Consider the following 57,671-nt stretch of genomic DNA (forward strand, 5'->3'; position numbering starts at 1 on the left):
TATCAGGACTTTTTATTTAAGTAATTACTTTTAGTTTATTATTATTTTCTCAACATACTTTAAACCTTCTCCAGTAATATCAATCATATATATACCTGCGCTAAGTTGACTTAAATCAAATGATTTCTCATTATTGAATGTTACTTTATTAGCTGTATAAACTAATCTACCATTGATATCTATCACTTTCACAGCTACTTGTCCACTATAATTGTTTATTCGCACTGTTACATTCCCTGTTGATGGATTTGGATAAACACGCATAACATTCTCGTCATCAATATCTAATGTGCTTAATGTACAATTTGCTCCTGCAGCTGGAACTGTGAAATCTTCTACTTGATCATTTCCAATGTTCCTTCCTCCTGCTGATGCATTTACTCCTAATCCTCTCGCAGCAAACACTTCCCAAATCATGCAGAAATCCTTTCCACCAGTACTAGCTTGATCAGCTGCAATAATTGCATTTCTTGCATCAACAAATGTTGGACTACAAGGCTGTAATTTTATCCCATCTAAAACGATTCGCATTACCTTGTTGTTTCCGCCATTACCTGTGTATTTGTTGTTATCATAACCATATTTGCTAATGTATGCCCAAGTTAAATCCCATAACATTGTAGCCCAAACTGAACCGACTCCATGGACAGAAGTTCCTTCAATCCCGTTCGTTCCTACAGATTGAAAAAAATTAGTAGAGATATATGTCATTGGATTTGTGTCTCTATCTGTCGAATAAGGATAAGTCCTAATCCCAAGACCGTCATTAGGCTGAGAAGAAACAAAAGTACCAATTCCTCTTTTAGCTTGACCAAAATCTCCAGGTTTAAGCTGCATCATTAAAGCAAACCAATCTGACCAACCTTCACCCATTTGATCTGCATTATTCAAACAACTTGAATTGTTTCGTCCACCAGCTAAACGAGTAGAAATTCCATGACCATACTCGTGAGCTATAATTCCATTATCGAAATCTCCATCAGAATTTAGAAATGGCACAGATTGAAGCTGAATTTTTACATTTACAGGACCTAAACCCATTTCTGTAATCAAGTTATCACCTACAGAACTAGTTACACTTATAGCAGGTATAGTAATTGTCGCATCAGAACCCGACATTGGTAATTCAGTGTCACTACTATTTACAACAAGTACAGCAATAGCACCAGCGTTTTGGGCTGCTTTGACCTTTACTGCAAAATTACAATTTCCACGTCTAACTACTACAATTTTTCCATTTAAAGCAGCTCTATTCGACGGAGCTGAACAAGCTTCAGATGTACCCCCAGAATTATCTAAATATAATACCAAATCAGATTGCAAAAACTGCGGAGAAACAGGCAAATCAACACGACCAGGACTAAAAGAGTTTTGGCTTGCTACATAATTGCCGGCAATACTTTCCGGAGAAGTTACGATTAAGGGTTTGATTTCAGGGCCTCGATTCCATAAAAACATTTGCATTCTACCTCTATTCCCATCTACAGGTGTAGAAAAATTAGCATTATTTAAACTCATCGTTGCAGCTAAGGAGCCATCTTGTGCTTCCGCATTTACGTAGTCATCTCCTGAACCACCACGGTCATAATTACTCTGTTGAAAGTTACCGCTCAATTCATCAAATCCATATTGATACCAAACATCATGCATAACATTATTCATGTAAAACAAATTGGTATTTGCTGCGTCTATATATGTGGATGCATTAACGGTTGTACCACCATATGGAAAATCAAATACCAATGATGAACCACCATCAGGACTAAGACCTGTATCGTCATTCGTCCCCATGAAATCATCCTTAGCCCAAACATTGTTTCCTCTTGTTATAGTGTATTCAGCACCAGCAACACCATCAGTATCATGCCAGCCGAATGGCGATGCTGTACTGTTAGCAGGATTAGAAATAAGCTCAAACCCTCCATGACTTGGACTTGTAATATTAAATGGTATTACGCGATATGTACCTCCTGATGTTTCAGAACTTAATTTAGTATATAATTGTTTAGAAGGAATCCCATTGTATTTTATTGTCGAACTATTGTCAGAGGCAAATACTTGATCTTTATGAAAATTACAAGAAATTACAAGATCATTTTTTTCTAATAATACACCAGTAATCGCATCTATTCTGACGCTCCATAAATGATCATGCTGATTAGTATGAATATTGAAATCCCAAGCTAATTTTAGGTCTCCATTTATTTCTTGATGATACACTAAATTTGCTGTAACCGGTTCTGTTATTCCAATACCGTTACTAACTTTAAACTTATTTGTCCCAACGGTTTCTAGTATGTTAAATTTATCTTTAGCTGTTATACCTAATTGGAAATATGCTTTTACAAGAGCATCTGTTACCGATAGTTTAGGTGTTGTCGCATTGACTTTTTTTGACACATTAGCAACTATCCTGCTACTAACGTCTATTACTTGTTTATTCTTTATTGAGAAATTAGAAACTGCTCTAAAAATCTCTATTCCTTGATAACGCTGCACCACATAACAATTCTCTATTCCAGAAGTTGTAGTACCTCCTTCACTTTGAATGGCCCAGTCATTAAAATCTGCATTAGACAAAGTTGTTCGAGAGGCGGGATTTTTTAAGTAATTTTGAATTATTTGGTTGTTTGATTGTGAAAAACCAACAAAAGACACCAAACATATTAAATAAAGTAAATTTTTTTTCATAAAATCACGTAATTAGTTATAAATGCAAAACTAAATATTATAATTTAAATTTCAACAATTAAACCCTTTATTCTTTGAATTTTAACTTTTAGCAGCGGTTATTGTTTTATAGAACAACAATGCATTACCATCAGTTAACAAGGAAATAAAATGACAAATATGCAACAAACGACCGTATAAATTGTCTTTTTCTAATTGATGCTTTTCTGGCAACATCTTTAAAATTAAGGTATCATAATTAGAGGCTACACCATTATAATTATTATCAAATGCGGTAATAAATTTATCTAATAAGGTTTGTATAATTTGATAGCCTACAATTTCTTTTTCGATCACTTCACGACTTTGATAGATTTTCTCGACACTGATCTTGATAATATCATCCATCTGAGCTTTGTATTTGCTTTTATCCATTAGGGCATAAGGAAATTTTCCTTGCAAAATGAGCTCTTCGTTTTCAACAAAAACTTTTACGGCATCGCTGATTAAACTGCCAATAGCTAATGCGCGCAAATAGCTTATTCGGTCTTCTTTAGTTTCAAGTGTTTTGTACTTGGAAGTATCAATACTATCTTTTACTAATTTTATAAGGTATTCCAAAGCAAAATCCTCCGAAACCAAACCTAGATTCATTCCGTCCTCAAAATCGATGATGGTATAACAAATATCATCAGCAGCCTCAACAAGATAGGCCAAAGGATGGCGTTCAAACCCCATATCCAAACCTAATTTATTGGGAATTAAACCCATATCTTGCGCTACTTCTTCAAAAAAAGCTCTATCAGTTTGAAAAAAACCATATTTTTTATCAGCGATATTTTTGGTTGGTTTTTTAGGCAAACTCTCTTTAGGATATTTCATAAAAGCGCCCAAAGTTGCATACGAAATACGAAGTCCTCCTTCAATTCCAGGACGACTTGCGGTAAGTACCGAAAAACCATTGGCATTACCTTCAAAATCAATTAAATCTTGCCACTCTTTTGCGGTAAGTTGTTCTTTGTATTTTTGTCCGTTTCCTATCGAAAAATACTCTCCAATGGCTTTTTCACCCGAATGTCCAAAAGGTGGATTCCCAATATCGTGCGCCAATGATGCTGCCGCCACAATTGCCCCAAAATCATTCATATGATAGCCGTGCGCCTCTTTTAAATGCGGGTATTTTTCGATAATTTTTTTCCCTACCAAACGACCCAAAGAACGCCCAACTACTGATACTTCCAGACTATGCGTTAATCTGGTATGCACAAAATCTGTCTTGGATAATGGAATAACTTGTGTTTTATCTTGTAAACTTCTAAACGCCGCAGAAAAAATGATTCGATCATAATCTACTTCAAAACCCAAGCGGGTATCGTCTTGTTCCACACGCAATCGTTTGCCTTTGTCGCCTTGACGTTTAAGTGATAAAAGTTGTTCCCAGTTCATCATTACTTTTTAAAATTTCTTTCCAAAGATAGCAGAAATAGATACATTATCAAGTGAAATACGGTTAGGTATAACTTAATCACATGAAAAATATAAGGTACAGAATCCTATTAATACCATGTACTAAAAATAACAAATTAATAAACCTATCGAAAAAAATCAAAGAATTAGTGCTACTTTAGCGCTTTATTTAAGTTCTTAATTTATTTCTTCATCAACCGATAAGGGTTTTACTTAACTGTAGATTAATAGGGAATCGTGTGTAAATCACGAACTGTCGCGCAACTGTAAGTAACACAAAAAGTTTTTATCTGAAAAAAAATCCACTGTTTGCCAATGGCAAATGGGAAGGATGATAAAAATGTTACAAGTCAGGAGACCTGCCTTTTATCGAATTGACAATGCTTTCGCGATTTGAAGCAATAGTCAGGTATGGTGCGTTCTAAACACAATAAGCATAACTATTTATGCCTTATTGTGCATTTCTCTTTTGCAACGTATTCTCCTTTCTACTTTTCATTTCTAATAAACATTCTGAAATGCATCAAGAGCTTTTAATTGATTTATTCATCATTTAAAAAGCAACAACATGCTAACAAACAATCTTGGCTATCCGCGAATTGGTAGCAACAGAGAATTAAAAAAAGCCTGCGAATCGTACTGGGCAGGGAAAATTTCAGTAGACGAACTTTTGGCTGTAGGCGCATCTATCCGCAAGGAAAACTGGCAATTACAAGCCGAGGCTGGAATCGATTTAATCCCTTCTAACGATTTTTCGTTTTACGATCAAGTACTGGATTTATCACTTACATTAGGCGTTATTCCTAAACGTTATCAAGAATTAGCCAAAACAAGCTCTCGTACCGATTTGTATTTTGCCATGGCCAGAGGTTCACAAAAAGAGGGACAAGATGTAGTTGCTATGGAAATGACTAAATGGTTTGACACCAATTATCATTATATCGTACCCGAATTCACAAAAGATCAAGAGTTCAAGTTATTCTCCGAAAAAATAATCGACGAATTCAAAGAAGCTACTATTTTAGGAATTAGAACTAAACCAGTACTAATAGGACCTGTTACCTATTTACTTCTTGGAAAAGAAAAAGAACAAGGTTTTCATAGAATTGATTTAATCGATAAATTGCTGCCCGTATATTTTGAAATTCTTCAAAAATTAGAAGCTGAAAATGTGGAATGGATTCAATTTGACGAACCATTTTTGGCTTTGAATCTAACTGATAAAGAAAGAAATGCCTTCACTTATGTATATACCGAAATCAACAAACGTTTTCCTAAAATCAAACTGATTCTTGCTAATTATTTTGATTGTTTTGGAGAAAATCTTGAAACTGTTCTCGCATTACCTGTCCACACTTTGCATTTAGACTTGGTGCGTTGTCATTCCCAGTTAGATGACATTCTGGAGTCAGGACAATTATCAGCTAATGTAAATCTCTCGCTTGGTGTTGTAGATGGAAGAAATATTTGGAAAAATGATTTCAAAAAATCTTTAGCGCTTATCAAAAAAGCCACGGATGCACTTGGTGAAAACAGAATCTTAATTGCTCCGTCTTGTTCTTTGATTCACAGTCCTTGCGATTTGGAGTTAGAAACCAACAACGCAACATTAACACCAGAAATTAAACAATGGCTGGCTTTTGCCAAACAAAAAACAGAGGAAATAGTACTGCTTAAATATTTTGCCTCGAATGAAATAGACGTCAGCAATTCTGTCCGTTTTGATCAAAACACGATTGCTAATGAAAACCGAAAAACATCAAAATTGATCCATAATGATGCGGTAAAAAATCGTGTGGCAGGTATCACCAAAGGCGATGACCAAAGACAAAATCCGTTTTCAGTTCGTAGAGAAAAACAAATAGACGTATTGAATCTTCCTTTGTTTCCAACTACAACTATTGGTTCTTTCCCGCAAACTACCGAAGTGCGCAGCTGGAGAGCGAAATTCAAAAAAGGCGAACTAAATCAACAACAATACGATGATTTACTCCAAAAGGAAACTGAAGAAACAATTCGTTTTCAAGAAGAATCCGGTATTGATGTGCTAGTTCATGGAGAATTTGAACGCAATGACATGGTAGAATATTTTGGAGAACAACTCGATGGATTTACGTTTACCAAAAACGGCTGGGTACAAAGTTACGGTAGCCGTTGTGTGAAACCTCCAGTTATTTATGGCGATGTTTCGCGTCCAAATCCAATGACTGTAAAATGGTCCGCTTTTGCACAATCCCTTACTCCAAAATGGGTAAAAGGAATGCTAACAGGCCCCGTAACTATTTTGCAATGGTCTTTTGTCCGTAACGATCAACCTCGTTCAGAAACCTGTACTCAAATTGCATTGGCGATTAGAGATGAAGTTGTCGATTTAGAAAACGCAGGAATTAAGATTATTCAAATAGACGAACCTGCTATTAGAGAGGGATTGCCTTTACGAAAAGAAGAATGGGCAACCTATTTGGATTGGGCGGTAAAAGCGTTTAGAATTTCGGCAAGTGGTGTAAAAGATGACACCCAGATTCATACGCACATGTGCTACAGCGAATTCAACGATATCATCCAGAATATAGCCGACATGGATGCGGATGTAATTACCATAGAGTGCTCGCGTTCACAAATGGATTTACTGGATGCTTTTGCTGATTTTAATTATCCAAACGAAATCGGTCCAGGCGTATATGATATTCACTCACCTCGCGTTCCTTCGCGTACCGAAATGGTGCAATTATTAGAAAAAGCTTCGGCAGTAATTCCTATTGACCAACTTTGGGTCAATCCAGATTGCGGTTTAAAAACCCGTCATTGGGAAGAAACCAAAAAGGCCTTAATCGAAATGGTAGCGGCAGCTCAAGAAATGAGAATTACAGTAAATAATACTGTAACGGTTTAATTGAATTTAAAAAACCCAGTAGATTTAAAATCTACTGGGTTTACTTTTTATGAGAAACTAATATCAAACTGCTCTTTGGTCAGATGGATTGAACCAGCTCGCTTTTGCTAAAAATTCATGCTTATTGACCACATAGGTTTCTGATAATGTATCATGCCAACCTCTTGAATTGCTGTTTAAAAAGGAAACTATCTCAACAGGAATGAATCGCACTAAGGTTCTAATTAGTATACTTTTTAGGTTTGGTTTGCTGCCATTAGGTTTTACAACTAGCGTTTTAGTGAAGTATTTCCCAAAAGTTCTAGACAAATAAAACTCCATAATGAAATAGTAAAAAAACATCACTATCATCCCAAACAAAGCGTTTTCTGTGGGTGATAAATTGATAATCCAATCTGCAACTTCATAATTCCCTGTTACAACTCCTATCCCGTTAATGAGTGCTCCAATGCCGATGGTGAACAAGTAAACAATAAACAAATCAATGAGCAAGTTTAAAAATCGCTTGGTTCTGGACGCTAACAAATCCGCCGAAATAGTTAATGCTGTAGTTTCCATTTTTATTTTTTTAGGGTGTTTTGCTACTTCGTAAAGTAACGTAGCAGCCTTGTTGTTATTTGCATATTGCATATCTACAAAGGTACACGCACATACGACTCCTGGAGTTACACTATTTAGGGAGAGTGTTGCTAAATTCGCACTTTAACGTTCTAAAACCAATCCTCTTGCGCGAATCCAACTCAGCAGATGTATCACTGAAACTAGCAAATGTCTTTTCAAAACCGTCAATTCCTAGCCCTGATAGCAGTGGAAATCCTTATAAGCCGGTCCCGAAACCTCGGGATGGCGTATAAGATTGTAACGAATAGCAGGAAATAGCTCCTAAAAAAAACAGCTACCAAAAATGATAGCTGTTTTTATAAATATTAAATACTCTTTTTATTATTTACGATCCACACATTTCACAATCTTCTGGACCAGCATTTTTAGCTAGTTCGATCATGGCTCTATATTCTTCAGGGCTCATTTCTACAGGTTCGTTCAAAACAGCAATACTCTGCAAACGCTCTTGCACTGGAGCTTGTTTTACCTCAATAGGTTCTGCTTTTTTATCGTTGTTTAAGGTGAATTTAATAGCATCAACGGCCGCTTTTGTTCTTAAATAATACATTCCGGTTTTAAGACCTGATTGCCAGGCATAAAAGTGCATGGAAGTTAATTTAGCATAATTAGCATTTTGCATGAACAAGTTCAACGACTGCGACTGATCTACAAAATACCCACGCTGGCGGGACATATCGATAATGTCTTTCATAGACATTTCCCAAACGGTTTTGTACAATTCTTTTAAATCCTGAGGAATATCAAGCGCTTGCACAGATCCGTTATTACGCATTAACTCTTGTTTCAGGGTTTCGTTCCACAAGCCACGCTCTACTAAATCGTGAAGCAAGTGTTTGTTTACCACAATAAACTCACCCGAAAGTACACGTCTGGTGTAAATATTTGAAGTATACGGTTCGAATGCTTCGTTGTTACCCAAGATTTGAGATGTAGATGCAGTAGGCATTGGTGCCACTAACAAGGAGTTGCGCACACCGTGCTCCATTACTTCTTTACGAAGCGACGACCAGTCCCAACGTCCTGATAAATCAGCATCGGTTAATCCCCATAAATTGTACTGAAATTCCCCTTGTGAAATAGGAGATCCCGCAAAACTTGAATACGGCCCTTCTTCTTTAGCCATTTCCATTGATGCTGTTACGGCCGCAAAGTACATGGTTTCAAAAATTTCTTGATTCAGTTTTTTAGCTTCTTCACTTGTAAACGGCAAACGCAACATAATAAATGCGTCTGCGAGTCCTTGAACTCCTAAACCAATTGGACGGTGGCGTTTATTAGAATTTTCTCCTTCTTTAACCGGATAATAATTCCTGTCAATTACTTTATTTAAGTTGCGCGTTACGCGCTTAGTTACTGTATAAAACAAATCGTGATTGAATGCTCCGTTTTCAACAAACATCGGTAATGACAATGAAGCCAAGTTACATACTGCAATTTCATCTTTAGAAGTAAACTCCATAATCTCAGTACACAAATTCGATGAACGAATAGTCCCTAGATTTTTTTGGTTTGATTTGCGGTTGGCTGCATCTTTGTACAACATGTAAGGCGTTCCGGTCTCAATTTGCGACTCTAGAATTTTCTCCCACAATTCATGTGCTTTGATGGTTTTTCTACCTTTACCCGCTTTTTCATAATCGGTGTACATTTTTTCAAACTCTTCTCCATGCACATCATACAAGCCCGGACATTCATTAGGACACATTAGGGTCCATAATCCATCTTCTTGCACACGTTTCATGAATAAATCCGAAGTCCACATCGCAAAAAACAAATCTCTTGCACGCATTTCTTCTTTTCCGGTATTCTTTTTCAAGTCAAGGAAATCAAAGATATCAGCATGCCAAGTTTCTATGTAAATAGCAAAACTTCCTTTACGTTTTCCGCCTCCTTGATCTACGTAACGCGCCGTATCATTAAACACACGCAACATCGGAACAATCCCGTTTGAGGTTCCGTTTGTTCCACGAATATAGGATCCTGTTGCTCTAACGTTGTGAATTGAAAGCCCAATTCCTCCTGCTGATTGCGAAATTTTAGCCGTTTGTTTCAACGTATCATAAATCCCATCAATACTATCATCTTGCATCGCCAATAGGAAACAGCTCGACATTTGAGGTTTTGGCGTACCCGCATTAAATAAGGTAGGCGTAGCATGGGTAAAGAATTTTTTCGACATTAAGTCGTAGGTTTCAATAACCGATTTCAAATCATCTAAATGAATTCCCACCGATACACGCATCAACATATGCTGCGGACGCTCTACAATTTTGCCGTTTATTTTAAGCAAATACGATCTTTCTAGTGTTTTAAAACCAAAATAATCGTAGTTGAAATCTCTGTTGTATATAATGTGCGAGTCTAAAAACTCTGAATTTTCCATAATCACTTTATGTACTTCCTCAGACAGTAATGGAGCGTATTGCCCATTTCTTGGGTTTACATAATGGAACATATCATTCATCGTTTCTGAGAATGATTTCTTAGTATTCGAATGTAAATTTGAGATCGCAATACGAGCGGCCAACTGTGCGTAATCTGGGTGCGCAATAGTCATTGAGGCAGCAGTTTCGGCAGCAAGATTATCTAATTCTGATGTTGAAACCCCATCATAAAGCCCTTCAATAACACGCATTGCTACTTTTACAGCATCTACTAAATCATTCAAACCATAGCATAGTTTTTTAATTCTATCTGTGATTTTGTCAAACATCACTGGCTCTTTGTGCCCGTCTCTTTTTACTACGTACATACTTTTTCTTTTTTTTAAAACAGAAAATCCCTTCGCTGTTTTTAGTTATTTGTTTATTATTTCGCAGCATGACCACCACAACTTTTGTGGCAGCAACTACTATTGGTGGGTACTGATTTGGCATAAAGTTCAGTTTCTTTATTTTCGGGAGCTTATCCCGCTGTCATTCCAATCTTTTTAGTCCTGAGAAAAATCAGGACTAAAAAGGATTTTCCCTTCCATCGGGGCTAGGAAGGTAGTAGGTATATTCAAAACCGATTAAAAATCAGCGTCGAATGTTATTTTTTGTGCTTCTTCATCGGTGTTCATCACACCTGCTTTTTGGTATTCAGCCACTTTTTTCTCGAAGAAGTTGGTTTTTCCTTGCAATGAGATCATATCCATAAAATCAAAAGGATTAGCCGTATTGTATTCTCTGTCGCAACCTAATTCTACTAATAAACGATCTGCAACAAACTCCAAGTACTGTGTCATCAAGCCTGCGTTCATACCAATTAAAGATACTGGTAACGACTCCGTGATGAACTCTCTTTCAATGTTCAAGGCATCCACAATGATTTCTCTAATTCTGTCTTTTGGTACTTTGTTAACCAAGTGGTGGTTGTGCAAGTGAACCGCAAAATCACAGTGTACTCCTTCGTCACGTGAAATCAATTCGTTCGAAAAGGTAAGTCCTGGCATTAAACCACGCTTTTTCAACCAGTAAATTGAACAAAATGCACCTGAGAAAAAGATACCTTCAACAGCTGCAAAAGCAATCAAACGCTCTGCAAACGAATCAGATTCAATCCATTTCAAAGCCCAGTCTGCTTTTTTCTTAATAGCAGGAAAAACTTCAAGCGCATTGAACAACTCATCTTTCTCAGCTTCGTCTTTCACGTAAGTATCAATCAATAGCGAATATGTTTCACTATGAATGTTTTCCATCATGATTTGAAAGCCATAAAAAAACTTTGCCTCAGCATATTGTACCTCGTTTACAAAATTCTCCGCTAAATTCTCGTTTACAATCCCATCTGAAGCAGCAAAAAATGCTAAAATATGCTTTACAAAATAACGCTCTTCATCAGAAAGTTTGTTATTCCAGTCATTTAAATCCTGCGATAAATCAATTTCTTCAGCAGTCCAAAAACTAGCTTCCATTTTCTTGTACCATTCCCAAATATCATGGTGCTTGATAGGAAAAATTACGAAGCGATTTTTGTTTTCTTGTAAAATAGGTTCCACTTGTGTCATTGTATTGTTTTATTTTGTTGTGATTTTAACGAAATTCTATTCGATCTGAGGATTACAAAGGTTGTGAAATATTGCTGGATTTAAAAGCCAAACTTATTCACAATCGGCCCTAGTTTTTAACAACGAAAAGAAAAATTATCGTTTATAGCTTTATTTGTAAAAATTTGAATATCAATAGATTGTATTTTACAAAACGGCGTTAGCCACTGTAAAATATAGGGTTTAAAAAATTAAAATTGTGGGGTAGTTTTGTGCTATTTTGAATTGTTTAAGTGCTCTTGAGCAACAGTCTCTAGTTCTGCATACCAGTCTTCACCAAACTTGCGTACCAAAGCTTCTTTGACAAACTTATACACTGGTACCTCTAACTCTTGCCCAAGTGAACAGGCAGCATCACAAATGTCCCATTTGTCATAATTTACAGCTGCAAACTCTGTAAAATCTTTTACACGAACTGGATATAAATGACAAGAAACGGGTTTTTTCCAATCGATGATGCCTTGATTGTAGGCTTGCTCAATACCGCATAAAGCAGTCTTGCCGTCAAAGATAACATAAGCACAATCTTTATTGTCAATTAGAGGTGTTTCCAGTTCACCATCCGTTCCGGTTACCCAAGTTCCCTGCGCTTCAATAGCCGCAATACCCTGCTTGCGCAAAAAGGGTTTTACTTTTGGATAAATAGACTCCAGGATTTTTGTTTCTTCCTCGCTTAATGGCGCACCAGCGTCACCATCTACACAACAAGCTCCCTTGCAGGCAGTTAGATTGCAAACAAAATCTTTTTCGAGTAAGTCTTCTGAGACGATGGTTTTTCCTAGTTGAAACATGCTGCAAAGGTATTCAAAGAAATTTAAAAATGAAGCACTGAAAATCAAAAAAAAGAATTTAGCAAAAACGGAAGGCTTGACTTCTACTTTATAATTCAAAATATTTTTAACTTGACCTTAAAATAATACAAGATTGAACCCGCTAACCATCAAAAATGAATACTTTTGCATCATTAAAACCAATATTATGCAGCTAGACATAAGAGAAATAATTACCGTGAGCATGGTTCTTTTTGCCGTAATTGACATTGTGGGATCTATCCCAATCATTGTTGATCTTCGTGCTAAACACGGTCACATCGAATCTGAGAAAGCCTCCATCGTAGCAGGAGTAATTATGATTGTTTTCCTTTTTGCGGGAGAAGAACTTTTAAAGTTAATTGGAATCGATGTCAATTCATTTGCAGTTGCAGGTTCTTTTGTTCTTTTTTTCCTAGCCTTAGAAATGATCTTAGGCATTCGTATTTATCGCGATGAAGAAGCCAGTTCAGCATCTATTGTTCCACTTGCCTTTCCTTTGATTGCTGGAGCAGGAACCATGACTACCTTGCTTTCTTTACGTTCACAGTTTTTTACTATTAATATTGTCATAGCCATATTCTTGAACATTATTTTAGTATATATTGTACTAAAATCGTCTTCAAAAATTGAAAAGATGTTAGGCGAAAATGGACTTGGAGTGATCCGCAAGACTTTTGGAGTAGTATTATTAGCAATTGCTGTTAAATTATTTGCTGCTAATGTTAAAGGTTTGTTTCTTTAATATAAAATTTAATAATTTTACAGCCTAATTTTAATTGGTCACATAGAATTTACTTCTATCTTTTTCAGTACACTAAGATTTAAACAACAAACTCATTTATGAAAATTTTCACTAACATACTGGTATTTTTGGCACTTGCTTTAATCGTCTTTAATGTTACATTACTAGATTTTAAAAACCCATTTCAGGGAGAAAGCATCGTTGCGTTTATTGGTATTGCAGCCTCATTATGTGCTGTATTAATTCTTCTTATTTTTAGAGTTTCCAAAAAGATTGAAGAAAAATCAAACACAAATTCGTAATACAATAAATTTAATTTTGAAATACATTAAAGGATGCGCTTGATTTTTAGCACATCCTTTTTTTGGATAAAGAAATTTCTCATTTCCTTTTAGGTTCTCCTATTAGCAAACCTAAATCTCCAATTATTTAAATTAATTTACAATCGATTTGATTATCATTCGATTACAAATTAAAGGAGTAATAAAACCAACCTTATCTTAATAAAGCTTGTAAGTAGGATTTCCATTTAAAACACTTCTAGTTTTAAATCATTTTAATTTTAATGCTTCTTTGAGCATAGAATCTTCTTTAAGAATAACTTCATAATATTTGTTCTCTCCAAACAACTGTCTTGCGTACTCTGCAGTAAGAAATCTTTTGACTAGGGATTTGCTTTTAGAAAATTGAATATCGAGACCGTTATCAAGAATGAATTTTTGAAACTTATTAAAATAATAATCCGAAGTGCTAATTTTTTCTTGGAGCGCTTTATAAGCAAGACCTTTGAACTCTTTTTTGTGAGCGTCTAAATCCTCAAAAACATAATTCCCCACGATGCCAGACTGCAGTAAATACCCTGTACTTTGACTGCTATGTTCTACCTCAATAGGCACAAAAACATCCGGAACAATACCGCCACCGCCATACACTATCCTTCCTTTTTTAGTTTTGTATTTTAGAGTATCAGCTACTTTAATACTGTCTTTATCATACAACTCTCCATTTTCAAATCGGGTTTCTGACTCTTTAAAATATTCCTCTTTACCTTTTGTATACGGTTTTTGAATGGATCGTCCCGAAGGAGTGTAATAGCGCGCTATAGTAAGACGCACCGATGATCCGTCAGCAAAAGGCATTTCTCGCTGCACTAGACCTTTCCCAAAAGAACGTCGACCTACGATACTACCTCTATCGTTGTCCTGAATGGCGCCTGCAAGAATTTCACTGGCCGATGCGCTATTTTCATTGATAAGAACAGTCAGTTTTCCTTTTTCGAATTGACCGTTTGCTGTTGCAAAAGTTTTGATCACTTTTCCGTTCTTGTTTTTGGTAAAAACAATAAGTTGCTTGTCAGATAGCAATTCATCCGTGATAGCAATCGCCTCTTCCATATAACCGCCTCCATTATCCCGAACGTCAATAACTAAGGACTTTGCTCCTTGTTTTTTGAGTTTTCCTAGACCTTTCATAAATTCATCATAAGTGGTCTCTGAAAATCTATTTATTTTAATGTACCCTGTAGTAGGATTGATTAGCATAGCCACATCAATACTGTTTAAAGGAATTACATCTCTTTTTATTTTAAATTTTAGTTTTTGTTTGGTGCTTTTTCTATAAACGGTGAGCTCTACAGAGGAACCAACTGTTCCTTTGAGTTGAGAAAACAAGCTGTCAGAAGGAAGTTTTCTACCATAAAGCTTTGTCTTTCCAGCGTATAAAATTCTGTCTCCTGCTTGAATTCCAGCTTTTGCCGAAGGACCATTTTCAACCGGTTTTATTACTGCGACAGAATCCTTAAACATGTAAAAATTCACTCCTATTCCCACAAAATTTCCTTGCATACTTTCAACCACTTCTTGCTGGTCACTAGGCGAAATGTAAACAGAATGCGGATCAAGTTGTGCGAGAATATTATCAACGGTAAGATTCACTATAGAATCTGTATTTACAGCATCTACATATTCATCATCAATAAAATCAATGAGTTTATTTAGTTTGTTTTTGGCATTATTTTTCCCAATTAAACCTGATGCATTGGGGAAATTCAATAATCCGCCAAGTAGCACACCAATAGCCAGTGTAGCAAATATAATAAGAGGCAAATATTTTGTATTGAATTTCATTTATTCTTCCATTATTGGTATGTGTTCCACCTCTACGCCTGCTTTTATTAAAAACTGAATTCCAGAATCATCACGATAACCAGAATGATACACTACTCTTTTTATACCCGACTGGTAAATTAACTTACTGCATTCTTTGCATGGGGAAAGTGTAATGTACAATGTAGCACCCTCACATGATTGCGTAGAACGCGCTACTTTTAAAATAGCATTGGCTTCGGCATGCAAAACATCCCAGCGGGTAAGTCCTTCATCATCTTCACAACAATTATCAAAACCACTTGGTGTACCATTGTATCCATCAGAAATGATCATTCGATCCCGCACAATGATGGCTCCTACTTTTTTTCGTTGGCAATAGGATAGTAAACTCCATTCTTTTGCAATTCGCAAATAGGCTTTGTCGTATTTATTTAATTTTTTTTCACTCATTTTATCGGTTCCAAATTTCACTTTCAACAATCAACGGGATAACAACTCCTACAATAAAAGAGGACATTACCAGTGTCCAATCTCGTTTAGAGAATCTAAAAATAGTCTGCACAATATAAGAGAGAATCAATACCACAAAAACTACTGTAATTTGAGCGGCCTCAATTCCCAGGGCAAACTCAGCCAAAGGCAACATTTTTGAGGCAGCATCGCCACCTAAAATAGATTTGAAATAGTTAGAAAACCCCAAACCATGAATAATCCCAAAGAAAAGTGTGATAAAAAATATTAAGTTTATACTTTCTTTTTTACTGGACTTGCCAGCCGTAAACAAATTGAACAATGCAGTAATCAAAATTGTGATGGGAATTAAAAGCTCAACCACATTTACTTTTATGGCTATAATTCCAAAAACGGAAAGCATCAAAGCCATGGTGTGACCAATAGTAAATAAAGTGACTAACAAGATAATTCGTTTCCAGTCTTTAAACGAATATGGCACCGCCAAAGCTATTAAAAACAAAACATGATCATAAGCATGAATGTCTAAAACGTGTTTTAATCCTATTTGAAAATAAATCCAAAATTCTTGCATCACTACTAATTTAAGTTGCTAAAAGGGTTGTAAACTTACGATAAATTTTGAAAATCCTTCCTTAGAATATCTAATAAATTCGATGAAAACCATACGCACAATTCCTTGAAAAACGAATATAGCAAAGCAACTCAAGTCATAAGCACACCCTTAAAAGCAATACTCATAACTCCTGTACTATCAGCATGGTTTACTTACATCACATTCTACCTTGGTAACAAAAGAAACAAAAAGATAAAAACCTCACATACTAAATCACAAGTTTGAAATACTACTATTCAAATATATAAATCTTACAAATCATGTAAGCAATCTTAATTTTACCTTAAATTAACAGGTTTACGATGTGTTAATCTTGGAGTAACATTTTATTGATGAATCAACAATATTGACCTAAACTAAGATTCGGATTGTTACGATAGTTTTGCATTCAAACAAACTAAACACAATTATCATGAATCAGCATTATTTAAAAAAAATAGCATTATCATCGGTTTTGTTAGCTGCAGTAGTAGGCTGTCAAGACGACAAAAATGAAACTCCTAGCGTAAACACAGCCATTAATTTTTCAAATGTTTCTACAGTTCCAGCATTGGCGGTAGCAAAAGAAGGCTTTGAAAACTTACAGATTACTTCCTTATTAAGTAGTTCAGATGTATTGGCACAATCACCAGCTTTTGTTTATGGTGCTCAACCTGATGGTGCTGGATTAATGAAAGATCCTGCAAGCGATGGTTACATTATGATCACTAATCATGAAATTTTAAAATCTGTATCAAGAGTATATTTAGACAAAACTCTTAAGCCTGTAAAAGGAGATTATATTGTTGACGCTGTGGGCGGATTAACCCGATTATGTTCAGCAACTTTAGCTTCACCAGCAATCCATGGATTTGGACCTTTGTTTTTAACTGCTGGAGAAAGTGGTGAAGAAAGTATGGTTCATGGTATTGACCCATTAGGACTTACAAGTATGAAAAATAGAGCCGACAGAGTTTTACCAGCTTTAGGAAAAGCAAGTATGGAAAATGCTGTTCCACTACCTAAGGATGCTTACCCTGGGAAAACCGTGATTATTATTGGAGAAGATCAATCGTATTCAACTTCTCACGCAAGTGCTGGCCAAGTAATTATGTATATGAGTTCAACTGTTGGTGACTTATCTAACGGTAAATTATACGCGTTAAAAAGAAACGATGGAAACCAAGTAGAGACTAGCATGAATGTAGGAACCTCATTTGATGTATCTTTTGTAGAAATTCCAAATGCTAAAAACTTAACGGGTGCGGTAATCAACACAACAGTTAATGAATTAGGAGCCATCCGTTTTTCTAGAGTTGAAGATGTAGATTACAGAAAAGGATCTGCAAAAAACAATAGAGAATTGTACTTTACCGCAACCGGACAAGCAAGTTCAAACGCTCCTGTAGCGGGTTATACAATGTGGGGACGTGTGTATAAATTAGTATTAAATGATGCCAACCCACTTATTGGAAAATTAGAATTAGTTATTGAAGGCGATTCTACTCCAGGAACTGGGATTATCAATCCGGATAACTTATGTGTTACCGAAAACTTTGTATACACTCAAGAAGATGGAGATTCATTCTACACTGCCGCAAAACATGATTCTTATATCTGGCAATACAACATTGCTTCAAAAGTGAACAAACCTTGGTTGACAATGAATCACAAAAGAACTGATGCTGCCTGGAATACAGCTTACAACCAAGCTAATGAAATGCGTTTTGGAAGTTGGGAATATGGCGCAATGGAAGACATTTCAGATGTAATTGGTGTTCCGAATACATTTATCGTAAACATACATCCACATACATGGCAAAAAGATGCTTTTTTAAATGCTGATGGTAGTGGATTAAATACAAACAAAGAAGGTGGTCAAACCCTAATCATCCGAAACGTACAAAGATAATTACCTCAACTATTGATATAAAAAACAACCCAAAATTTTGGGTTGTTTTTGCATTTAATACAATCCGCAACATGAAACCGCTATTAAAACTGCTGCCCCTATTCCTGCTATTTTTTTCTTGTCAAAAACAATATACTAGTTTAACCATTCAAGAAGAACTGTTATCTAATTTAGAGGAACTAAATCAAGAAATACTTGCTTTTGAAAAAGTAGCTACCGAAAATCCAAATCAAAAACAACTACAAAAATCATTTGAAACCAGTCGTATTGCGTATAAAAAAATAGAATGGGCTATCGAATACTTTACACCAGATCCTGCACGATTTATCAACGGGCCAGCACTCGATGAATTGGAAGTAGAAGAAAACAAATTCTTGTCGCCAAGTGGTTTTCAAGTTATTGAAGAACTAATTTACCCGCAATACGCTGCTAGTAATTCCAATACTTTAAAAAGAGAAATTGCCGTTTTAAAAGGTTTAATTGCACAAGTCAAAGAGCATTTATCCGCAATCACTATCAGCCCTGATTATGTTATTGATGCCAGCAAAATGGAAGTGTACCGAATTTTAACTCTTGGCATCACCGGCTTCGATTCGCCAATTGCCAATCAATCGATCCCTGAAGCTAAAGCGAGTTTATCTTCTTTAAAAGTTGTACTTGAAAAATTGAATACCAATAATTCAAAAACAAAAGTCTTACTTTTTGATTTGATAGATCAAGCCAATTCCTTTTGTGATGCGAACACCAATTTCAACTCCTTTGATCGCGCTACCTTTATTAAAAAATATTTAAATCCAATATCTCAAAAGCTAGTTCAATTTCAAAAAGACAATAGTATTAAAAACGTAGCGAAGACAAATGCCATCAATCCAGATGCAAAATCGCTTTTTGAAAAAAACACCTTTAATGTAAACGCTTTTATTCCGTCAAAGGAATATGCGTATTCTAAACCAAAAGCTGATCTTGGCAAAAAATTATTTTACGACTCGTCCCTTTCCAAAGATGGAAGACGCAATTGCGCCACATGTCATATTCCAGATCTAGCATTCACAGATGGAGAAAAAACCAACCAATCTTTAACTGGAATTAGTTTGCCTAGAAACACGCCAACTCTTACGTATGCCTCTTTACAAAATGCTCAATTTTGGGATATGAGACAACCTGATTTAGAGAAACAAAGTCTGGATGTTATTCAAAACAAAGATGAAATGCATGGGAATTTAAAAGAAAATTTAACCCGAATTGAAAGCAATACAGGATATAAAAAATTGATCAAAAAAGCTTTTCCTAATGCTATTAAACTAGAAGAATGGCAATTGCAAAACGCAATAGCGAGTTATGTTCGTTCTTTAAATAAATTCAACTCTAAGTTTGATCAGTACTTTTCGGGTACCTCTACTACTTTTTCTGATGAGGAAAAACTAGGATTTAATCTCTTTGCAGGAAAAGGCAAATGTGCTACTTGTCATTTCGTCCCATTGTTTAATGGAACAGTCCCTCCTATTTACAAAAAAACAGAGCAAGAAGTGATAGGAACACCTCAAATCAAAAATGGAAAAATCATAGATCAAGACTTAGGGCGATTTACACAATACAAAATGGCTCAACTGAAACATGCCTTTAAAACACCAACGCTCCGAAACATTGCACAAACAGGTCCGTACATGCATAATGGTGTTTTTAAAACGTTGGAGGAAGTTGTTGTTTTCTATAATGAAGGTGGCGGCGCAGGAAATAGTATCACTGTAGAAAATCAAACCTTACCGTCAGACAAACTCAACTTGACTTTGAAAGAGCAAAAAGCATTAGTTGCCTTTATGAAAACACTTTCAGATGCTAAATAAGCTATACAAACATATTTTTAGGTCAATAGTAGCGTAGCACTTTTAACTGAAAACAAGGGCAATTGACTCTAGCATTCGAAAAAAATTAAACAAAAATTAAAATAATTAATTTAAAAATAGATTTATCTTTGTAGGATATAAAATCAATAACTATGTCATTTTCAGATTTATTTGATAGCGAATTTAAGCTAAGAAACAAAGGTCACTTCGCCTCAATTGTTAGAGTTGCACTTACTGATGGGAAATTTTCACCAGAAGAAAAAGCATTTTTAGACAAACTAGCACTTCGCTTAGAAATATCAGCAGTGGAGTATGAGGAAATTTTAGAAAATCCTTTGAATTACCCTATCAATCCACCGTATTTACACGAGCAAAGATTAGAGCGTTTGTATGATTTAGCACGAATCGTTCACGTAGATCATCATTTAGGAAATCAACAAGAAATGTTGTTGAGAAAAATAGGTGTAGCTTTAGGGTTCAATACTGATAATGTAAATTACATCGTTGACAAAGCCTTAAAACTTGTTGACAAAGAGGTAGACTCTGACACTTTCCTTGAGGAAATGCAAAATATGCACAAATAAATTACAGCTGTATTTAAATAAAAAAGCTTCCAGTAATCCTGGAAGCTTTTTGCTTTTTAGTATTTGCTTAACTTTGCATTATGCATGAACTCTTCGGCTTTTTCAACCATGTTATAGCTTCCACAAAAGAAAGGAACACGCTGATGCAATTCGGTTGGAGTAATTTCCATGATGCTTCCAAAACCATCTGAAGCTTTACCTCCAGCTTGCTCCACAATAAACGCCATAGGATTACATTCATATAATAAACGTAATTTACCATTAGGTGCTTTTGAACTAGTTGGGTAGATATAAATTCCGCCTTTGATAATATTTCTATGAATATCCGAAACTAAGCTACCGATATATCTAGAAGTATACGGTCTGTCCTCTTCTTCTGTCTGACAGTATTTGATATAATCTTTAACCCCTTGTGGAAAATGAATATAGTTCCCTTCGTTGATAGAATAAATATGACCGTCTTTAGCAAACTTCATATTAGGGTGTGATAAATAGAAAGTCCCAATTGCAGGATTCAATGTAAACCCATTTACACCATGCCCCGTTGTGTACACTAGCATGGTTGATGTTCCATAAATAACATATCCTGCAGCTACTTGATTGATTCCTGGTTGCAAGAAATCCTCCATTGTAACTGGAGTTCCTATTGGCGTAATTCTTCTATACACTGAGAATATGGTACCCACAGATACGTTTACATCAATGTTTGAAGAGCCATCAAGAGGATCCATCAATACCACATATTTATTGTTGTGACTGTTATCACTTCCTTCAACAGTGATGAACTCATCGTTCTCTTCAGAGGCAATACCGCATACAATTTCACGGTTAATTAAGGTTTGAATAAAAACTTCATTGGCATAAACATCCAGTTTTTGTTGGTCTTCTCCTTGTATATTTTGCTCCCCTGCAGCACCCACGATATCAACTAATCCAGCTTTATTTACCTTATAGTTTACTACTTTGGCGGCAAGCCTAATCGAGTTAATAATTCGGGATAATTCACCAGACGAATATTGAAAAGCATTTTGATTCTCTATAATAAATTCTCCTAAAGTCTTGTTGCGTTCTTCCATTTCGAAATCGTTGTAGTTATTTTGAAGTCACAAATATCGTTTTTTTTGTGAAAATGATTTCAATAATATGAACTTAGTTTACCACTATTGTATATTTGCTAAATAAACTGTAAATTTTTAGGTTTAAAGTTTATTTAATTGTGATTTTAAACAATTAAATTAAAAATAGCATAGCAGAATCTTTGTAAGATTTTAAAAACAAGAAATTGACAATTGCCCGTTAGATAATCCAATCATTTACAGATACAACTACGCCATGATAATAAGAAAAGGTACTCCGGCAGATATGCCTTCCGTTTTAGGTTTAATCAAAGAACTAGCATTGTTTGAAAAAGAACCAGATGCAGTTCTTATTACCGTTGAAGATTTAGTACGAGATGGTTTTGGAGCTGTCCCACTGTTTCATGTTTTTGTAGCAGAGATTGATTCAGACTCTCCAGAAAGTACTTCAGATAAGCAAATTGTCGGTATCGCCTTGTGGTACTATCGGTATTCAACTTGGAAAGGTAAAACCATTCACTTAGAGGATTTAGTAGTAAAAGAAAGCATGCGAGGAACAGGATTAGGTTATGCCTTATATTCTGAAATTTTAAAGCAAGGTAAGAAAGACCAGGTTCGAAGAGTAGAATGGAATGTTCTGGACTGGAATACGCCAGCAATTGATTTCTACGAAAAATCAGGAGCCAAAGTATTACGCGATTGGCATGTAGTACAAATGGATGAATTAGGAATACATCAATTTGTATCTGACAAATTGAAATAAAGCGCCCAAATTCAGAGACACAAATAGGAAATTAAAAATAAATAGAATTCTGATTTCAATTTAGAATTTAAAAATTGTGATTTAAGAAAATATGAGAGTATTCAAATTTGGAGGTGCATCAGTAAAAGATGCATCAGGAATCAAAAACGTGTACAGCGTTTTACAAACAGTGGGTTATGAGGATGTATTACTGGTAGTTTCAGCTATGGGTAAAACTACTAATGCATTGGAACTTGTTATAAAAAATTATTTTGACAAATCAACTGAATTAAAATCATCCGTTCAAGAAGTAAAAAAATACCACAATCAAATCTTGATCGATTTGTTTGAAGATGAAAAAAACGAAGTATTTGCTGCCGTAAATGCACAATTTAGTGATTTAGAATATTTTTTGGCACATAATAAATCTCCTAATTACAATTTTGTTTACGACCAGATTGTAAGCTTTGGCGAATTGATATCAACAACCATCCTGAGTCATTTCATGAATTTTATGGGTATTCAAACACAATGGCTAGATGTTCGTAATTTTGTAAAAACTGATGCTACGTATCGAGATGCCGAGGTAGACTGGGACTTGACACAAGCTAATATTGCCAAAAATGTAAAACGACAAATCCTAAATATTACACAAGGTTTCTTGGGATCTGACCCCAATAATTTTACAACAACACTGGGCCGTGAGGGATCTGATTATACTGCTGCCATTTTTGCGTATTGCCTAAATGCCGAAAGTGTTACCATTTGGAAAGACGTACCTGGGGTTATGAATGCTGACCCAAGATATTTTGAGAATGCTAGTTTATTAAACCAAATTTCATATCGAGAAGCTATTGAACTTGCGTTTTATGGCGCTACCGTGATTCACCCAAAAACGTTACAACCTTTACAAAAAAAGGAAATTCCTTTATTTGTAAAATCATTTATAAACCCATTACTAAAAGGGACTAGTGTTTCAAAAGGAGTAGATCTGGAGCCGTATTTACCTTGTTTTATTGTAAAAAGAAACCAATTATTAATTTCGCTTTCTTCTATAGATTTCTCTTTTATAATGGAGGAAAACATCAGCGAGATTTTTGCATTATTTCATCAATTCAAAATAAAAGTAAATTTAATCCAAAACTCGGCCATCAGTTTCTCTGTATGTGTTGAAGATAAATTTGATAATTTTAATGCGCTCAATGCCATTTTATCAAAAAAATTCAAAGTAGATTACGAGCAAAATGTAACCTTGTACACCATCAGACATTTTAATGATACTGCTGCAAAAACAGTTGAAGAAAACAAAATTGTTTTACTCAAACAAGTAAGCCGCGAGACCATGCAAGTGGTGACTAAAGAAGTTTAAGAATAGAAAAAAGGGAAATAACATGCAGTTACTTCCCTTTTTATTTAGGAGTAGCAGGATAATACCACTGCATACTACCCATTTTTTGAATACTTATTATCAAATTATAAATACTACTTTTGATTCCTGTGAGTTATAGTATTTATGCTAAAAAAAATCTTGTTTTTTTTTCTTTTGATTTTCTTTTCTGGTCTACAGGCGCAGGAAATCAACTCCTTGTACAAAACAAAAAAAATAGCTAGAACTCAAGATACTCTTTATATAGAAAAAGAAAGTCTTAATCCGCACTTTTTTAAACTGCTTGACGCCAATGGTAAAAAAATAGACAGCACTTTTTTTGAAATTAATTTCACAAAAGGAATTTTACTCTTGAAATCCCCTTTGCTAATAGAGCGCGATTCCTTGACAGTGCAGTATTTAAAATTTCCCGAAATACTCACTAAGGTATACCAAGTATTTGATTCGAATAAAATCGTGAGCAATACCGCATTACAAGGAAACTTATACACAATCGATAAAAAAAACAACAACAAAACAGTTCCTTTTGATGGCCTAAATACCTCTGGAAGTATCACCCGAGGAATTACCATCGGAAATAATCAAAATGCGGTATTTGGATCGAACCTTGACTTACAAATAACAGGCAAAATATCAGATAAAGTGAGCTTGAGAGCCTCCATTCAAGATAGTAATATTCCACTACAAGACGGGGGGTATTCTCAAAAATTAGATCAGTTTGACAATGTTTTCATGGAGTTGTATAGCAAAGATTGGAACATTAGAGCGGGAGATATTTTCTTGGAAAACAAAAACACCCAATTCCTAAACTTTAATAAAAAAGTACAAGGACTTTCTACAAAAATCCAGTTTGGAAATAAAAATCACAAAACCGATCTCTTTGCATCAGCAGCATTAGTGCGAGGACAATATGCAAAAAGTGACATCATAGGACAAGAAGGCAACCAAGGCCCTTATAAATTAAAAGGACAAAACGGAGAGTTATATGTACTAGTGGTTTCTGGATCGGAGCGCGTATATGTAAATGGTACTTTATTAAAACGAGGTGAGAATAATGACTACACCATTGATTATAATGCGGGAGAGATTGTATTTACACCCTTGTTCACCATAACCTCTGAAATGAGAATTGCAGTAGAATATCAATACTCTGATCAAAACTACACCCGATTTGTAACCTATGCAGGGGCAACTCACGAGAATAAAAAATGGCAATTAAAAGGCTATTTGTACTCGGAGAATGATTTAAAAAACCAACCCTTACAACAAAACCTTACCCGAGAACAAGCGCAAATTTTGACACAAGCGGGTGACAATCCCCAATTGATGATAGCACCATCTGAGTATGCTGATACCTTTGATGAAAATAAAGTGCTCTATAAAAAAGTAATTGCAAATGGAGTAACTTTCTTTGAATATTCAAATGAGGATCAGCAAGAATTATTTAATGTCCGTTTTACACTAGTTGGCCCAAACAACGGAAATTATATAGTTGCAAATACCGCCACCATCACCCGTGTGTTTGAATATGTAGCCCCAATAAACGGAATCCCACAAGGTAATTACGAAGCTACTATTCAACTTGTTGCTCCCACAAAAACGCAAGTAGCCACATTTATAAGTGAATACAACCCTAGTGATAAAACAATGATAGCAGTAGAAATGGGGGTAAGTAATACCGATAAAAATTTATTTTCAACGCTACAAGACAATGATAATAAAGGAGTTGCCGGAAAAATAAATGGACAGCAACGCCTTTTTTCAAAAAAATGGCAAATGGATGTTTTTGCAAACTATCAATTTATACAGCGCAATTTTAAATCTATGGAACGTATTTACAACATAGAATTTGATCGTGATTGGAACATTGGTACTAATGGAACTGGAAATCAAAGTTTACTAGTTAGCGGTGTGAAACTAAATTTAAATCCTAAAAAACTGACTTCAAAAAAAGGTTTTTTTGTATACCAATACGAGAAACTAGATTTTTCAGACAGTTTTTCAGGAGGAAAACATGTTGTAAATGGTGCTTTCCAACTAAAAAAATGGAGTTTTAAAAATAGGGGAAGTTATCTTAAAAGTGAGTCGAACAAATCGCAATCTGAATTTTTTAGAAATCAATTCCAAATGCGTTATGATCACAAAAAAAACTGGATAGGCACAACCCTTCGCACAGAAGACAATAAAGAAAAAGACACTAATACACTTCAATTTTCAGCCTTAAGCCAAAAATTTAAAGAATACGGATTTTTTGCCGGTCGCGGTGATAGTACCAAAGTATTTGTAGAGCTAGGCTATTTGAAGCGTAGCAATGACAGTTTACAAAACAACTTGATTCAAAGAGTAAATACCTCTCAAACCTTTGCGCTTAAAACAAAACTGATTCAAACTGCAAAAAGTGACTTGTCAATTGTATCTCAATATAGAGTGTTAGACTTTGAAACAAATACACAAAAAAAAGAATCTACCCTCAACTCAAGGATTATTTACACCGATCGGTTTTTGAAACAATTATTGGTGAGCAACACTGTATTTGAGACTAATTCTGGTACGATTCCGCAACAAGAATTCACCTACTTAGAGGTAGCGGCAGGACAAGGAGTTTACACCTGGAACGATTACAATAATAATGGTATTCAAGAGCTACAGGAATTTGAAGTGGCGCCTTTTGTTGACCAAGCAAAGTTTATAAGAGTGTTTTTACCTAACCGTATTTTTATAAAAACCCATCAAAATAAATTTTCTCAATCCCTTACGTGGAACCCTACAATTTGGCAAAACAATAAAGGAGTTAGAAAATTTCTCTCTAATTTTTACAACCAAACTACATTTTTATTAGATCGAAAAGTGAAAAACGACGGAGCTAATTTTGAGTTAAATCCGTTTTCTAATGCTACCAAAAATGTTTTAGGTTTAAACTATAATTTTAGAAATAGTTTGTTTTACAACAGAGGTAAACAAAAACATTCCGTTACCTATTCCTATCTAGAAAGCAGAACTACAAACCTATCATCAGTTGGCTCACAGGAAGTTTCAAACTATTCACATCAGTTGCAATACAATCATTTGTACCAAAAAAATTGGCTTTTTGGTGTTTTTACTAAAACAATACAATCTGCTTTAAAATCTGAAAATTTTCCAGAAAAAAACTTCAATCTTTCGGGTTACCAATGGACACCAAAAGTTAGTTATCTATTTTCGAAAAATACAAGTTGGGATTTATTTTACGAATTGCAAAAAAAAGAAAATACCATCGGCGATCATGAAACGCTCAATCAAAGTCGATTTGGAACATCCTTTTCATTTGCTGGTACAAAAAAAATAACTATGAATGGCGAATTGTCCTTGTATCAAAATAAATTTATAGGAAACGAACTTTCTGCAGTAGGATTTCAAATGCTCGAAGGACTACAAACTGGACAAAACTTAACATGGAGATTACTTTTGCAAAAAAATATCACTCAGTTTTTAGATATAAACATCAATTATCAAGGTCGAAAGAGTGAAAAAAACAACGCCATACACACTGGAAACGTTCAACTAAGAGCCTATTTTTAAGCAATTTTACGATATTGAATTACGAATTGATTTTAAAACATTTTTTTCGCTATTTTTATACTACTAAACAAAAAACAAAACCCCTATGAAAAAATTATTAATGTTGTGTATGGCCTTTATTTTCTCTTTAAGTACTTACGCACAAGAAACAGCAACTGAGAAAAAAGCAACAAAAGCAGCCACCGAAAAGTTAGCCAAAGCTAAAAAGAAAGAGGCGGCTAAAGCCAAAGCAGAAGCTACCAAAGAAAAAACCGAATCAGCAAAAGAGAAAGCTACTAAAGCTAAAGCCAAAGCTGATGCTACCAAAGAAAAAACTGAAGCAGCAAAAGAGAAAGCAACAAAGGCTAAAGCCAAAGCTGATGCTACTAAAGAAAAAACTGAAGCAGCAAAAGAAAAAGCCACAAAAGCTAAAACCAAAGCTGATGCTACTAAAGAAAAAACAGAAGCAGTAAAAGAGAAAGCTACAAAGGCTAAGACCAAAGCTGAGGCTACTAAAGAAAAAGCAGCAATAACAAAACCAGCAAAAAAAATAAATGAAACCACTGAAAAAGCTCCAAAAGTTGCAGACAAAGTAACTGGTGAATACAATGGTAAAAAAGTATATACTGGTCCTAGAGGTGGTAAATACTACATCAATTCTAACGGAAATAAGACGTATATTCAAGAATAAGCAACAGTAACAAAATAATAAAAGCTATCTCTTGGGATAGCTTTTGCTTTTTATATCCTTTTTAAATTTGCTAAACTCCATTTTTAAAATGATTTTGATGATGCGTTTTAAAGCTCAGTAAATCGAATTACCATAATTTAATAGTTTGGTAATGTTTTACAAATACAAAAAAGAAGTGTTTCAATGTATCTTACACTTACAAAACATTTGATACAATTTTGAAATGAATAACAATAACAGCGCTAAAACTATCTTAATTGCACCGCTTAATTGGGGTTTAGGACACGCCACTAGATGTATTCCGATCATAAAGGCATTACTAGAAAACAATTTTACTCCCATAATAGCTTCGGATGGAGTTGCTCTAGCATTACTTAGAAAAGAGTTTCCGGATTTGCAAACTTTAGAGCTGCCATCGTACGAAATTGAATATGCAAAAAAAGGGAAGAATTTCAAGTGGAAGTTAATTCAAAATAGTTTGAAAACATTAAAAGCAATCCGTACCGAAAGAAAAATTGTTCGGGGCTGGATTGAACAATATCAAATTGATGGTATACTATCGGATAATCGTCTGGGAGTTTTTGATAAAAAAGTACCATCTGTTTATATCACACATCAATTAAATGTTTTAACAGGAAACACAACTTGGATAACCAGTAAAATTCACCAATACATCTTTAATAAATATAAGCAATGTTGGGTTCCAGATTATGGAGGCACAATAAACCTTACGGGGAATTTAGGTCATCTTGAGGTTCTTAATCCAAAAATAAAATACATAGGCCCCATAAGCCGTTTACAAAAAAAACTTGTTCCCAAAAAATATGATTTATTGATCATTCTCTCAGGACCAGAACCACAACGAGGATTATTAGAAAACTATTTGAAAAAAGAAATTTTAAATTATCAAGGTAAGGCCATTTTTATTGAAGGGAATATTGCCCCACAACAAACTAAAGTTATAAAAGAAAATGTTACCTACTTTAATTTCATGAATTCTGTAGAACTTGAAAACGTTTTTAACGAAAGTGAAATAGTACTTTGCAGATCTGGTTACACCACTATCATGGACTTAGCCGTACTTCGTAAAAAAGCTTTTTTTATTCCTACACCCGGTCAGTATGAACAAGAATATTTAGCAAAAAAATTAATGAAAGAAGGACTTGTCCCTTATGCAACTCAGGATAATTTTAAAATTAGTGACTTAGAAATGGTTCATGATTACAAAGGATTACCGAGGTCTGAATCTAGAATAGAATGGACAACTCTATTTGAAGTTTTTAACCCCTAATTAATGTATTGCATAAAAAAACCGACACTGTAGTCGGTTTTTTTTAATTTATGAGATTTATTATACCTCTTTAACGTTAGCCTTTTCAATTGTAAATGAAAATTCAGATCCCACTCCATAGGTACTATCAACATAGATTCTCTCTTCATGTGCCTCTATAATGTGTTTTACTATAGACAAACCTAGGCCAGATCCACCCTCGGTTCTTGCACCACTCTTATCCACTCTATAAAAACGTTCAAAAAGTCTTGGTATATTTTTTTTCTCAATTCCTTCTCCGTTATCGGTAACCCTTACAATCACTTTTTCATCCGTTAAATCCTCTATACTTACTTCAGTTGAGCCCTTGAATTTACCGTATTTTATAGAATTCACAACCAGATTCATAACCACTTGCTGAATTTTGTCTTCATCACCATAAACCATTATGGGTCTATTATAACGCATATCAAACATAAGTAAAATATCTTTTTTCGATGCTTTCATTTCGAGCAAGTCAAAAACATTTTGAACCAATTTCACAATGTCAAATTCACCCATTTCAAGATTCAAATCTCCTATTTCCAATTTTGATATCATGTCAAGATCCTGTACGATATAGATTAATCTTTCTACACCTTTCTCGGCACGCTCTAGATATTTCTTTCTAATTGTTTTATCGTTCATCGCACCATCTAACAAGGTAGATAAGTATCCTTGTACAGTAAATAAAGGAGTCTTGAGTTCATGAGAAACGTTACCTAAAAATTCTCTTCGGTATTCTTCACGAACCTTTAGGGTTTCTATTTCTAGTTTTTTATCTGTTGCAAACTTTTTTACTTCACGAGTAAGCGTAGCCATATCAGTAGTGATTGGCTGGTTTCTAAAAGTACTAGACTCTAATAAAGAAACATCATCATATATTTTTTTTACTTTCTTGTAAATAAAACGCTCCACTCTATATTGTATCACTAAAAAAGAAAAAGTAGCTATTGAAAATGCAAAAAGCAGACTAAATTTAAAGGAAAAACTAAAAAAAAGATAGGTTAAAAAGCTAACTAAAATAGTAGAAAATATAGTAATATACAATGCTGACTTTACAGCAAAACGGTATGTTTTTTTAAAATTGATTGTCATTTACACCTCAAACTTATATCCTACACCTTTAATGGTTTTAAACAAATCTTCGCCTATTTTTTCACGTAGTTTTCTAATGTGAACGTCTATAGTTCTTCCTCCTACAACTACTTCGTTACCCCAAACTTTATCAAGAATTTCATCTCTTTTAAAAACTTTGCCAGGCTTTGATGCCAATAAATAGAATAATTCAAATTCTTTTCTTGGCAGAGCAATTTCAATATTGTCTTTTACAATTTTATACTCTTCTCTATTGATTTCAATACCACCCACGTTGAGAGTTTCGCTATTAACTTCTTTTTCTTTTAACCTTCTTAACAATGCCTTTACCTTACTTACTAGCAATTTGGGCTTAATAGGTTTGTTAATATAGTCATCTGCGCCTGCATCAAATCCAGCAACTTGAGAGTAATCTTCACTACGCGCAGTCAAGAAAGTAATTAATACATTATTTAATTCAGGTATTTTTCGAATGTTTTCGCAAGCTTCCATTCCATCCATTTCTGGCATCATCACATCCATAATAATTAAATCTGGAATTTCTTTTTTGGCCACAGCAATGGCTTCTTTACCATTTGTAGCCGTAACAATTTGATACCCCTCTTGTGAGAGGTTGTATCCTACAATCTCGATAATATCCGGTTCATCATCAACCAGTAGAATCTTGGTGTTTTTTTTCTTCATAAGGGTTCAAAAATTATTTTTGAGATGTAAATGTAAACATAAAACCAGCATCCAAAAGCTGTTAACTATAATTTAATATTAGATGAATTTTGCAAACATAAACACAACATAAGGTTAACAAATGAGTAACTCAAGTTTTACATTATGAACGTTACTTTGCAAAAAATTTAAACAAAATGAAATTCAAGTTACTATTTTTCACGTTATTACTTACAGCGATCTCTTACTCACAAAGTAAAGGTACCATTACTGGAACGTTAACAGACAAAGATGCTAATAATCAATCGTTACCATTTGCTAATGTCCTCATCAAAGGAACAGCAATAGGAACCAATACTGACGTAGATGGTAAATATACCATAAAAATCCAACCTGGAAGTTACACCTTACAACTAAGTTTTGTGGGTTATGAAACTATAGAAGTTCCTGTAACAGTAGTTGCAGATGAAACAGTAACAATCAATAAAGCGCTAGGTTCTGGAAGTTACAAGCTTGAAGATGTTATTGTAAAAAGTAAAGGAAGTAGAGAAAAGGCTACTGTTCTTTTACTAGAACAAAAAAATGCAGTTGTAATTAAACAATCGATAGGTGCACAAGAACTTTCGGCAAAAGGAGTAAGCGACGTAGAAGAAGGACTTACTAAAGTAACTGGAATTACCAAAGTAGACGGTAGAGGTTTATTTGTAAGAGGATTAGAGGATAGGTATAATAATTTATTAATCAATGACTTAGCAGTTCCATCAAACAATCCATTCAAAAAAATTATCCCTTTAGACTTATTTCCAACCGATATAGTTGGGGTTATAGAAACTTACAAAACATTTAACACTAATTTATACGGAGATTTTGCAGGAGGAACTTTCAATATAGTTACTTCAAGAGGATCAAAAAACGTAACAAAAATTAATTTTGGAGCAGGATACACAACGAATAATAATTTACGCAAATTTTTAACATCTAAAGACGCAACTTCAACTGGAGACTTTTTTGGATTTTCTGGTAATGAAAGAGATTTTCCTAGCGTTTTAGGTAGTGTGCCTAGCAATCGTGTTTTAACAGCTGACGAATCACTAAAACAGTTTGGCTCAGGATATGATGTAGAGCAAAGTAAATCTCCATTGAACACTAGCATTGGTATTTTAAACTCCGCAAAGTTCACTGTAGGTAAAAACAATAACTCTTTGCAATACTTAATGTCATTTAATTTTGACAATAAATTTCAATATAGAGAAGGCGTTGATCGTTTTTTTAACATTGGACAAGGAATATATGACAACAATTTATATAATAAACAATATAAATACATCACCAATTCATCTGCTTTAGTTGGAGTAAACTATAAAACAGAAAGGTTAGACTTAACTTCAAATACTTTTTATTTGAAATCTACAGAAAATATGATTCAAGATCAATTGGGGTATACTAATGCAGCTCCAGTTAACAACAATGCCTTTATCCGTTTGAATCAACTTACACAAACTGATTTCTTGAATTCACAACTTTTAGGGAATTACAAACTATCTAAAGACGACAGAAAAAATATTAAAGCGGGAATTTCATTTACAAAAACAAGTTTCCAACTTCCTGACAGAAAATCATACAAAGGAGTTTTACTAGATGATAATACAACAGCTATAAGTTATACTGGAAATAGTTTATACAGACAAACTTTTGATGTAGACGGTAAATTTCATGTTTCTGGTTTACTTGAATACAGTTGGAAATTTGGTAAATCTGATACAAAAGACAATCATAAATTAACTGTAGGATATAATTCTTATGTAAACAGTATGGAATCTAGTTTCAGATTTTTGGTTTCTGAAAGACTACGATCAAATGCAACCACTTTCAGCACAAATTCTCCTGATGGCACTCTAGCAACGGCTATATCTAATGGTGATTTTACTTACAGAGAAGGTACTAACTCAACGTACAAAGCTAAGTTGTTTGAATTTGTAAATGCAGGTTATTCTGATTTAGCTTTAAAATTGAGTGAAGCTTCGGAACTTAATGTAGGAGTAAGAGTAGAACAAAGCAGTAGAGAAACAAAATTTAGAAATCCAGGATCTTTCGATGATGCATTTCAGACAAAGACAGTAACTGGTCTTGACATTTTGCCATCGTTAAATATGAAATACAAATTTAACGACACTTCTAATTTAAGATTTGCAGCTTCAAAAACAATCACTAGACCAGTAATAATGGAGGCATATCCATTAGAATTTGTAAACTTAGATGGTACAATTGAAAACGGTAACACAAACATTATCAACAGCGATAATTATAATTTCGATTTGAAATACGAAATTTTCCCTACAGCTAAAGAATTAATGGCTGTTACTGCATTCTCCAAGTTAATTCAAAATCCTATTGAAAGATTGTTCACCCAATCTGCAGGTAGTGGGGGGCAGATTATTACTTACGATAACTCAGATAAGGCAGTTCTTTTAGGAGCTGAAGTAGAATTTCTAGTACAACTTGATCGTTTTTCTGATAAATTTAAAAATTTATCATTGGGCTTTAACACTTCCTTAATGTATTCGAAAGTAACAATTAGCAAAAAAAATGCTGCTGAAACTAATCCTGACAGACAACTTCAAGGTGCATCACCATGGTTAATAAATGCAGACTTAAAATACGATTTTGAGTTTTCAAAAAATTGGACAAACACTGCATCTCTTGTGTATAATGTATATGGAAAAAGAATATTTGCAGTAGGTACAAATGGATTAGACCACTATTACGAGCAACCATTCAGTAAACTTGATTTAGTATGGAGTAATAAAATAGGTAAAAAATGGGATGCTAAATTTTCGATTGATAACATCCTAAATCCTTTATACAGAATCAAATTAGGAGAAGAAAATAAAATTACAATTATTGAAAAAGACTTAACTGTAAAAGATTTTAAAAGAGGGACTGGCTTTTCTATGAATGTATCATATACATTTTAAAGTAACATTCTTAACATTAGAGTAATGTTTAAGTAGCATTTTGATTATGATTTGATAACAATTTGCATAGGTAATACACAAACATACAGGGTACTTTTACACCAAGAAATTAACATTAGAAAATTAAAAAAAATTTATTATGAAAAAGTTCGCATTAAGCTTAGCTTTTATTGCTGCAATCTTTACTTCTTGTTCAAGTGATGACACTACAGAAAACCCTGTAAAGACTCCAGTAACAGGTGAAATAACTGGTGATTTAACAGTTTCTAAAACGTATGCTTTTGGTAATTATACTCTTAAAGGCTTCGCAAAAGTTGCTTCGGGAGTAACTATTACATTTGAAGCTGGTTCAACTATAACAGCAGATCCAAGTAACGGAGAAGATGCTTTCGTAATCTTGAATGGTGGAAAATTAATTGCAATAGGTACTGCTGCAGAACCAATTGTATTTACTTCAACAACTAAAACTGCAGGATCATGGGGTGGTATTATCATGTATGGAGACGCTCCAATAGTGAACTCTGCAACAGCTGCTGCACCTCAAACTGCTACTTCTGAAGACGGATTAGTATTACCTTATGGTGGATCTAATGCTACCCACAATGGTGGAACACTTAAATATGTTAGAGTTGAGTACGCTGGTCAAGTTATTACTCAAAATAACAAAGAACAAAACGGATTCTCTTTCTACTCTGTAGGATCAGGTACAATTTTAGAAAATCTAGTTTCTTACAAAGGTAATGATGATGGATTTGAGTTTTACGGTGGAACTGTAAGTTTGAAAAACGCAATTTCTTACGGAAACTCTGATGACGCTTTTGACTGGCAAGATGGATGGAGAGGTCAAGAAAGTACTAACTGGTACGCATACCAAGAAGGTGCAGCTAATTACGGAATGGAAATTGAAGCTAAAGGTGTTAATAACACATTTTTCCCAAAAGTAACTAACATCACATTGAAAAGAGCTGCTGGTACTGTAACAGAAGCACAAACAGAGATCCAATTAGACGCTATTCAGTTTAAAGCTGAAGGAAACGGTGATTACAGTAATATCCTTATTGACGGTTACAAAAATCAAACTACACCTACAACTAAAAATGGTGGAGTACTACAAATTAGAGATATAACTACATACAACAATCAAGTAGCAGGTGGTAAAATAAAATTGACAAACGTAACTATCAATAACTCTGATAATACATTTATATCTGGAGCTACAACATTTACAGTTAACGCAGCTAGCTTTAATCCTGCAACAAACTGGGGTGTAACAACTACAGCTACTGGAGCAAGCTTAACTGCCGGAAATTGGTCATCTGTTAATGGAGCAACATTAATCAAATAACCACCTCTTAAACAAATACAAAAATGCCTTTCATAACGAAAGGCATTTTTTTTGGTACACTATTTGAATTATTTTTGTATATTTACTATTCAAATAAATCTGATGGCAAAAAACTACTTTTATACGATTACTTTATTGGTCTTTTTATTCTCTGCAAGCACTTATGCGCAAGACAATAAACAGCAACCAAAATTACAAGAAACTGCCTCTACTATTGAGGGATTGAGCTTGTACCCAAATCCTGTGAGTAATGGTAAAGTCTACATTACCACTAAGAATGACCTTGATAAAGAAATCATAATTTTTGATGTACTCGGTAAAAAAGTTTTGCAAACCATGCTCAGCTCTAAAGAACTGAATGTATCTAATTTATCTTCTGGAGTATACATTATAAAAATTAATGAAAAAGAAAGTTCTGCAACTCGAAAATTAATAATTCGGTAATTCATTCGAAATATAAAATTACAGCTCCATTTTTTGGAGCTTTTTTTTTAATACCAAACAGCATCCGTTTTCTAAAGACAGATAAACAAACGACCTTTTTAAATTTTTCATACTTTTGCAAAAAAAATTCTTGATCACAACCACTGATATATTCACTATTTCTAGTCAAAAACAATTTGAAAAAATTGCTTTAAAATTTTTTCGTTACCAATACGAAAACAACAAAGTATATCAGGAGTTTTGTAATTTTCTTAAAACAGATCCTCACAAAGTAAAATCTATACAACAAATTCCGTTTTTACCTATACAGTTTTTTAAGAGTCATGAAGTGATTTCCAATTACGATGATATTCAAGAGACATTTACCAGCAGCGGAACAACCGGAATGATTACCAGCAAACATCTTGTAACTGATGTTACATTATATAAAGAAAGCTACCAGAGAGGGTTTTCAGAATTTTATGGCAACATTGAAGATTATGTAGTTTTAGCTTTGCTTCCCTCCTATCTAGAAAGAGAAGGCTCTTCGTTAATTTACATGGTCAAGGATCTAATAGAACTTTCCAATCATCCTGAAAGCGGTTTTTACCTCAACAATCACGACGAATTGATTGCTAAACTTAACGACCTTGAAGAGGCGGGTCAAAATGTAATTTTAATCGGCGTCACCTTTGCTTTACTAGACTTAATTGAGAAACAACAATTTAAATTACAACACACCATCATCATGGAAACCGGTGGTATGAAAGGACGAAGAAAGGAAATGATTCGGGAAGAGCTACACGATCAATTATGTGAAGGTTTTGGCGTAGCAGCCATACATTCAGAATACGGCATGACCGAATTACTTTCGCAGGCCTACTCCTTAGGAAATGGCGTATTTGAGTGCCCTGCTTGGATGCAAATATTGGTTCGCGATACCGAAGATGCTCTGACATATATTCCAGACGGAAAAACAGGCGGAATCAACGTAATTGATTTGGCCAACATCAATTCTTGTTCCTTTATAGCTACTCAGGATTTGGGCAAAAAAAACCCCAACAATTCCTTTGAAGTATTGGGTCGTTTTGACAATTCAGATATTCGAGGGTGTAACTTGATGGTTCTTTAATCTTTAATAATTATTGGGAGCATGCGAACTTTATTTTTGGCACTTTTATTATTCACTAGTTTATGTAGCAATGCGCAAAACACCGATATAGAAGTTCAAATAGATTCTATAACGCATCACGATCCTTCTACTAGCGAACGTATATTTACGGTACATTACCACATCAAAAACAAAGCAAAAAGTCTTATTTCATTAGTTTTAAATACTAAAGAGTTACGATCTAACATGTACAACAATTCGTCTTGGATACCCTCGTACAGGCTGTTTCAAGAAAAAAACATGATAGAAACGAATACTGTATTCGATTCTAAAAAAAGTGATGCGGTACTTAAAAAAATAATGCAAGACCTAGAAAATAATCGCAAAGGTTTAGCTGATTATTTACTGAAACAGGAAAAAGAATTAAAGATTAAAAGAAGTAAAAAAATCTTAGAAAGTATTGTTAAGTTTCAACCTAATGAAACAAAAAACTTTTCTGCAACATTGTCTTGGGATAAAAACCGGTATCACAAATTTGAAGACAATGAATATTTTTTAGACCAAAAAACAATTCATTATCTTGATTTGTTTTTGTATTTCAACAAAGAAGAACTAGTCTCAACTCTGCTCCCTGAAGATTTAAAAATCATACTTAGCGACCCCACAATCGCTACAGGATGGATATACACTAACAAAGTAGAAATCAATTTTAGAGATTAAACCACATAAAAATTCCCAACAACTCATTGAGTTATTGGGAATTTTTTATAATTAGAATAGAGAATAATTTGTTTATCTCCTTAAACGACTCTCACTACAAAATAATTTTTCTTTCCGCTTTGCAACAATACAAATTGATTGTTGATTAAGTCTTTGCTTGAAAGCACAAATTCTTCGGTAATTTTTTCACGGTTCACAGAAATAGAATTAGCTGTTAGAGCGCGTCTTGCTTCACCATTCGATTTTAGAAATCCTGTTTTTTCGTTTAAAACGTCAACAATATTGATCCCAGCTTCGATTTCATTTCTGCTGATTTCTGCCTGAGGAACTCCGTCAAAAACATCTAAAAATGTTGCTTGATCCAATTGTTTTAAATCATCTGAGGTAGAATTTCCGAACAAAATATTAGATGCTTTTATGGCATTTTCTAAATCATCTGCTGAATGTACCATCACGGTAATTTCTTCGGCCAAACGTTTTTGTAACAAACGCATGTGTGGCGCTTCTTTATGTTTTTCAGTTAACACCTCGATATCTTCTTTCGATAAAAAAGTAAAAATCTTAATGTATTTCTCTGCATCCACATCAGATGTATTCAACCAATATTGGTAAAATTTATAAGGAGAAGTTCTAACCGAATCCAACCAAATATTCCCACCTTCGGATTTTCCAAACTTGGTTCCATCCGCTTTTGTAATCAACGGACACGTTAAAGCATAGGCTTTTCCGCTAGCAATTCTACGCACTAATTCGGTTCCCGTAGTGATATTTCCCCACTGGTCACTTCCTCCCATTTGTAACGTACAGCTCTTTTCTCTGTACAAATGCAAAAAGTCATAACCTTGAACCAATTGGTACGTAAACTCCGTGAACGACATTCCTTCGGCAGCTTCTGATGACAAACGTTTTTTAACAGAATCCTTTGCCATCATATAATTGACAGTAATATGCTTACCCACATCACGAATGAAATCCAGAAAAGAGAAATTCTTCATCCAGTCGTAATTATTTACTAGTTCAGCAGCATTTGGCGCAGCCGAAGTAAAATCTAGGAAACGAGCCAATTGTCCTTTTATCGCCTCTTGATTGTGACGTAATGTTGGTTCGTCCAATAAATTTCTTTCATTCGATTTTCCGGATGGATCACCAATCATTCCTGTTGCGCCACCTACTAACGCTAATGGCTTGTGACCCGCTAATTGAAAATGTTTTAACAACATCACGCCTACTAGGTGACCTATATGCAATGAATCGGCAGTTGGGTCAATTCCCACATATGCCACACGCATTTGTTCCATCAAATGTTCATCTGTGCCCGGCATAACATCGTGGAGCATTCCTCTCCAAGTTACTTCTTCAATAAAATTCTTCATCTTTTTTAATCAATTTACTTTCTTCGGTTCAGCCAACATGGCTTGGTGATTACAAAGATAAGAATTTCAATGGCAATGGCAATTTCAACACTAATTTCTAAATTAAACACAAAAAATAATTTCAAAAAAAATTCAGATTTCTAATTTCGCTTAAAAATGGCATTGTCCTTGGCGTTGATTTTATTACTTTTACAATATGATTTTAGTTACAGGAGCAACCGGTTTAGTAGGCACACATTTATTGATTCATTTGATTGAAAATCAAAATAATGAAAGCAGTACCATACGTGCTATTTATCGAAATATTGCATCAATCGAGAAAACAAAATCCTTATTTGCCTTTTACAAAAAAGAGTTCCTCTTGCAGCAAATTGAATGGGTTCCTGCAGATATTACTGATGTTCCATCTTTAGAAATTGCTTTTCAAAACATCACAGACGTTTACCATTGTGCCGCCTTAATTTCCTTTGACCCTGCGGATGAAAATAAACTTAGAAAAATAAACATTGAAGGAACCGCAAACGTGGTGAATTTTTGTATTGCATACGGTATAGCAAAATTGTGCTTTGTAAGTTCAATAGCAACACTTGGAGATTTATTACCGCACGAAAAATACATTTCAGAAGAAACAGAGTGGAATCCAGAACAAAACCATAGTGACTATGCCATTTCTAAATATGGCGCCGAAATGGAAGTGTGGCGCGGCCACCAAGAAGGTTTAGATGTTATAATTATTAATCCGGGAGTTATTCTGGGACCTGTACTAGATCACAAAGATTGGGAACAAGGAAGTGGTCAATTATTAACTCAAGTAAAAAAAGGACTGAAATATTATACAAAAGGCACCTCTGGATTTGTTGCCGTTACAGATGTTGTAAAAATAGCTGTAGCATTGATGCAAAGCACTATAAAAAACGAACGTTTTATTATTATTGCTGAAAATATAACTTTTCAAAATGTACTTAATACTATGGCCGATGCATTGCATGTAAAAAGACCCAACACGCATGCAAGCCCATTTTTAATGGAAACTTTATGGCGTTTGGACTGGTTATCATCTGTTGTTTTTAGAACTAAAAGAAAGTTATCTAAAATCACAGCAAAGGCAACCTACACCCAAAATACCTATTCAAACCACAAAATAAAACAGCAACTCAATTTTAATTTTACGGCTGTACAACCCTATTTACAATCGATTATTAAACCGATAAAGAAGATTTAATTTACTGTTGCCGTATCAGTGCTAGCAGCAGTTTTAATTTTATTTTTTTTGGACTTAGCTTTCTTATCGTCAATTTTAGCTTGAGTCTCTGCTTTTTTAACATCGGCTTCAAGACGTTTTATTACTTTCTCAAACATGGATTTGTACAGTTCATCATCAGCGGCGTAGTACTTGTTGTTTTTCATATACTGTATACTATCTACCTTATACTTTTTTAAAATAAAAGCACTTGCATTGATTTTAAAAGAATCTAAAGAGGCCGGGTTTTGGTATTTTATGGCTTCTAAAACTGACAAATCATACATGATATCTACCATAACACCTTTCTCTATGAGCTTTTCAGGTTCAGGAATGCCATTATGGTCTTTACAACTCAATAAAAGAAGAAAACATATTACGGAGACACAGTGTTTAATCATGATATTTATCTTTCAAATTCTAAACGTTTTCCAGCGCGAATGTCCTTTACCTTGAATGCATTGTAAACTAATTGTCCATTTACAAAAGTATGCGTAATTCTGGATTTAAATGTAAATCCTTCAAAAGGAGACCAACCACATTTAGCCAAAATATTTTCTTTTTTTACGCTCCATGGCAAACCTGCATTAACAATAACTAAATCAGCATAATAACCTACTTTAATGAAGCCTCTTTTGTGGATTTTAAAAATCTTAGCTGGATTATGACACATTTTTTCAACAATTTTCTCCACGCTAATTTTACCTTGATGGTGAGCTTCAAACATGGCTACTACTGCGTGTTGCACTAATGGCCCTCCTGATGGTGCATCCAGATATGATTTTTGTTTTTCCTCTAGTGTATGTGGTGCATGATCTGTTGCAATCACATCAATTCTATCGTCAAGCAAAGCTTCCCACAACACTTTACGGTCTTGAGCTGTTTTTACAGCTGGGTTCCATTTAATCAAGTTTCCTTTTGTAGCATAATCATCATTGGTAAACCATAAATGATGAATACAAACTTCGGCAGTAATTTTCTTTTCTTCTAACGGAATTTTATTGGTAAACAATTCCATTTCTTTTGCCGTAGAAAGATGAAAAATATGCAATCTAGCACCTGTTTTTTTGGCAAGAGCAACTGCTTTTGAAGAGGAAATGTAACACGCTTCTTCACTTCGGATTAAGTGATGGGCTGATACTGGTATGTCTTCTCCATACAATTCTTTATACTGAGCTAAATTATTGCGTATTGTAGTCTCGTCTTCGCAGTGTACGGCAATTAACATGGAAGTACTTGAAAATATTTTTTCGAGTGTAACTTCATTATCTACTAACATGTTTCCGGTTGAAGACCCTAAAAAGATCTTGATTCCAGCAACATTTTTAGGATTAGTTTTTAAAACTTCTTCTAAATTATCATTTGTAGCTCCCATCATAAAAGAATAATTGGCAAATGATTTTTGGGAAGCCAAAACGTATTTTTGTTCTAATATTTCTTGCGTTACCGCATTAGGTACTGTATTAGGCTGCTCTATATAAGTGGTGATTCCGCCTGCTACAGCTGCTCGCGACTCTGATTCTATATCGCCTTTGTGCGTAAGTCCTGGTTCTCTAAAATGTACTTGATCATCAATTGCTCCAGGAATTAAAAAATTCCCTTCGGCATCAATAATTTTACAATCAGAAGATTTAGCGCTAATACTTTCGGCTATTTCAACAATGATTTCGTTTTCAATTAACACATCCCCTTCAAAAACTACCCCTTCATTTACAATTTTGGCGTTCTTAATTAAAATCTTGTTCATATTAATTGTTTTTTTATAATGTATTAATCATTTTTTTTAATCGCAAAGCAATTACACCAAATACGGCTTCAACAATGATGGAATTACTCATCTTAGACTGACCTTTTGTTCGGTCAGTAAAGATAATAGGAACCTCAACAATCTCAAATTTTTTGCAATAAGTACGGTATTTCATTTCTATTTGAAATGCATAACCCACAAATCGTATTTTATCTAAATTGATTTCCTCAAGTACTTTTCGCTTATAGCAAACAAAACCTGCGGTGGCATCATGAATTTTCATTCCAGTAACCCAACGCACATATACTGATGCAAAATAAGACAACAATACCCTACTCAATGGCCAGTTTACCACATTTACACCCGTTACATAACGAGAACCAATTGCTAAATCGGCATCGCCAAAGTGACAAGCGTTGTAGAGTTTTTCTAAGTCTTTTGGGTCGTGAGAGAAATCTGCATCCATTTCAAAAATGAATTCGTATTGATGACGCAATGCCCATTTAAATCCGTGTACATACGCTGTACCTAAACCTGATTTTTTTTCTCTTTTTTCAAGAAATAAACGGCCTTCAAATTCTTTTTGGAGAAGCACTACTTTATCCGCAGTATAATCTGGAGAGTTATCATCAATTATTAAAACATGAAAAAGCTTGTGTTGTGATAGCACAGCTCTTATGATACTTTCAATGTTTTCAATTTCGTTATAGGTAGGGATTATAACTATACAATCATTCATTTTTTTCAACTAAATTCAGTGCAAAAGTAACCATTTTATGCCATTTCAACCTTAATAAAATTATAATAAAAAGAATGATATAAAAATTAGTAATTTTGCAAGGCTATGATTGAAACCGTACTTCATCCAAGAATCATTGAGAACAAAGATTGGGCAACAGCACTATTTGTTCTTTCATTTGCTATAATAGCAATCACTAAATCTGTATTTGAAAATAGATTTGGTGAGTTTGCCAATCTCATTTTTTCTAATAAATACATTAAAATTTACCGTGACAGCAGTCATTTAATGAGTAGTTTTACTGTTGCGCTATTTTTTGTACAAATCATTTCGTTTGCTTTTTTTATCTTAATTGCGTTAAGCCAGTTTGGTTATGCCTCGAAAACAGATTGGATCTTGTACATCCAAATTGTCACTTTTTTGATATTTTTTATCCTATCGAAATACCTCATCGAAAAAATCATTGCTACATCTTTCAATATTGAAGAATTCATGGAGCAATTTAACCTTCAAAAAGTTACCTACAGAACGTATATAGGACTCTTAATACTTCCTATTAACATTATTTTATTCTATTACGATACAATTTCAAGAAATTTTCCTTTAGCTATAATCGCTACAATATTGATAGCCAATGTACTAACCTATTTGATTTCAATAAAAAATTATCAAAATATAATATTCGGTAAGTTGTTTTATTTTATTTTATATCTTTGCGCCTTTGAAATAGCACCCTATTATTTTATGTATTATTGGTTTACAAAAGGGGTTGCTTAGAAAACGTTAAATATGAAAGTGAAAACAATTTTGGTGTCACAACCCGAGCCTAAAGTGGAAAATTCTCCTTACTTTGAACTTCAACAAAAACACAAAGTAAAAATTGATTTCAGACCTTTTATTCACGTAGAAGGAGTAAATGCCAAAGAAATTCGACTACAAAAAATCGATCTTAACCATTACACGGCAATTATTTTAACGAGTAAAAATGCGGTTGATCATTTTTTTAGAGTAGCTGATGAAATGCGCTATAAAGTTCCTGAGGGATTAAAGTATTTTTGTCAATCTGAAGCTATTGCTTTTTACCTACAAAAATACGTGGTATACCGTAAACGTAAAATTTACGTAGGACCAAAAGACTTTGCTGATTTATCTCCGCTGATAAAAAAATACAAAGACGAAAAATTCTTACTACCGGCTTCGGATCAATTAAATGCTGATGCACCAATAACGCTAAACGCTCTAAAGGTTGATTGGACTCCTGCTGTTTTTTACAAAACGGTAATGAGCGACTTATCTGATCTTGCTGATGTGTATTATGATATACTGGCTTTCTTCAGTCCTACCGGAATAAAATCATTGTTTATGAATTTCCCTGATTTTGAGCAAAACAATACACGCATAGCAGTTTTTGGAAGTACAACACAAAAAGAAGCACTAGATCATGGTTTAAGAGTAGACATTCTTGCACCAACACCAGCAACACCTTCTATGACTATGGCTTTGGAAAAATACATTACCGAAGCTAATAAAGGAAAATAATTTTTTTTACAACATACACATTAAAGCCATTCAAAATCTGAATGGCTTTTTTTATATCAATACATTACCCACTACATTTCTTTAATCAGCATTGCTTATAATAGTATTTGTTGTAAATTTGGTTTTCAAAATCAACCAAACATCATCATCTTGTTTAAATTTATAAGCTATGAAAATAAATTCCTTAGTCGTAGAAATTGACGGAATTGATAAAGAAATTCTACGTGACCTCATGGAAGATGCTAGAAAACCTATTCTACAAATTGCGAATAAAATAGGAATATCAGGAGCGGCTATTCACCAGCGTTTGCGAAAATTAGAGCAATCAGGTGTTATATCTGGATCTAAATTTACAGTCAATAGCAAAATTCTAGGCTATAACACAATGGCATTTGTGGGTATTTATCTAGACAAAGCAGCCCGAAATGCAGAAGCCGTTAAGGATTTAAAAAAAATTCCAGAAGTACTAGAATGCCACTACACTACTGGAAACTGGTCTATATTAATTAAAATTATTTGTAAAGACAACGAACATTTAATGCACTTACTCAATACTAAAATTCAAGCTATTGAAGGCGTTTCTAGAACTGAAACGTTTATCTCGCTTGACCAGCAAATAGATCGACAAATACAACTTTGAGGAAAGTGAGTTGTGAGTTGTTAAATATAAAAAAATCCAAACTCCATTGAAATTGGAATTTGGATTTGATTATTAATTATATTAAAGTTGGAGAATTAGTCTCTTCTTCCTCCCATATATATTGAAATATAATAAAGCAACGTTGCTATAGAACCTAATGCGGCTACAACATACGTTCTGGCTGCCCATTTTAAAGAATCTTTGGCACCAGCCTGTTCTTGAGGCGTAAGCATTCTTTTGTTTTCTAACCAAGCCAAAGCACGATTACTAGCATCATATTCTACTGGCAAAGTAACAATTGAAAATAAAGTGGTTGCTGCAAAAATAATAATCCCTACTAATAACAAACCCGGAAAGGTCTTGATCATTAAAATTCCAGCCAGTAAAATCCACTGCATATAACTGGAGGCTACGTTTACAACAGGAACTAGTTTAGATCTCATAGTAAGCCATTGGTAACCCACAGCATGTTGTACTGCGTGTCCACATTCATGAGCGGCTACGGCAGCAGCAGCGGCATTGCGCTGGTTGTAAACGGCTTCACTTAGATTTACCGTTTTGTCTGCAGGATTGTAATGATCTGTCAAACGCCCTGGAGTAGAAATCACTCTCACATCTCTGATTCCGTTATCTGCTAGCATTTTCTCAGCTATTTCAGCACCTGACATCCCATTTTGCAAATGTAATTTTGAGTAGTGTTCAAATTTGCTTTTAAGTCTTGAACTAACTAACCAACTAAAAAGCATTATTGCTCCAGCTAGAATTAAATAACCCATTCCCATATCTTTGTTTTTTATATTTTTATAAAGTTAATAAAGAAATAGCAAAATTTGAACCACTTTTTGTTAATGTCAATGTGACATTTGTTAAAAAAAATCAAGTAAGAAATGGAAACAAATTAATTTTCCAAATTGAAGCTACGCCTCTGTCTCTAATTGATCATTAATTCTTTGAAATTTATCAATCAAATTATCTATTTTCAAATTTTCCTTAACTATTTGTCTAGGACGTAAGTAAAACCAAACAAATACACCCCAAAAAAATGTAATTGTATAAGCAAAAATTCCCCAGAACAGAGCCATCATAGCTGCGTATTCATACATATATAAACACAGTCCGAATCCGAGAACTAAAAAGTAAATACTTAACATTTTGGACTGCAGGAACTTTTGTTTGGTTTTAATCGCTATTAATTTTTGCAAATATGCCGCATTACTATCGGTGTTATCTATTGCTTTATATGCATCAAACAATTTATTATACACAAATAGATAGATCGCCATTATAGCAACATTCAAAACGATTCCTATTTTGGTTGAAACCCATTGGGGTTGGTAATAAAACCAAATCAAAAGTATCAATACGCAAGTTGCGATAAGCATCACATTCGTAAGTATTAATCTTCGGAGACTAGTTTTCTTAAAATGTTTTAGCTTGTCCATCAACTCGTTTATATCGGGCTGAGTTATCGATTGCTTTTTCCATAAGTCTTTAAAATCTATATTATTTTCCATGTTCTTGAAATTTGTGAGTCAATTTCTCTTTTATTCTATGAATTTTTACTCTGATATTAGCTTCAGAAAGCCCAACGATTTTTGCTATTTCAGCCTGTTTAACATCTTCGAGTTCGAGTGAGATAATAATACGGTCGGTTTCCGGAAGTTCGGCAATGCATTGGTATAAAAACTGAATCTGCGGTTCCAATGAATTGTGCTTTTCTTCGGTGATGTTTATGGGAAGTTCCGCTTTTGGGAACCGATTTTCTTTTTCGATCTGCCTCAGACAATTGTTCGATGCTATTCGGAAAATCCAAGTCCCGATGCTGGATTCATTTCTAAATGTTTCTAGTTTTTGCCAAACAATGATAAATGTTTCCTGAGCAAGGTCCTGCGCAATGTCATAATCATTGACATACCCCATGCACAAGCGAAAAATCTTGTCCCAATAGGTTTTATAAATTGCTTCAAACTCCATTCTTATAATTTTATAAAGTTATTCAGCTGCTCCAAATACCATGCTGTATCATCATACATAATAAAGTGTAAGCCTTTGTTTGCATACTGAAAATTGGCAGTTTTTAAGTTTTTATACTGCGCTTCAATAGGTTCTTTGAAATTTGAAAAACCAAATTCTAAGAAGATCAATGAAGGACATTTTATGGACGCAATTTTCTCTCTCAAATCAGTATTTGAAAAATCACAATACATTTGACTAAACGTTTTTCTATCCGATTTCATACTCCAACTTATTGCTTCATCTTGCTTGGAAGGATTAGCCAGCAGCATTGCCATATTTCTTTTTTGCATTTGAAGAAACTCCTCTTCAGACATAGCGCCTATCTGATTGAGCATTGGACTGCAGTCATTATTTTCTTGTGATTTAAAAGAAGGATCTCTCAAAGCGGCCAAACAAGGTAGCGCATCGACAACAACAATCCTGCTGATCAGTTCCGGATAATCAGATGCTATCGCAAGCGCAAGTCCGCCACCCATGCTGTGTCCCACTATAATTGGTTTTTCAATTTTATAGGCTTTTATATAATTGACAATCTCTGTTTCCCAATTTTTGAATGAAGCATTCGGCTGTGGTTTAACTCCCGCAAAACCTGCCATAGTAAATGTATAACAAGTAAAATTTTTTTCAAAATTAGATTTTGTTTCATTCCAGACATCGCCAGAACTGGCAAAACCAGGTATGAAGATTATGGCTTGTTTGCCTTTTCCTGTTTTTAGAACTTCAAACGGATACGATTTTGTTTGCCCAAACACATTTAAATACAATGCTGAAAATAATAGTGCGGTAACTACGAAGATATACTTTTTCATTTTTAATAGTTTTAAGTTGATAATTAATCGGATCCGCCATTTGGATACGAGAACTATTAAAATGTTACAAAAGTTTTAAAAAAAATTCAAACTACTAGATTTGAAGAAAATAGTGCAAAAAAAATTCCAAACCCAATCGTGAAATTGGAATTTGGAATTTTAATTATTGAAATTGATAGACTATCCTACCAAGTTAATGATTTTCCCAGGAACAATAATCACCTTGTTAGGTGTTTTCCCATCTAGTTGCTTGATGGTTCTTTCGTCTTTCATAACGATTTCCTCGATTTGTGCTGCGGTTAAATCCAAAGGTAAAACTATGGTAAAACGCATTTTTCCGTTGAAAGAAACTGGGTATTCTTTCTCACTTTCCACCAAATGTTTAGGATCAAAAACCGGGAAAGAAACTGTTGCTATCGAACCTTCATGACCTAGTAACGACCATAATTCCTCTGCAATGTGCGGCGCATACGGCGAAATCACAATGGCCAATGGTTCTAAGATATCACGAGAATGACAATTTTGTGCTGACAATTCGTTCACACAAATCATAAACTGTGAAACCGAAGTATTGAAAGAGAATCCTTCAATATCCTCAGCTACTTTCTTGATGGTTTTGTGCAATGATTTTAAGTTTTCTTTCGTTGGTGTGTCGTTGGTCACAATCAAACCATTATCATCGAAATACAAACGCCATAATTTTTTCAAGAAACCAAAAACTCCTGAAATTCCTGCTGTGTTCCAAGGTTTCGCTTGTTCTAATGGCCCTAAGAACATTTCATACAAACGCAAGGTATCCGCACCATATTCTTCACAAATAGCATCTGGAGTAACTACGTTGTATTTGGATTTCGACATTTTTTCAACTTCGCGTAAACAAAGAAATGTTCCATTATCCTCAGTGAAAAATTTAGCGTTACTGAATTCTTCTCTCCAAAATCTTAATTTTTCTAAATCAACTTCATTACTAGCATTAACAAAATTCACATCAATATGAATTGTTCTAAATGATATTTTTGAAATTTGTTCTTCTGTAAGACCTAAAGCTAAAAAGAATGAATTTGACTCTTCATAAAAATTTGGAGACTCAGCTGAAGTAACTATCTTATTAAAAATACTTGAAGAAAAATAAACATTTGGAATTGATTTATCTTCGAGAACTGCTTCATAAACAAAAGCACTCGTTCCCAAAATCATCCCTTGATTGATTAGTTTTTTGAATGGTTCTTCAGTTGGTGCAAAACCTTTGTCTTTTAGGAATTTGTTCCAAAAACGAGAATACAACAAGTGACCGGTTGCGTGTTCGTTTCCTCCTATATACAAATCAACATTTTGCCAGTAGTTAAGAGCTTCTTGGCTTGCAAATTCGGTTTCGTTGTGCGCATCCATATAACGCATCCAGTAGTACGAACTTCCCGCCCAACCTGGCATGGTGTTCAATTCAAGAGGAAAAATAGTCGCATTGTCTACCAAACTCGTTTCGACAATTTTATTGTTTACACTGTCCCAAGCCCAAACCGCAGCGTTTCCTAAAGGTGGCAAACCATCTTCGGTTGGTAGATATTTCTCCACTTCGGGTAAAATGATAGGCAAATGTTGCGCATCAATCATTTGTGGCAAGCCATTTACATAATATACTGGGAAAGGCTCTCCCCAATAACGCTGGCGAGAGAAAACCGCATCACGCAAACGGTAATTAATTTTCCCTTTTCCTTGGTTTATTTTTTCTAGTTCCTCAATTACTTTTTGAGTTCCTTTTTTATAATCTAATCCATTTAAAAAATCAGAATCGACCAATTGAAACCCATCTTTGGCTCCATAAGCCGCTTCAGAAATGTCTTGATCAAATATATTTTTGATAGCTGGCATTCCGTTTTGCCCTTTGAAGAAATTCGCAAAAGCATAATCTCTCTCATCGCCACAAGGAACCGCCATAACTGCGCCTGTCCCGTATCCTGCCAAAACATAATCACCAATCCAAACTGGAATTGGTTCTTTCGTAAAAGGATGTTCTGCAAAAGCTCCTGTGAATACTCCCGAAATAGTTTTCACATCAGCCATACGCTCACGCTCAGAACGTTTTGAAGTTTTTTCGATATAGGCATCGATTTCAGCTTTTTGTTCCGCAGTGGTAATTTGAGAAACCAATTCGTGTTCCGGAGCCAAGGTCATGAATGTAACTCCAAAAATAGTATCGGGTCTTGTTGTGAAAACCGCAATTTTAGAATCAGAATTCTGAACGTTAAATTCTACAGTCGCACCGACTGATTTCCCAATCCAGTTTCTTTGACTTTCTTTAATACTTTCGCTCCAGTCGATATCATTTAAACCTTGCAACAAACGTTCTGCATAAGCTGAAATACGCATGCTCCATTGGGTCATTTTCTTGCGAACTACTGTAAATCCACCACGTTCCGAAACTCCATTTACAATTTCATCGTTAGCCAAAACCGTTCCTAATCCCGGACACCAGTTTACTTCCGTCTCCGCTAAATACGTCAATCGGTATTTCAAAAGGATTTTTTCCTGATTATCTTTTGCGAAAGCGTTCCATTCTTCGGCTGAAAAAGGATCTATATTTTCGTCGCAAACTGCGTTGACAGTTGTATTCCCTTCTTTTTCAAACAAGGCAACTAGGGTTGAAATATCCTCTGCTTTATCGCTGTTTTTATTGTACCAAGAATTGAATAATTGAATGAAAATCCATTGTGTGTGCTTGTAATAATCTGGATTAGAAGTACGCACTTCACGACTCCAATCAAAAGAGAATCCTATTTTATCTAACTGCTTTCTATAACCTGCAATTTGGTTCCCTTCTTTATCCACACCACCGTCAATATTCACACGGGTAGTATCCTCTGGACGCTGGCCCGTTTGAATGGCGTATTGCTCAGCAGGCAACCCAAAACTGTCGTAACCCATAGGATGCAATACATTAAAACCTTGGTGTCTTTTATATCTAGCAAACACATCAGAGGCAATATACCCAAGCGGATGCCCTACGTGTAAGCCCGCTCCAGATGGATAAGGAAACATGTCAAGAACGTAATATTTAGGCTTATCAGCGTTGTTTTCGGCTTTGAATGTTTGGTTTTCTTGCCAGTATTTTTGCCATTTGGCATCAATTTCGTTGGGATTGTATTTCATTCCTATTTTTTATTTTTGTTTAAATGGAGTCATGCTCTCGTAAACTCAAGTCATTTATATAAGGTTCTGAGCAACTGAGTAACAAAGGTTCTAATTTTTATTGTGATGACTATTTTTAGGTGCCAAATTTACGTTTATTGTACGAAAGTTGAAACTTTGAGCGTTATTAACTTTAAATAAAGAATTTCTTTATTATTTTTACCCAATAATTTCAATAAACTATGAGTTCTTCATTTGATAATTTTCAAAAACGCCGTTTAATTTCCTCTTATTTTTCAGTAGTATTAAGTGTATTTTTAGTCTTATTTCTGCTAGGAATCTTAGGATTATTTATCATTAATTCAAAAAAATTAGCCAATGATTTTAAAGAAAACATTGCTATGACTGTTTTTTTTAAGAACGAAGCTAATGATACTATTGTAAAACAATTTGGCACGCAATTAAAAAGGAGTCCTTTTGTGAAAACATACAAATATGTAACTAAAGAAGCCGCTGCAAAAGAACATACTGATATTATAGGTGAAGATTTTATGACTTTCTTGGGCGAAAATCCATTACAAAACTCCTATGATATTCATTTAAAAGGAGATTATGTAGTAAAAGACAGCATTGCAAAAATAGAATTTGGTCTTAGAAAAAATGCTATGATATCTGATATTGTATATGACAAGCAACTTGTTAATTTAGTGAATGACAATATCAAAAAAGTAAGTATGTGGATCTTGATAGTAAGTAGTTTTCTTGCTGTTATTGCCGTTTTATTAATTAACAGCTCTTTGCGTTTATCCATACACTCTAACCGATTCATCATTAAAACGATGCAAATGGTGGGTGCAACAAAATCTTTCATCCGTAAACCATTTGTAATGCGCAGTGTTAAACTGGGTATCATAGGTGCCGCACTTGCAGTATTGGCTTTGATAGGTGTTTTGATTTATGTAGAAACCAGTTTTCCTAACCTTGGAATCCTTGAAGATAAAGGACTTATTGCACTGGTACTAGTAGCGGTATTAGGCTTTGGGATTTTAATTACTTGGTTGAGTACTTATTTTGCTACACAACGATTTTTAAATTTAAGAACTGACGACCTTTATTAGTATTCAGTGTTCAGTCGCAGTTCTCAGGTACAGAGTTAAGTAAAAAAACAACAGCATTTACAAATGGAAGATAAAGATAAAAAAAATGAATTTTTGTTTGAGAAAGTAAACTACAAAATTCTATTAATTGGACTTGGAGTTATTGCTTTAGGCTTTATCCTTATGTCAGGTGGAGGAAGCGAAGATCCAACTGTTTTTAATGAAGATATCTTCAATTTTAGAAGAATTAGATTAGCACCAACAACTGTTTTAATCGGTTTTGGGATAACTATTTATGCTATTTTAAAAAATCCAAAAAAAGCATAAATGAATACATTACAAGCTTTTTTGATAGCTATTATTGAGGGATTGACTGAATATCTTCCGGTATCATCTACCGCGCATATGGTTTTTTTGAGTTCTTATTTTGGAATACAAGAAGACGATTTTGTGAAACTGTTTCAAGTTTCTATACAATTTGGAGCCATATTGGCTGTAGTAGCATTGTATTGGAAAAAATTCTTTGATTTTTCTAAATTTAATTTTTACCTCAAACTTATTTGCGCCGTAATACCTGCGCTTGTCTTGGGGAAATTATTTGATGATAAAATAGAAGCCATCTTAGGAAATCCTATACCAATTGCGATTGTTCTTATTTTAGGCGGTGTTGTTTTACTTTTTATTGACAACTATTTTCAAAATCCTACCGTTTTAAAGGAAGAAGACATTTCTATAAAAAAAGCAGTAACCATCGGTTTCTGGCAATGCTTGGCTATGATGCCAGGAACTAGCAGATCTGCCGCATCAATTATAGGCGGAATGCAGCAAGGTTTATCTCGTCATGCTGCTGCAGAATTTTCTTTTTTTCTAGCTGTTCCTACTATGATGGCAGTGACTTGCTACTCTGTTTTTTTAAAGACGTACGAGAGCTCACAAATGAAAGGCTACGAACTCATTTTAAAATCAGATCAAAACATTCAACTCTTCCTAATTGGTAATGTGGTAGCCTTTATTGTTGCTGTGATTGCCATAAAGTTTTTTATTGAAATCATAAAAAAATATGGATTTAAGCCATGGGGCTGGTACCGTATTATTGTGGGTGTGTTTTTATTAATTTACTTTTCGTATTTAAAATAATTCCTATTGAAAACAGCTGATGAGTACCTAGAAGGTCAAATTTTATTGATTGACAAACCTTTGCATTTTACTTCTTTTCAAGCGGTAAATAAGCTTAAATATGCTTTGATTAATAAAGTAGGTTTGCCAAAAAAATTCAAAATTGGCCATGCCGGAACCTTAGATCCATTAGCAAGTGGTTTATTGTTAGTTTGCACCGGAAAATTCACCAAACGAATTACAGAACTTCAAGGTCAAGCCAAAGAATATACGGGGACTTTTTACATAGGGGCCACAACGCCATCTTATGATTTAGAAACAGAAATTGACCAAACATTCCCTACTGCACATATCAACGAAGAATTAATTCATGAGACGGTAAAACAATTTTTAGGCGAAATTGATCAAGTACCTCCTATTTTTTCGGCAATAAAAAAAGACGGTGTACGCTTGTATGAGCACGCACGTGCCGGAGAAAGCATTGAAATTGCAAGCCGTAAAACCACCATACACGAGTTTGAAATTACCCGAATTGCACTTCCCGAAATAGATTTTAGAGTAGTTTGTAGCAAGGGAACCTACATTCGTTCTCTAGCGTATGATTTTGGAAAAGCCATGCAATCTGGCTCACACTTAACAGTTTTAAGACGCACAAAAATAGGCGATTATGATGTAAAAAACGGCGTTAATGTTCTTGATTTTGAAGAAAGTCTTACCTCAAATACCCCTTAATTGAAGGTATTCATTATTATATTATTGTTTCCTTTTTTTGCTTTTTCCCAAAACAAAACACGCTCCTTCGTTCAATTTGATGTTTCCATACCCATTAAAGGCAATCAAAACAATGGATCGCAAAACAACAATCAACAATCTAATAATAGCTGGTTTCTGCCAGATGGAATCAATAGCAAAATAGGTATTTGTTTAGAACCTAAGAAATGGAATGCTTTAGGAATATATTCCGGAATAGACTTGAAATAGTCTGAAAAAATTGTTCTAGTACCCGTTTTTTCGAATCTTAGATTGAGTCCAAAAAGTAGTGATGAAACCCGTATTGCATTACAACTTGAACTAGGAAAAGGAACTACTCTTGGCAGAGGAACATTAAATGGTTTTTACAAAAAAATAAGCTTAGGCATTCAAACTGATGATGATTTAGTTCTTTTTATAGAAATGAGCCATTATAATATTGCTTTTAAAAATCAAAAAGAAACTGGGAGCATTAGTTTGGGATTGGCGTTGAAAACTTTCTAGAAAACAAGACTATTTACAATAAAAAAAACACATGATAAATACATTTTATGTTTTATCATGTGTTTTCATTTTCAAGACCTATAGTTTTAAACTAACTTATACTAGAGGTCACAGTCATTAGTTAATAATTAGGCAAATGTTTTCCACCAAAAAGTGCAAAAGATAAGTAATCATAAACCCTTTCTAATAATTTTTTCATAATAATGTTTTTTTATTGTTAAACAACAGACAAACACCTATAAAAAAAGCAAACTAAAAAGTAGACTTGGTTAGCAATGAGCAAGTTACGATTATTTTTTGATTTAAAACTAAAAAAATCAAAAAAATTTTAAATCCGTTTAATATATCCCGCTAGACGTTGATTTCATTAAACTAGAGGGTACTTTTATCAAGTTCACGCATTAAATTCATCAATTCGTTTTGAGTAGATAGTCCCTTATCGTGGTGGTACCAGAGTTGTAAATTTGTTTTTAGGGTTTCATCAATTACGCCAAACTCTTTTTTGTACTCTAAAACTAAGTCGGTTGCTGCTTTTGGTCTTGGTCCCCAATGTCCTAAAACTCCACCCGTTTCTTTTTTGATAATTACTAGAATTGGTATGGAACGTGATTTATTTGTTAAGAAACAATCCATAAACTCTAGGTTTTCATCTCTAATAACAATTTTTAAATCAATCTTGTCCGTTGCTTCGGCCATTTTATGATAAATAGGTAAAAGTTGAGCAGCATCGCCACACCAACCCTCAGAAATCACTAACCAAATGTACTCTTCTTGTAACGCTTGTAGCTCTTGAATAGTCCTTTCAGTAAGCACAATGGTTTTATCAAGGCGCTTCATTCGAGTCTCATTAAGTTCGCTATAACGCGTTAAATCAATAGACTGCGTGAGTCCAGTAGACTTTTTTTCTAATAATAAATCGGTGATTTTTTTTCTATATTCGGCATAAGAAAGACTATTGAACAAGGCTTTGGCTACAGGAATTTTCATGATATTTAATTTGTTTTTACAAAGCTACCACAAAAATTGATTTTTAAAGTTGATATATATCATTCTACATTCTCTAAAAAAGAGTAATTTTAGCACAAATAGTGAATATGGATCTCAAAACAAAATCAATAGGACTTGTTCTTTCAGGAGGAGGTTCAAAAGGTTTAGCGCATGCAGGCGTGATTAAATTTCTAGAAGAGCAAAAAATAAAACCCAGCCAAGTAGCTGGAACAAGTGCAGGCTCTATTGTGGGAGCACTATATGCCTGGGGCAAAACACCCGAAGAAATTTTAGAATTTTTTAAATCTATTTATCTTTTTCATTGGAAACACTTAACTTTTAAAAAAGCGGGATTGATAGACTCAGAGTCGTTTAGAGTTTATTTTGAATCCATTTTTAAAGATGCCACAATAGGAGACCTAAAAATTCCAATACAAATTACAGCCACTGATATGGTAAGAGGAAAGCTTAAAATTTTTGGGCCAAAAACAAAAATAGTTGATGCCATATTAGCCTCATCAGCATTTCCAGGTATTCTATCCCCATATGAAATTGATGGTAATATTTATAGTGATGGTGGCATACTCAACCATTTCCCCACAGATGTTTTACAAGGACAATGTGAAACTATTATTGGTATTTATGTGAGTCCCATTCAAAAAATTGAAGCTAAAGATTTACGCTCTATCAAAGCTGTTACTACGCGAGCCTTTGACATTCTCTCGGCTAACTCTAATATTCACAAATTTAACATGTGTGATTGGGTAATTGAACCAAAGGATTTATGTCTTTACAGCACCTTTGAAACTAGTAAAATTAAGATGGACCAAGTATTTAATATTGGCTACCAAGCTGCAAAAAAATCCTTTGAAAAACTTAGTTTATAAATTACAATCAAGATTATATTAAAAAAAAAGAAAATTCTATATTTGCACCAATCAACGCAACACACACATGAAATACAAAAGAATTCTACTGAAATTAAGTGGGGAAGCTTTAATGGGCGACTTACAATACGGAATTGACCCAAAAAGACTCGCTGAATATGCTGACGAAATCAAGCAAATTCATAACAAAGGAGTAGAAATTGCCATTGTAATAGGTGGTGGAAACATTTTTAGAGGAGTAGCTGGTGCCAGTGCAGGAATGGACAGAGTACAAGGAGATTACATGGGGATGCTAGCAACGGTAATAAACGGAATGGCATTACAAGGCGCTCTTGAAGAAAAAGGAATGAAAACCCGTTTGCAAACGGCCTTAAAAATGGAATCCATTGCAGAGCCTTACATTAAGAGAAGAGCCGACAGACATCTTGAAAAAGGTAGAATTGTAATTTTTGGAGCTGGGACAGGAAACCCGTATTTCACAACAGATACCGCTGCTGTTTTAAGAGGAATTGAAATCAATGCTGACGTGATCCTAAAAGGAACTCGTGTTGATGGTGTGTATGACTCTGATCCAGAAAAAAATGCATCAGCAGTAAAATTTGATTTTATTTCTTTTGAAGACGTATTGAAAAAAGGATTGAATGTAATGGACACAACGGCTTTTACACTAAGTCAAGAAAATAAATTGCCTATTGTAGTTTTTGACATGAACAAAGTAGGAAACTTGCTCAAAATTTGCGAAGGAGACAATATAGGAACCGTAGTTAATATATAATAGACAGTCACAAGGAAAAACTGCTAAAATGGCAAAACCGTACACTGAGACTGAAAACTGAAAACTAAAATTATGACTGAAGAAATTGATTTTATATTAGATAGCACACAAGAATCCATGATAGGATCTATTGCTCATTTAGAAAAAGAATTCTTAAACATTCGTGCCGGAAAAGCATCACCTGCTATGTTAGGAAGTGTTTTTGTAGATTATTACGGATCAGCAACACCATTATCTCAAGTATCAAAAATCAGTGTTCCTGATGCTAGAACTATTACATTACAACCCTTTGAAAAAAACATGTTACACCCTATTGAAAAAGCAATTATGATTGCTAATCTTGGGTTTAACCCAATGAACAACGGGGATGTAATCATTATAAGTGTTCCACCCTTGACAGAAGATCGTCGTAGAGATTTAGCCAAACAAGCAAAATCAGAGGCTGAGGATGCAAAAATAGGGATTCGTAATGCACGTAAAGATGCCAATACCGACATCAA

51 protein-coding genes and 1 riboswitch (1 of these 52 running past the window's edge) are annotated in these 57,671 nt (G+C 34.4%); of the genes, 29 read left to right on the plus strand and 22 right to left on the minus strand.

From position 1 onward, the window contains the following. Positions 1-30 precede the first annotated feature (30 nt). Together DNC80_RS04460 and dgt are read right to left on the minus strand one after the other, a co-directional pair. The gene (locus DNC80_RS04460; RefSeq protein ID WP_182649566.1) at positions 31-2,691 is read right to left on the minus strand and encodes a T9SS-dependent M36 family metallopeptidase; all 2,661 of its coding nucleotides are present in this window, start codon (positions 2,689-2,691) and stop codon (positions 31-33) included. Between the two features lie 81 nt (positions 2,692-2,772). Further along, positions 2,773-4,116 carry a dGTP triphosphohydrolase gene (dgt, locus tag DNC80_RS04465; RefSeq protein ID WP_182649752.1) on the minus strand — a complete coding sequence of 448 codons (1,344 nt, stop codon included), beginning with the start codon at positions 4,114-4,116 and terminating at the stop codon, positions 2,773-2,775. A 208-nt stretch (positions 4,117-4,324) separates the two neighbouring features. Beyond that, a riboswitch (cobalamin riboswitch) is annotated at positions 4,325-4,519 on the plus strand. A 186-nt stretch (positions 4,520-4,705) separates the two neighbouring features. Here dgt and metE point away from each other — a divergent pair. Next, positions 4,706-7,030, plus strand: coding sequence for a 5-methyltetrahydropteroyltriglutamate--homocysteine S-methyltransferase (gene metE, locus DNC80_RS04470; protein WP_182649568.1), 2,325 nt, complete (start codon positions 4,706-4,708; stop codon positions 7,028-7,030). A 63-nt stretch (positions 7,031-7,093) separates the two neighbouring features. Here metE and DNC80_RS04475 read toward each other — a convergent pair whose 3' ends face one another. The 4 genes from DNC80_RS04475 to DNC80_RS04490 form a co-directional block, all read right to left on the minus strand. Further along, positions 7,094-7,588 (minus strand): RDD family protein, encoded by a 495-nt coding sequence (locus DNC80_RS04475; protein ID WP_182649570.1) that lies wholly within the window; start codon positions 7,586-7,588, stop codon positions 7,094-7,096. A 388-nt stretch (positions 7,589-7,976) separates the two neighbouring features. After that, positions 7,977-10,406 (minus strand): ribonucleoside-diphosphate reductase subunit alpha, encoded by a 2,430-nt coding sequence (locus tag DNC80_RS04480; protein ID WP_182649572.1) that lies wholly within the window; start codon positions 10,404-10,406, stop codon positions 7,977-7,979. Between the two features lie 258 nt (positions 10,407-10,664). After that, the gene (locus DNC80_RS04485) at positions 10,665-11,642 is read right to left on the minus strand and encodes a ribonucleotide-diphosphate reductase subunit beta (protein ID WP_144889710.1); all 978 of its coding nucleotides are present in this window, start codon (positions 11,640-11,642) and stop codon (positions 10,665-10,667) included. 254 nt (positions 11,643-11,896) lie between these two features. Further along, positions 11,897-12,472: a DUF3109 family protein gene (locus tag DNC80_RS04490; RefSeq protein WP_182649574.1), complete on the minus strand. Its 576-nt coding sequence runs from the start codon at positions 12,470-12,472 to the stop codon at positions 11,897-11,899. A gap of 187 nt (positions 12,473-12,659) precedes the next feature. Between DNC80_RS04490 and DNC80_RS04495 the strand changes: the two genes are divergently transcribed. Together DNC80_RS04495 and DNC80_RS04500 are read left to right on the plus strand one after the other, a co-directional pair. Next, on the plus strand, positions 12,660-13,235 hold the full coding sequence (locus DNC80_RS04495) for a MarC family protein (protein ID WP_220485203.1): 576 nt from the start codon (positions 12,660-12,662) through the stop codon (positions 13,233-13,235). A 98-nt stretch (positions 13,236-13,333) separates the two neighbouring features. Further along, positions 13,334-13,537, plus strand: coding sequence for a hypothetical protein (locus DNC80_RS04500; protein WP_144889714.1), 204 nt, complete (start codon positions 13,334-13,336; stop codon positions 13,535-13,537). A gap of 249 nt (positions 13,538-13,786) precedes the next feature. Here the strand turns inward: DNC80_RS04500 and DNC80_RS04505 are convergent, their stop codons facing one another. The 3 genes from DNC80_RS04505 to DNC80_RS04515 are packed head-to-tail and all read right to left on the minus strand — an operon-like array spanning position 13,787 to position 16,388. Further along, complete coding sequence (locus DNC80_RS04505) at positions 13,787-15,361, minus strand: S41 family peptidase (RefSeq protein WP_182649576.1); 1,575 nt, start codon at positions 15,359-15,361, stop codon at positions 13,787-13,789. Beyond that, entirely contained in the window at positions 15,362-15,793 is a 432-nt protein-coding gene (locus DNC80_RS04510) for a dCMP deaminase family protein (protein ID WP_182649578.1), read from the minus strand. It abuts the gene before it with no gap. A gap of 1 nt (position 15,794) precedes the next feature. Further along, positions 15,795-16,388 (minus strand): HupE/UreJ family protein, encoded by a 594-nt coding sequence (locus DNC80_RS04515; protein ID WP_182649580.1) that lies wholly within the window; start codon positions 16,386-16,388, stop codon positions 15,795-15,797. Between the two features lie 454 nt (positions 16,389-16,842). Here DNC80_RS04515 and DNC80_RS04520 point away from each other — a divergent pair, with 454 nt between their 5' ends. The 3 genes from DNC80_RS04520 to DNC80_RS04530 all read left to right on the plus strand — a co-directional run bounded on the left by DNC80_RS04520 (position 16,843) and on the right by DNC80_RS04530 (position 20,749). Continuing rightward, entirely contained in the window at positions 16,843-18,321 is a 1,479-nt protein-coding gene (locus tag DNC80_RS04520; protein ID WP_182649582.1) for a hypothetical protein, read from the plus strand. Between the two features lie 71 nt (positions 18,322-18,392). After that, positions 18,393-20,165 carry a cytochrome-c peroxidase gene (locus tag DNC80_RS04525; protein ID WP_182649584.1) on the plus strand — a complete coding sequence of 591 codons (1,773 nt, stop codon included), beginning with the start codon at positions 18,393-18,395 and terminating at the stop codon, positions 20,163-20,165. A 152-nt stretch (positions 20,166-20,317) separates the two neighbouring features. After that, a complete protein-coding gene (locus tag DNC80_RS04530) occupies positions 20,318-20,749 on the plus strand; it encodes a TerB family tellurite resistance protein (protein ID WP_182649586.1) in 432 nt (143 codons plus the stop codon). Between the two features lie 56 nt (positions 20,750-20,805). On the opposite strand, the gene fbp is transcribed toward DNC80_RS04530, so the two are convergent. After that, positions 20,806-21,825, minus strand: coding sequence for a class 1 fructose-bisphosphatase (fbp, locus tag DNC80_RS04535; RefSeq protein ID WP_182649588.1), 1,020 nt, complete (start codon positions 21,823-21,825; stop codon positions 20,806-20,808). 256 nt (positions 21,826-22,081) lie between these two features. Between fbp and DNC80_RS04540 the strand changes: the two genes are divergently transcribed. The 5 genes from DNC80_RS04540 to DNC80_RS04560 all read left to right on the plus strand — a co-directional run bounded on the left by DNC80_RS04540 (position 22,082) and on the right by DNC80_RS04560 (position 29,473). Next, positions 22,082-22,588 carry a GNAT family N-acetyltransferase gene (locus DNC80_RS04540; protein ID WP_144889730.1) on the plus strand — a complete coding sequence of 169 codons (507 nt, stop codon included), beginning with the start codon at positions 22,082-22,084 and terminating at the stop codon, positions 22,586-22,588. Positions 22,589-22,679: 91 nt separating this feature from the next. Continuing rightward, positions 22,680-23,936: an aspartate kinase gene (locus tag DNC80_RS04545; RefSeq protein WP_182649590.1), complete on the plus strand. Its 1,257-nt coding sequence runs from the start codon at positions 22,680-22,682 to the stop codon at positions 23,934-23,936. A 144-nt stretch (positions 23,937-24,080) separates the two neighbouring features. Then, a complete protein-coding gene (locus DNC80_RS04550; protein WP_182649592.1) occupies positions 24,081-27,512 on the plus strand; it encodes a hypothetical protein in 3,432 nt (1,143 codons plus the stop codon). 85 nt (positions 27,513-27,597) lie between these two features. Beyond that, positions 27,598-28,182, plus strand: coding sequence for a hypothetical protein (locus DNC80_RS04555; RefSeq protein WP_182649594.1), 585 nt, complete (start codon positions 27,598-27,600; stop codon positions 28,180-28,182). Between the two features lie 223 nt (positions 28,183-28,405). Continuing rightward, positions 28,406-29,473 carry a glycosyltransferase gene (locus DNC80_RS04560; protein ID WP_182649596.1) on the plus strand — a complete coding sequence of 356 codons (1,068 nt, stop codon included), beginning with the start codon at positions 28,406-28,408 and terminating at the stop codon, positions 29,471-29,473. A gap of 60 nt (positions 29,474-29,533) precedes the next feature. Here the strand turns inward: DNC80_RS04560 and DNC80_RS04565 are convergent, their stop codons facing one another. Both DNC80_RS04565 and DNC80_RS04570 read right to left on the minus strand, forming a co-directional pair. Beyond that, positions 29,534-30,589, minus strand: coding sequence for a cell wall metabolism sensor histidine kinase WalK (locus DNC80_RS04565; protein ID WP_182649599.1), 1,056 nt, complete (start codon positions 30,587-30,589; stop codon positions 29,534-29,536). Then, complete coding sequence (locus DNC80_RS04570) at positions 30,590-31,273, minus strand: response regulator transcription factor (protein ID WP_144889741.1); 684 nt, start codon at positions 31,271-31,273, stop codon at positions 30,590-30,592. 176 nt (positions 31,274-31,449) lie between these two features. Between DNC80_RS04570 and DNC80_RS04575 the strand changes: the two genes are divergently transcribed. From DNC80_RS04575 to DNC80_RS04595, 5 genes are all read left to right on the plus strand, one after another. Next, complete coding sequence (locus DNC80_RS04575) at positions 31,450-34,227, plus strand: TonB-dependent receptor (protein ID WP_182649600.1); 2,778 nt, start codon at positions 31,450-31,452, stop codon at positions 34,225-34,227. 139 nt (positions 34,228-34,366) lie between these two features. Then, complete coding sequence (locus DNC80_RS04580; protein ID WP_158728779.1) at positions 34,367-35,572, plus strand: hypothetical protein; 1,206 nt, start codon at positions 34,367-34,369, stop codon at positions 35,570-35,572. Positions 35,573-35,674: 102 nt separating this feature from the next. Then, a complete protein-coding gene (locus DNC80_RS04585) occupies positions 35,675-36,016 on the plus strand; it encodes a T9SS type A sorting domain-containing protein (RefSeq protein ID WP_144889747.1) in 342 nt (113 codons plus the stop codon). Between the two features lie 130 nt (positions 36,017-36,146). Continuing rightward, positions 36,147-37,127 carry an acyl transferase gene (locus DNC80_RS04590; protein ID WP_182649754.1) on the plus strand — a complete coding sequence of 327 codons (981 nt, stop codon included), beginning with the start codon at positions 36,147-36,149 and terminating at the stop codon, positions 37,125-37,127. Between the two features lie 21 nt (positions 37,128-37,148). Next, positions 37,149-37,826: a hypothetical protein gene (locus DNC80_RS04595; protein WP_182649602.1), complete on the plus strand. Its 678-nt coding sequence runs from the start codon at positions 37,149-37,151 to the stop codon at positions 37,824-37,826. Between the two features lie 80 nt (positions 37,827-37,906). On the opposite strand, the gene tyrS is transcribed toward DNC80_RS04595, so the two are convergent. Next, positions 37,907-39,199, minus strand: coding sequence for a tyrosine--tRNA ligase (tyrS, locus tag DNC80_RS04600; RefSeq protein WP_182649604.1), 1,293 nt, complete (start codon positions 39,197-39,199; stop codon positions 37,907-37,909). 196 nt (positions 39,200-39,395) lie between these two features. On the opposite strand from tyrS, the gene DNC80_RS04605 reads away from it, so the two are divergent. Continuing rightward, positions 39,396-40,421 carry an NAD-dependent epimerase/dehydratase family protein gene (locus DNC80_RS04605; RefSeq protein ID WP_182649607.1) on the plus strand — a complete coding sequence of 342 codons (1,026 nt, stop codon included), beginning with the start codon at positions 39,396-39,398 and terminating at the stop codon, positions 40,419-40,421. Here DNC80_RS04605 and DNC80_RS04610 read toward each other — a convergent pair. Genes DNC80_RS04610 through DNC80_RS04620 form a run of 3 tightly spaced genes read right to left on the minus strand, consistent with a single transcriptional unit; the run spans position 40,418 to position 42,925 of the window. Continuing rightward, positions 40,418-40,840, minus strand: a complete 423-nt coding sequence (locus tag DNC80_RS04610) for a DUF4296 domain-containing protein (protein ID WP_182649609.1) — start codon at positions 40,838-40,840, stop codon at positions 40,418-40,420. The two genes, DNC80_RS04605 and DNC80_RS04610, sit on opposite strands and share 4 nt — an antisense overlap. 5 nt (positions 40,841-40,845) lie before the next feature. Further along, positions 40,846-42,186, minus strand: coding sequence for a dihydroorotase (locus DNC80_RS04615; RefSeq protein ID WP_182649611.1), 1,341 nt, complete (start codon positions 42,184-42,186; stop codon positions 40,846-40,848). A 13-nt stretch (positions 42,187-42,199) separates the two neighbouring features. After that, entirely contained in the window at positions 42,200-42,925 is a 726-nt protein-coding gene (locus DNC80_RS04620; RefSeq protein ID WP_144889756.1) for a polyprenol monophosphomannose synthase, read from the minus strand. A gap of 105 nt (positions 42,926-43,030) precedes the next feature. On the opposite strand from DNC80_RS04620, the gene DNC80_RS04625 reads away from it, so the two are divergent. From DNC80_RS04625 to DNC80_RS04635, 3 genes are all read left to right on the plus strand, one after another. Next, positions 43,031-43,702, plus strand: coding sequence for a DUF4271 domain-containing protein (locus DNC80_RS04625; protein ID WP_182649612.1), 672 nt, complete (start codon positions 43,031-43,033; stop codon positions 43,700-43,702). A 12-nt stretch (positions 43,703-43,714) separates the two neighbouring features. Then, positions 43,715-44,464, plus strand: a complete 750-nt coding sequence (locus tag DNC80_RS04630) for a uroporphyrinogen-III synthase (protein WP_144889760.1) — start codon at positions 43,715-43,717, stop codon at positions 44,462-44,464. Between the two features lie 169 nt (positions 44,465-44,633). Then, positions 44,634-45,104 carry an Lrp/AsnC ligand binding domain-containing protein gene (locus tag DNC80_RS04635; protein ID WP_182649614.1) on the plus strand — a complete coding sequence of 157 codons (471 nt, stop codon included), beginning with the start codon at positions 44,634-44,636 and terminating at the stop codon, positions 45,102-45,104. 95 nt (positions 45,105-45,199) lie between these two features. Here the strand turns inward: DNC80_RS04635 and DNC80_RS04640 are convergent, their stop codons facing one another. From DNC80_RS04640 to DNC80_RS04660, 5 genes are all read right to left on the minus strand, one after another. Further along, on the minus strand, positions 45,200-45,886 hold the full coding sequence (locus tag DNC80_RS04640; RefSeq protein WP_182649616.1) for a zinc metallopeptidase: 687 nt from the start codon (positions 45,884-45,886) through the stop codon (positions 45,200-45,202). Between the two features lie 135 nt (positions 45,887-46,021). Beyond that, the gene (locus DNC80_RS04645; protein WP_182649618.1) at positions 46,022-46,618 is read right to left on the minus strand and encodes a hypothetical protein; all 597 of its coding nucleotides are present in this window, start codon (positions 46,616-46,618) and stop codon (positions 46,022-46,024) included. Beyond that, complete coding sequence (locus tag DNC80_RS04650) at positions 46,608-47,078, minus strand: RNA polymerase sigma factor (protein ID WP_182649620.1); 471 nt, start codon at positions 47,076-47,078, stop codon at positions 46,608-46,610. The genes DNC80_RS04645 and DNC80_RS04650 overlap by 11 nt, the downstream gene beginning before the upstream one ends. Positions 47,079-47,080: 2 nt before the next feature. Next, entirely contained in the window at positions 47,081-47,929 is an 849-nt protein-coding gene (locus DNC80_RS04655; protein WP_182649622.1) for an alpha/beta fold hydrolase, read from the minus strand. 180 nt (positions 47,930-48,109) lie between these two features. Further along, positions 48,110-51,076: a leucine--tRNA ligase gene (locus DNC80_RS04660; RefSeq protein WP_182649624.1), complete on the minus strand. Its 2,967-nt coding sequence runs from the start codon at positions 51,074-51,076 to the stop codon at positions 48,110-48,112. Between the two features lie 221 nt (positions 51,077-51,297). Here DNC80_RS04660 and DNC80_RS04665 point away from each other — a divergent pair, with 221 nt between their 5' ends. The 6 genes from DNC80_RS04665 to DNC80_RS04690 all read left to right on the plus strand — a co-directional run bounded on the left by DNC80_RS04665 (position 51,298) and on the right by DNC80_RS04690 (position 54,522). After that, positions 51,298-52,173, plus strand: coding sequence for an ABC transporter permease (locus tag DNC80_RS04665; protein ID WP_182649626.1), 876 nt, complete (start codon positions 51,298-51,300; stop codon positions 52,171-52,173). A gap of 63 nt (positions 52,174-52,236) precedes the next feature. Next, on the plus strand, positions 52,237-52,479 hold the full coding sequence (locus DNC80_RS04670) for a DUF3098 domain-containing protein (RefSeq protein ID WP_182649628.1): 243 nt from the start codon (positions 52,237-52,239) through the stop codon (positions 52,477-52,479). Continuing rightward, a complete protein-coding gene (locus DNC80_RS04675) occupies positions 52,480-53,289 on the plus strand; it encodes an undecaprenyl-diphosphate phosphatase (protein ID WP_182649630.1) in 810 nt (269 codons plus the stop codon). It begins immediately after the preceding gene. Between the two features lie 6 nt (positions 53,290-53,295). After that, positions 53,296-54,000 carry a tRNA pseudouridine(55) synthase TruB gene (gene truB / locus DNC80_RS04680; protein WP_182649632.1) on the plus strand — a complete coding sequence of 235 codons (705 nt, stop codon included), beginning with the start codon at positions 53,296-53,298 and terminating at the stop codon, positions 53,998-54,000. Next, positions 54,001-54,249 (plus strand): hypothetical protein, encoded by a 249-nt coding sequence (locus DNC80_RS04685; protein ID WP_182649634.1) that lies wholly within the window; start codon positions 54,001-54,003, stop codon positions 54,247-54,249. 42 nt (positions 54,250-54,291) lie between these two features. Further along, positions 54,292-54,522 carry a hypothetical protein gene (locus DNC80_RS04690; protein ID WP_182649636.1) on the plus strand — a complete coding sequence of 77 codons (231 nt, stop codon included), beginning with the start codon at positions 54,292-54,294 and terminating at the stop codon, positions 54,520-54,522. A gap of 372 nt (positions 54,523-54,894) precedes the next feature. Here the strand turns inward: DNC80_RS04690 and DNC80_RS04695 are convergent, their stop codons facing one another. Beyond that, a complete protein-coding gene (locus tag DNC80_RS04695; protein WP_182649638.1) occupies positions 54,895-55,509 on the minus strand; it encodes a thioredoxin family protein in 615 nt (204 codons plus the stop codon). A 107-nt stretch (positions 55,510-55,616) separates the two neighbouring features. On the opposite strand from DNC80_RS04695, the gene DNC80_RS04700 reads away from it, so the two are divergent. The 3 genes from DNC80_RS04700 to frr form a co-directional block, all read left to right on the plus strand. Next, entirely contained in the window at positions 55,617-56,396 is a 780-nt protein-coding gene (locus DNC80_RS04700) for a patatin-like phospholipase family protein (protein WP_182649640.1), read from the plus strand. A gap of 67 nt (positions 56,397-56,463) precedes the next feature. Next, positions 56,464-57,171 carry a UMP kinase gene (gene pyrH, locus DNC80_RS04705; RefSeq protein WP_086453837.1) on the plus strand — a complete coding sequence of 236 codons (708 nt, stop codon included), beginning with the start codon at positions 56,464-56,466 and terminating at the stop codon, positions 57,169-57,171. A 72-nt stretch (positions 57,172-57,243) separates the two neighbouring features. Then, on the plus strand, positions 57,244-57,671 hold the 5' portion of the coding sequence (gene frr, locus DNC80_RS04710) for a ribosome recycling factor (RefSeq protein WP_144894208.1). Its footprint extends 136 nt past the window's final position; only the first 428 of its 564 coding nucleotides appear in the window; it begins with the start codon at positions 57,244-57,246; its stop codon lies off the right edge, out of view.

Origin of the sequence: Flavobacterium sp. SOK18b, from assembly GCF_014156605.1 — a bacterium.
Classification (GTDB): Bacteria; Bacteroidota; Bacteroidia; order Flavobacteriales; family Flavobacteriaceae; genus Flavobacterium; species Flavobacterium tiangeerense.

Bases quoted from the DNA above. Each gene is read 5' to 3' on its own strand.
- DNC80_RS04510 (WP_182649578.1), bottom strand. From the start codon at position 15,793: ATGAGTGAAAAAAAATTAAATAAATACGACAAAGCCTATTTGCGAATT.
- DNC80_RS04500 (WP_144889714.1), top strand. From the start codon at position 13,334: ATGAAAATTTTCACTAACATACTGGTATTTTTGGCACTTGCTTTAATC.
- DNC80_RS04615 (WP_182649611.1), bottom strand. From the start codon at position 42,186: ATGAACAAGATTTTAATTAAGAACGCCAAAATTGTAAATGAAGGGGTA.
- DNC80_RS04655 (WP_182649622.1), bottom strand. From the start codon at position 47,929: ATGAAAAAGTATATCTTCGTAGTTACCGCACTATTATTTTCAGCATTG.
- DNC80_RS04675 (WP_182649630.1), top strand. From the start codon at position 52,480: ATGAATACATTACAAGCTTTTTTGATAGCTATTATTGAGGGATTGACT.
- DNC80_RS04485 (WP_144889710.1), bottom strand. From the start codon at position 11,642: ATGACACAAGTGGAACCTATTTTACAAGAAAACAAAAATCGCTTCGTA.
- DNC80_RS04645 (WP_182649618.1), bottom strand. From the start codon at position 46,618: ATGGAAAATAATATAGATTTTAAAGACTTATGGAAAAAGCAATCGATA.
- DNC80_RS04695 (WP_182649638.1), bottom strand. From the start codon at position 55,509: ATGAAAATTCCTGTAGCCAAAGCCTTGTTCAATAGTCTTTCTTATGCC.
- DNC80_RS04595 (WP_182649602.1), top strand. From the start codon at position 37,149: ATGCGAACTTTATTTTTGGCACTTTTATTATTCACTAGTTTATGTAGC.
- DNC80_RS04560 (WP_182649596.1), top strand. From the start codon at position 28,406: ATGAATAACAATAACAGCGCTAAAACTATCTTAATTGCACCGCTTAAT.
- pyrH (WP_086453837.1), top strand. From the start codon at position 56,464: ATGAAATACAAAAGAATTCTACTGAAATTAAGTGGGGAAGCTTTAATG.
- DNC80_RS04475 (WP_182649570.1), bottom strand. From the start codon at position 7,588: ATGGAAACTACAGCATTAACTATTTCGGCGGATTTGTTAGCGTCCAGA.
- metE (WP_182649568.1), top strand. From the start codon at position 4,706: ATGCTAACAAACAATCTTGGCTATCCGCGAATTGGTAGCAACAGAGAA.
- DNC80_RS04700 (WP_182649640.1), top strand. From the start codon at position 55,617: ATGGATCTCAAAACAAAATCAATAGGACTTGTTCTTTCAGGAGGAGGT.
- DNC80_RS04570 (WP_144889741.1), bottom strand. From the start codon at position 31,273: ATGAAGAAAAAAAACACCAAGATTCTACTGGTTGATGATGAACCGGAT.
- DNC80_RS04670 (WP_182649628.1), top strand. From the start codon at position 52,237: ATGGAAGATAAAGATAAAAAAAATGAATTTTTGTTTGAGAAAGTAAAC.
- DNC80_RS04580 (WP_158728779.1), top strand. From the start codon at position 34,367: ATGAAAAAGTTCGCATTAAGCTTAGCTTTTATTGCTGCAATCTTTACT.
- DNC80_RS04660 (WP_182649624.1), bottom strand. From the start codon at position 51,076: ATGAAATACAATCCCAACGAAATTGATGCCAAATGGCAAAAATACTGG.
- DNC80_RS04550 (WP_182649592.1), top strand. From the start codon at position 24,081: ATGCTAAAAAAAATCTTGTTTTTTTTTCTTTTGATTTTCTTTTCTGGT.
- DNC80_RS04630 (WP_144889760.1), top strand. From the start codon at position 43,715: ATGAAAGTGAAAACAATTTTGGTGTCACAACCCGAGCCTAAAGTGGAA.
- DNC80_RS04555 (WP_182649594.1), top strand. From the start codon at position 27,598: ATGAAAAAATTATTAATGTTGTGTATGGCCTTTATTTTCTCTTTAAGT.
- DNC80_RS04625 (WP_182649612.1), top strand. From the start codon at position 43,031: ATGATTGAAACCGTACTTCATCCAAGAATCATTGAGAACAAAGATTGG.
- DNC80_RS04530 (WP_182649586.1), top strand. From the start codon at position 20,318: ATGTCATTTTCAGATTTATTTGATAGCGAATTTAAGCTAAGAAACAAA.
- DNC80_RS04495 (WP_220485203.1), top strand. From the start codon at position 12,660: ATGCAGCTAGACATAAGAGAAATAATTACCGTGAGCATGGTTCTTTTT.
- DNC80_RS04610 (WP_182649609.1), bottom strand. From the start codon at position 40,840: ATGATTAAACACTGTGTCTCCGTAATATGTTTTCTTCTTTTATTGAGT.
- DNC80_RS04640 (WP_182649616.1), bottom strand. From the start codon at position 45,886: ATGGGAATGGGTTATTTAATTCTAGCTGGAGCAATAATGCTTTTTAGT.
- DNC80_RS04605 (WP_182649607.1), top strand. From the start codon at position 39,396: ATGATTTTAGTTACAGGAGCAACCGGTTTAGTAGGCACACATTTATTG.
- DNC80_RS04525 (WP_182649584.1), top strand. From the start codon at position 18,393: ATGAAACCGCTATTAAAACTGCTGCCCCTATTCCTGCTATTTTTTTCT.
- tyrS (WP_182649604.1), bottom strand. From the start codon at position 39,199: ATGAAGAATTTTATTGAAGAAGTAACTTGGAGAGGAATGCTCCACGAT.
- DNC80_RS04620 (WP_144889756.1), bottom strand. From the start codon at position 42,925: ATGAATGATTGTATAGTTATAATCCCTACCTATAACGAAATTGAAAAC.
- DNC80_RS04665 (WP_182649626.1), top strand. From the start codon at position 51,298: ATGAGTTCTTCATTTGATAATTTTCAAAAACGCCGTTTAATTTCCTCT.
- DNC80_RS04650 (WP_182649620.1), bottom strand. From the start codon at position 47,078: ATGGAGTTTGAAGCAATTTATAAAACCTATTGGGACAAGATTTTTCGC.
- DNC80_RS04565 (WP_182649599.1), bottom strand. From the start codon at position 30,589: ATGACAATCAATTTTAAAAAAACATACCGTTTTGCTGTAAAGTCAGCA.
- DNC80_RS04635 (WP_182649614.1), top strand. From the start codon at position 44,634: ATGAAAATAAATTCCTTAGTCGTAGAAATTGACGGAATTGATAAAGAA.
- DNC80_RS04575 (WP_182649600.1), top strand. From the start codon at position 31,450: ATGAAATTCAAGTTACTATTTTTCACGTTATTACTTACAGCGATCTCT.
- DNC80_RS04505 (WP_182649576.1), bottom strand. From the start codon at position 15,361: ATGAAATTCAATACAAAATATTTGCCTCTTATTATATTTGCTACACTG.
- DNC80_RS04515 (WP_182649580.1), bottom strand. From the start codon at position 16,388: ATGCAAGAATTTTGGATTTATTTTCAAATAGGATTAAAACACGTTTTA.
- fbp (WP_182649588.1), bottom strand. From the start codon at position 21,825: ATGGAAGAACGCAACAAGACTTTAGGAGAATTTATTATAGAGAATCAA.
- DNC80_RS04460 (WP_182649566.1), bottom strand. From the start codon at position 2,691: ATGAAAAAAAATTTACTTTATTTAATATGTTTGGTGTCTTTTGTTGGT.
- DNC80_RS04540 (WP_144889730.1), top strand. From the start codon at position 22,082: ATGATAATAAGAAAAGGTACTCCGGCAGATATGCCTTCCGTTTTAGGT.
- DNC80_RS04490 (WP_182649574.1), bottom strand. From the start codon at position 12,472: ATGTTTCAACTAGGAAAAACCATCGTCTCAGAAGACTTACTCGAAAAA.
- dgt (WP_182649752.1), bottom strand. From the start codon at position 4,116: ATGAACTGGGAACAACTTTTATCACTTAAACGTCAAGGCGACAAAGGC.
- DNC80_RS04585 (WP_144889747.1), top strand. From the start codon at position 35,675: ATGGCAAAAAACTACTTTTATACGATTACTTTATTGGTCTTTTTATTC.
- DNC80_RS04480 (WP_182649572.1), bottom strand. From the start codon at position 10,406: ATGTACGTAGTAAAAAGAGACGGGCACAAAGAGCCAGTGATGTTTGAC.
- DNC80_RS04545 (WP_182649590.1), top strand. From the start codon at position 22,680: ATGAGAGTATTCAAATTTGGAGGTGCATCAGTAAAAGATGCATCAGGA.
- DNC80_RS04520 (WP_182649582.1), top strand. From the start codon at position 16,843: ATGAATCAGCATTATTTAAAAAAAATAGCATTATCATCGGTTTTGTTA.